The organism is Microbispora sitophila (assembly GCF_014892245.1).
Lineage (GTDB): Bacteria > Actinomycetota > Actinomycetes > Streptosporangiales > Streptosporangiaceae > Microbispora > Microbispora siamensis.
This window is the reverse complement of the sequence record NZ_JADBGC010000033.1, coordinates 57,672-103,499: the sequence shown is the minus strand read 5'-3', so window position 1 is coordinate 103,499 and position 45,828 is coordinate 57,672. Positions and strand designations below refer to the sequence as shown.

General features: G+C 72.3%; 43 protein-coding genes (1 of these 43 cut by a window edge). 25 read left to right on the top strand and 18 right to left on the bottom strand.

The window, feature by feature from the left end; translation table 11 throughout:
* Positions 1 to 49: 49 nt before the first annotated feature.
* Together IL992_RS40290 and IL992_RS40285 are read right to left on the bottom strand one after the other, a co-directional pair.
* Positions 50 to 289 (bottom strand): hypothetical protein, encoded by a 240-nt coding sequence (locus tag IL992_RS40290; protein WP_193208552.1) that lies wholly within the window; start codon positions 287 to 289, stop codon positions 50 to 52.
* A 9-nt stretch (positions 290 to 298) separates the two neighbouring features.
* Positions 299 to 1,972 (bottom strand): sodium:solute symporter family protein, encoded by a 1,674-nt coding sequence (locus IL992_RS40285; RefSeq protein WP_319019133.1) that lies wholly within the window; start codon positions 1,970 to 1,972, stop codon positions 299 to 301.
* A gap of 189 nt (positions 1,973 to 2,161) precedes the next feature.
* Here IL992_RS40285 and IL992_RS40280 point away from each other — a divergent pair, with 189 nt between their 5' ends.
* On the top strand, positions 2,162 to 2,359 hold the full coding sequence (locus IL992_RS40280) for a DUF2795 domain-containing protein (protein ID WP_193208551.1): 198 nt from the start codon (positions 2,162 to 2,164) through the stop codon (positions 2,357 to 2,359).
* Between the two features lie 144 nt (positions 2,360 to 2,503).
* On the opposite strand, the gene IL992_RS40275 is transcribed toward IL992_RS40280, so the two are convergent.
* Positions 2,504 to 3,331 carry a patatin-like phospholipase family protein gene (locus tag IL992_RS40275; RefSeq protein ID WP_193208550.1) on the bottom strand — a complete coding sequence of 276 codons (828 nt, stop codon included), beginning with the start codon at positions 3,329 to 3,331 and terminating at the stop codon, positions 2,504 to 2,506.
* A gap of 201 nt (positions 3,332 to 3,532) precedes the next feature.
* Between IL992_RS40275 and IL992_RS40270 the strand changes: the two genes are divergently transcribed.
* The 5 genes from IL992_RS40270 (at position 3,533) to IL992_RS40250 (ending at position 11,149) form a co-directional block, all read left to right on the top strand.
* A complete protein-coding gene (locus IL992_RS40270; protein WP_193208549.1) occupies positions 3,533 to 6,292 on the top strand; it encodes a cellulose-binding domain-containing protein in 2,760 nt (919 codons plus the stop codon).
* Positions 6,293 to 6,410: 118 nt separating this feature from the next.
* Positions 6,411 to 7,193 carry a phosphotransferase gene (locus IL992_RS40265; RefSeq protein ID WP_449843674.1) on the top strand — a complete coding sequence of 261 codons (783 nt, stop codon included), beginning with the start codon at positions 6,411 to 6,413 and terminating at the stop codon, positions 7,191 to 7,193.
* Between the two features lie 181 nt (positions 7,194 to 7,374).
* Entirely contained in the window at positions 7,375 to 9,459 is a 2,085-nt protein-coding gene (gene pta / locus IL992_RS40260) for a phosphate acetyltransferase (RefSeq protein ID WP_193208548.1), read from the top strand.
* 25 nt (positions 9,460 to 9,484) lie between these two features.
* Positions 9,485 to 10,663 carry an acetate/propionate family kinase gene (locus tag IL992_RS40255; protein WP_193208547.1) on the top strand — a complete coding sequence of 393 codons (1,179 nt, stop codon included), beginning with the start codon at positions 9,485 to 9,487 and terminating at the stop codon, positions 10,661 to 10,663.
* A 63-nt stretch (positions 10,664 to 10,726) separates the two neighbouring features.
* The gene (locus tag IL992_RS40250; RefSeq protein ID WP_319019130.1) at positions 10,727 to 11,149 is read left to right on the top strand and encodes a TIGR02611 family protein; all 423 of its coding nucleotides are present in this window, start codon (positions 10,727 to 10,729) and stop codon (positions 11,147 to 11,149) included.
* A 3-nt stretch (positions 11,150 to 11,152) separates the two neighbouring features.
* Here the strand turns inward: IL992_RS40250 and IL992_RS40245 are convergent, their stop codons facing one another.
* From IL992_RS40245 to IL992_RS40235, 3 genes are all read right to left on the bottom strand, one after another.
* Positions 11,153 to 12,325, bottom strand: a complete 1,173-nt coding sequence (locus tag IL992_RS40245; RefSeq protein ID WP_193208545.1) for a M20 metallopeptidase family protein — start codon at positions 12,323 to 12,325, stop codon at positions 11,153 to 11,155.
* Between the two features lie 50 nt (positions 12,326 to 12,375).
* Positions 12,376 to 12,696 carry a GroES family chaperonin gene (locus IL992_RS40240; RefSeq protein ID WP_193208544.1) on the bottom strand — a complete coding sequence of 107 codons (321 nt, stop codon included), beginning with the start codon at positions 12,694 to 12,696 and terminating at the stop codon, positions 12,376 to 12,378.
* 62 nt (positions 12,697 to 12,758) lie between these two features.
* A complete protein-coding gene (locus IL992_RS40235; RefSeq protein ID WP_193208543.1) occupies positions 12,759 to 13,373 on the bottom strand; it encodes an RlpA-like double-psi beta-barrel domain-containing protein in 615 nt (204 codons plus the stop codon).
* Positions 13,374 to 13,727: 354 nt separating this feature from the next.
* Between IL992_RS40235 and IL992_RS40230 the strand changes: the two genes are divergently transcribed.
* The gene (locus IL992_RS40230) at positions 13,728 to 14,276 is read left to right on the top strand and encodes a DUF1349 domain-containing protein (RefSeq protein WP_193208542.1); all 549 of its coding nucleotides are present in this window, start codon (positions 13,728 to 13,730) and stop codon (positions 14,274 to 14,276) included.
* Between the two features lie 43 nt (positions 14,277 to 14,319).
* Here IL992_RS40230 and IL992_RS40225 read toward each other — a convergent pair whose 3' ends face one another.
* Positions 14,320 to 14,715: a winged helix-turn-helix transcriptional regulator gene (locus IL992_RS40225; protein WP_193208541.1), complete on the bottom strand. Its 396-nt coding sequence runs from the start codon at positions 14,713 to 14,715 to the stop codon at positions 14,320 to 14,322.
* A 98-nt stretch (positions 14,716 to 14,813) separates the two neighbouring features.
* Here IL992_RS40225 and IL992_RS40220 point away from each other — a divergent pair, with 98 nt between their 5' ends.
* Positions 14,814 to 15,452 carry an NADPH-dependent F420 reductase gene (locus IL992_RS40220; protein WP_193208540.1) on the top strand — a complete coding sequence of 213 codons (639 nt, stop codon included), beginning with the start codon at positions 14,814 to 14,816 and terminating at the stop codon, positions 15,450 to 15,452.
* On the opposite strand, the gene IL992_RS40215 is transcribed toward IL992_RS40220, so the two are convergent.
* The gene (locus IL992_RS40215) at positions 15,449 to 16,477 is read right to left on the bottom strand and encodes an endonuclease/exonuclease/phosphatase family protein (RefSeq protein ID WP_193208539.1); all 1,029 of its coding nucleotides are present in this window, start codon (positions 16,475 to 16,477) and stop codon (positions 15,449 to 15,451) included. The genes IL992_RS40220 and IL992_RS40215 overlap by 4 nt on opposite strands.
* A gap of 95 nt (positions 16,478 to 16,572) precedes the next feature.
* On the opposite strand from IL992_RS40215, the gene IL992_RS40210 reads away from it, so the two are divergent.
* The gene (locus tag IL992_RS40210) at positions 16,573 to 17,823 is read left to right on the top strand and encodes an ArgE/DapE family deacylase (protein WP_193208538.1); all 1,251 of its coding nucleotides are present in this window, start codon (positions 16,573 to 16,575) and stop codon (positions 17,821 to 17,823) included.
* Positions 17,824 to 17,841: 18 nt separating this feature from the next.
* Here the strand turns inward: IL992_RS40210 and IL992_RS40205 are convergent, their stop codons facing one another.
* On the bottom strand, positions 17,842 to 20,229 hold the full coding sequence (locus IL992_RS40205) for a helicase-associated domain-containing protein (RefSeq protein ID WP_193208537.1): 2,388 nt from the start codon (positions 20,227 to 20,229) through the stop codon (positions 17,842 to 17,844).
* Between the two features lie 436 nt (positions 20,230 to 20,665).
* The gene (locus IL992_RS40200) at positions 20,666 to 21,175 is read right to left on the bottom strand and encodes an ATP-binding protein (protein ID WP_319019129.1); all 510 of its coding nucleotides are present in this window, start codon (positions 21,173 to 21,175) and stop codon (positions 20,666 to 20,668) included.
* Between the two features lie 199 nt (positions 21,176 to 21,374).
* On the opposite strand from IL992_RS40200, the gene IL992_RS40195 reads away from it, so the two are divergent.
* The 3 genes from IL992_RS40195 to IL992_RS40185 all read left to right on the top strand — a co-directional run bounded on the left by IL992_RS40195 (position 21,375) and on the right by IL992_RS40185 (position 22,822).
* Complete coding sequence (locus IL992_RS40195) at positions 21,375 to 22,196, top strand: helix-turn-helix domain-containing protein (RefSeq protein ID WP_193208564.1); 822 nt, start codon at positions 21,375 to 21,377, stop codon at positions 22,194 to 22,196.
* Positions 22,197 to 22,430 carry a DUF397 domain-containing protein gene (locus tag IL992_RS40190; RefSeq protein ID WP_079314287.1) on the top strand — a complete coding sequence of 78 codons (234 nt, stop codon included), beginning with the start codon at positions 22,197 to 22,199 and terminating at the stop codon, positions 22,428 to 22,430.
* A gap of 116 nt (positions 22,431 to 22,546) precedes the next feature.
* Positions 22,547 to 22,822 carry a hypothetical protein gene (locus tag IL992_RS40185; RefSeq protein WP_079314286.1) on the top strand — a complete coding sequence of 92 codons (276 nt, stop codon included), beginning with the start codon at positions 22,547 to 22,549 and terminating at the stop codon, positions 22,820 to 22,822.
* A gap of 58 nt (positions 22,823 to 22,880) precedes the next feature.
* On the opposite strand, the gene IL992_RS40180 is transcribed toward IL992_RS40185, so the two are convergent.
* The gene (locus IL992_RS40180; RefSeq protein ID WP_193208535.1) at positions 22,881 to 23,462 is read right to left on the bottom strand and encodes a histidine phosphatase family protein; all 582 of its coding nucleotides are present in this window, start codon (positions 23,460 to 23,462) and stop codon (positions 22,881 to 22,883) included.
* Positions 23,463 to 23,561: 99 nt separating this feature from the next.
* On the opposite strand from IL992_RS40180, the gene IL992_RS40175 reads away from it, so the two are divergent.
* Entirely contained in the window at positions 23,562 to 24,434 is an 873-nt protein-coding gene (locus IL992_RS40175) for a Gfo/Idh/MocA family protein (protein WP_193208534.1), read from the top strand.
* Here the strand turns inward: IL992_RS40175 and IL992_RS40170 are convergent.
* Positions 24,397 to 25,671 (bottom strand): acyltransferase, encoded by a 1,275-nt coding sequence (locus tag IL992_RS40170; protein WP_319019128.1) that lies wholly within the window; start codon positions 25,669 to 25,671, stop codon positions 24,397 to 24,399. The genes IL992_RS40175 and IL992_RS40170 overlap by 38 nt on opposite strands.
* Before the next feature lie 539 nt (positions 25,672 to 26,210).
* Here IL992_RS40170 and IL992_RS40165 point away from each other — a divergent pair.
* The 4 genes from IL992_RS40165 to IL992_RS40150 all read left to right on the top strand — a co-directional run bounded on the left by IL992_RS40165 (position 26,211) and on the right by IL992_RS40150 (position 29,847).
* On the top strand, positions 26,211 to 27,161 hold the full coding sequence (locus IL992_RS40165; protein ID WP_193208533.1) for an ABC transporter substrate-binding protein: 951 nt from the start codon (positions 26,211 to 26,213) through the stop codon (positions 27,159 to 27,161).
* A 93-nt stretch (positions 27,162 to 27,254) separates the two neighbouring features.
* Complete coding sequence (locus IL992_RS40160; protein WP_193208562.1) at positions 27,255 to 28,283, top strand: FecCD family ABC transporter permease; 1,029 nt, start codon at positions 27,255 to 27,257, stop codon at positions 28,281 to 28,283.
* Positions 28,280 to 29,095 carry an ABC transporter ATP-binding protein gene (locus IL992_RS40155; protein ID WP_193208532.1) on the top strand — a complete coding sequence of 272 codons (816 nt, stop codon included), beginning with the start codon at positions 28,280 to 28,282 and terminating at the stop codon, positions 29,093 to 29,095. Before IL992_RS40160 ends, IL992_RS40155 begins: the two co-directional genes overlap by 4 nt.
* Positions 29,092 to 29,847, top strand: a complete 756-nt coding sequence (locus IL992_RS40150) for an adenosylcobinamide amidohydrolase (RefSeq protein WP_193208531.1) — start codon at positions 29,092 to 29,094, stop codon at positions 29,845 to 29,847. Before IL992_RS40155 ends, IL992_RS40150 begins: the two co-directional genes overlap by 4 nt.
* Before the next feature lie 38 nt (positions 29,848 to 29,885).
* Here IL992_RS40150 and IL992_RS47180 read toward each other — a convergent pair whose 3' ends face one another.
* Positions 29,886 to 31,709 (bottom strand): serine/threonine-protein kinase, encoded by a 1,824-nt coding sequence (locus IL992_RS47180; RefSeq protein ID WP_226874669.1) that lies wholly within the window; start codon positions 31,707 to 31,709, stop codon positions 29,886 to 29,888.
* Positions 31,710 to 31,737: 28 nt separating this feature from the next.
* On the bottom strand, positions 31,738 to 33,399 hold the full coding sequence (locus IL992_RS40140) for a hypothetical protein (RefSeq protein ID WP_193208530.1): 1,662 nt from the start codon (positions 33,397 to 33,399) through the stop codon (positions 31,738 to 31,740).
* A 193-nt stretch (positions 33,400 to 33,592) separates the two neighbouring features.
* Here IL992_RS40140 and IL992_RS40135 point away from each other — a divergent pair, with 193 nt between their 5' ends.
* Complete coding sequence (locus IL992_RS40135) at positions 33,593 to 34,774, top strand: sensor histidine kinase (protein ID WP_193208529.1); 1,182 nt, start codon at positions 33,593 to 33,595, stop codon at positions 34,772 to 34,774.
* Entirely contained in the window at positions 34,771 to 35,433 is a 663-nt protein-coding gene (locus tag IL992_RS40130) for a response regulator (protein WP_142556449.1), read from the top strand. The genes IL992_RS40135 and IL992_RS40130 overlap by 4 nt, the downstream gene beginning before the upstream one ends.
* Here the strand turns inward: IL992_RS40130 and IL992_RS40125 are convergent.
* Complete coding sequence (locus IL992_RS40125; RefSeq protein ID WP_193208528.1) at positions 35,373 to 36,083, bottom strand: hypothetical protein; 711 nt, start codon at positions 36,081 to 36,083, stop codon at positions 35,373 to 35,375. The genes IL992_RS40130 and IL992_RS40125 overlap by 61 nt on opposite strands.
* A 173-nt stretch (positions 36,084 to 36,256) precedes the next feature.
* Between IL992_RS40125 and IL992_RS40120 the strand changes: the two genes are divergently transcribed.
* From IL992_RS40120 to IL992_RS40110, 3 genes are all read left to right on the top strand, one after another.
* Positions 36,257 to 38,347, top strand: coding sequence for a DUF6421 family protein (locus tag IL992_RS40120; RefSeq protein WP_193208527.1), 2,091 nt, complete (start codon positions 36,257 to 36,259; stop codon positions 38,345 to 38,347).
* Positions 38,348 to 38,370: 23 nt separating this feature from the next.
* Entirely contained in the window at positions 38,371 to 39,024 is a 654-nt protein-coding gene (locus IL992_RS40115; RefSeq protein WP_193208526.1) for an SDR family NAD(P)-dependent oxidoreductase, read from the top strand.
* A gap of 64 nt (positions 39,025 to 39,088) precedes the next feature.
* Entirely contained in the window at positions 39,089 to 40,177 is a 1,089-nt protein-coding gene (locus IL992_RS40110; RefSeq protein WP_193208525.1) for a threonine aldolase family protein, read from the top strand.
* 63 nt (positions 40,178 to 40,240) lie between these two features.
* Here the strand turns inward: IL992_RS40110 and IL992_RS40105 are convergent, their stop codons facing one another.
* On the bottom strand, positions 40,241 to 41,119 hold the full coding sequence (locus IL992_RS40105; RefSeq protein WP_193208524.1) for a helix-turn-helix domain-containing protein: 879 nt from the start codon (positions 41,117 to 41,119) through the stop codon (positions 40,241 to 40,243).
* A gap of 116 nt (positions 41,120 to 41,235) precedes the next feature.
* Between IL992_RS40105 and IL992_RS40100 the strand changes: the two genes are divergently transcribed.
* The gene (locus IL992_RS40100; RefSeq protein WP_193208523.1) at positions 41,236 to 42,087 is read left to right on the top strand and encodes an alpha/beta fold hydrolase; all 852 of its coding nucleotides are present in this window, start codon (positions 41,236 to 41,238) and stop codon (positions 42,085 to 42,087) included.
* A gap of 28 nt (positions 42,088 to 42,115) precedes the next feature.
* Here IL992_RS40100 and IL992_RS40095 read toward each other — a convergent pair whose 3' ends face one another.
* Positions 42,116 to 42,805, bottom strand: coding sequence for a DUF305 domain-containing protein (locus IL992_RS40095; protein ID WP_226874668.1), 690 nt, complete (start codon positions 42,803 to 42,805; stop codon positions 42,116 to 42,118).
* 106 nt (positions 42,806 to 42,911) lie between these two features.
* Here IL992_RS40095 and IL992_RS40090 point away from each other — a divergent pair, with 106 nt between their 5' ends.
* Entirely contained in the window at positions 42,912 to 43,589 is a 678-nt protein-coding gene (locus IL992_RS40090) for a DUF3105 domain-containing protein (protein WP_193208522.1), read from the top strand.
* A gap of 22 nt (positions 43,590 to 43,611) precedes the next feature.
* Here IL992_RS40090 and ald read toward each other — a convergent pair whose 3' ends face one another.
* Positions 43,612 to 44,730, bottom strand: coding sequence for an alanine dehydrogenase (gene ald / locus IL992_RS40085; RefSeq protein ID WP_193208521.1), 1,119 nt, complete (start codon positions 44,728 to 44,730; stop codon positions 43,612 to 43,614).
* A 177-nt stretch (positions 44,731 to 44,907) separates the two neighbouring features.
* Between ald and IL992_RS40080 the strand changes: the two genes are divergently transcribed.
* Positions 44,908 to 45,828 carry the 5' portion of a SecDF P1 head subdomain-containing protein gene (locus IL992_RS40080; RefSeq protein ID WP_404804819.1) on the top strand. The gene runs 714 nt beyond the window's last position, so the window shows 921 of its 1,635 coding nt (coding positions 1–921); the start codon lies at positions 44,908 to 44,910; its stop codon lies off the right edge, out of view.

Sequence of the window (45,828 nt, the reverse complement as noted above, 5' to 3'; positions counted from 1 at the left end):
CGCCGGGGCCCCGGCGGGCCCCCCCCGCGGCCGGGATGGAGTCGGCTGCTCACTCCTCCTCGTCGGAGGGGGCGGGGCCGTCGGACGGGCGCAGACGTTCCCAGAGCAGGAACGCGCCCCCGACGACGAGCATCGCGACGCCCGTCCACAGGTTGATGCGGATGCCCTCCGCCTTCTGGATCTCCTGGGCGCTGTCGAACAGCCCGGTGACCGTGAGGATCAGTCCGTACACCAGGAACAGACCGCCGATCACGCGGCGGATGTCGAAGAGCCGTTGCGGGGCGGCCATGCGAACCTCCTACAGGAAGGGCAGGTAGAACGCCGCGGCGAGGACCACCGCCCCGGCGCCGAGGAGCACGGGAGAGCGATACCAGGCGGCGTCTCCCGCCAGCGCGTCGTCGGAGACGGACGCGTCGCTCAGGCCGTAGACGAGCCCGCGCAGCTCGCTCTCCGGCTTGGGCGTGGTGGCGAGCGTGACCACGACCGAGACGATCGCGTCGACCACGAAGGCGATGCCGGCGCCCCAGAAGCTCGCGTTCAGCTCGGTGCCGAAGTCGAACACGCCCGCCTTGTAGAGGATGTACGAGGCGAAGGCGCACACCGTGCCGCTCAGCAGGCCCCAGAAGCCCGCCCAGGCGGTCATCCGCCGCCAGAACAGGCCGATGATGAACGTCGCGAACAGCGGGGCGTTGAAGAACGAGAACAGCGACTGCAGGTAGTTCATGATGTTGCCGAACCCGGCGGCGATGAACGCCGTGCCGATTCCGGCGAGGACGCCGACCACGGTGGCGATGCGGCCGAGCCGCACGTACCACTCGTCGGGGTGGTCGCCGTTGATGTGCGCCTTCCAGATGTCCTGGGTGAAGACCGTGTTGAAGCCGCTGATGTTGGCGGCCATGCCGGCCATGAACGACGCGAGCAGGCCGGTCACCGCGACGCCGAGCACGCCGTTGGGCAGGAACTCGTTCATGAGCAGCGGGATGGCCTCGTTGTACGTCGGCCCGCCGTCCTTGCCGAGGTCGCCGAACAGCACGACCGCGACGAGCCCGGGGATCACGGTGACGATCGGGATCACGAGCTTCGGGTAGGCCGCGACGATCGGGGTGAGCCGGGCGGCGTTGGTGTTGCGGGCCGACAGCGCGCGCTGGACCTCGGCGAAGTTCGTGGTCCAGTAGCCGAAGGACAGCACGAAGCCGAGGCCGAAGACCAGGCCGATCCAGTTGGCGTTGAGCGGGTTGTCGGTGCCGGCGGTGTGCGCCCAGGTGTGCAGCCCGCCCTCGCCGAGCACGCTCTGCTTGACCTTCTCGCCGAGGCCGGAGAAACCGCCGACCCGGGTGAGGCCGATGATCACGACCGGCACGAGTCCGGCGACGATCACGAAGAACTGCATGACCTCGTTGTAGATCGCCGAGGACAGGCCGCCGAGGGTGATGTACGCCAGCACGATCGCGGCCGACACGATGATGGACAGCCACAGCGGCCAGCCGAGCATGGCGTCCATGATGAGCGCCAGCGCGTACAGGTTGATACCGGCGATGAGGATCTGCGCGACGGCGAAGGTGCCGGCGTTGAGCAGCTGGGTCGCCCCGTTGAAGCGGCGGCGCATGAACTCCGGGACGCTGTGCACCTTGGACCGGTAGTAGAACGGCATCATCACGATGCCGAGGAACACCATGGCGGGGACCGCGCCGATCCAGTAGTAGTGCAGGGTCATCGCGCCGTACTGCGCGCCGTTCGCCGCCATACCGAGAACCTCGGTGGCGCCGAGGTTGGCGGACATGAAGGCCAGGCCGGTGATCCAGGCGGGGAGTGCGCGGCCCGAGAGGAAGAAGTCCAGACTCGTCCGTACGGCCCGCTTGGCGGCGAAGCCGATTCCCAGCACCACGAGGAAGTACAGGGCGAGGATCACGTAGTCCAGAACGTTGACGTCGAGCCGCAGATCCTGTGCGGCCAGCAATTGGGCATCAGGCACGCAACGCCAGCTACCCGCAGGTCTCGTCGTTTCACATACTCGGCCCCCGTATATCCGATCGTGACAAAACCGCAGGTGAGGGCGCTGCAAAGCCCGGCCGGGGGCGCATGCGGCGGAGCCCCGAGTGACGCGGGAGTAACCGGGTAGGCGAGGGAGAGCAGGAAGAACACCGACGAAGGGAGGCACGTCATGGCCGACGCACCGAACCCGATCCAGCTGCAGAAACACCTGAAGGGCGTCGACTATCCGGCCGGCAAGTCGGACCTGATCCGCACGGCCCGTGACCAGGGAGCGGACGACAACGTCATCGACGCGCTGGAACGCATCCCGGACCGGCAGTACGACGGCCCCAACGCGGTCAGCAAGGCGGTCACCCAGGCCCGGTGAGAAGAGGGCCGGTGAGAAGAGGGCCGGTGAGAAAGAGGCCCGGTCAGAGACCGGTCCCGGCAGCGGGCGGCCGGCGTGACGCCGCCCTTGTCCGTGCCCCCTTGCCGTGCCCCATTCCGGGGTGTCGGCGGGCAGCCCCGAGGGTCAGGACCAGACGGCGGCGATCGGCTCGACGAGGGCGGCGGCCTGGTCGATCCCCGCCGCGAAGGCCGGTCCCCACAGGGCCGGGTCGAGGACGTTCTCGCCGAACACCGCGACCGACGCCGTGTCGGGGTGGACGACGTACGACGCGGCCGCGCCCGCCTTCGCCATTTCGGCCTCGAGGACGGCCCGGGGGGTCAGGTTGCCGAGCGGTTCGAGCACCACGAGCGCACGGGCGCCCGCCGCGAGGTCGGCGTTGGTGGCCGAGCGGACCCCGCCGTCCACGTACCTGCGGCCGTTGATCTCCACGGGCGGGAAGACCATCGGCACGGCGCAGCTCGACGCGACGGCGAGCACCAGCGGCGCGCCGGAGGACCGGTTCCACACGACGAGCTCGCCGGTGGCCGCGTCCACGCTGGTGATCAGCAGCTCGCGCTCGGGCCACTCCTTCACCGGGAGCCGTTCGCCGACCGCCGCGAGCCGCTCGGCGTAGTGGTCGACCCTGGCCGCCAGGGCCATCTGACCGACCCGGCGCCGGGCCTCCCGCCGGTCGAGGTTCGGGTCGAACATGATGGCGAACGCCTGCATGACCTCGTTCATGTGGTCGATGGCCGGGGGCGGGCCGGTGTCCACCTCGGCCTGGTGGGCGACCGCCTCCTCCAGGTCGGCGCCGGTGGCCACCAGCGTGCCGACGACCGACCCGGCCGAGGTGCCGATGATCCGGTCCGCCGTCCCCAGGTCCACGCCGTGACGGCGCAGGCCGGTGACGATCCCCGCTTCCCAGGCGATGCCGGCGACTCCTCCGCCGCCGAGCACGAGAGCAGTAGTCATGTCCAGAATTATGTTCCACGCGAGCGCGTGCCCGAGCCGTGCTGAAACCGGTTGCGATTTGTCTGGACGCCAAACTATTGACGGCGCTTCCGCCGATGTGTGAATCTTCCCTTCAGATTTCCATGCACGTGGGAGAAGGACGGTCAGGGTCCCCACCTGGTCGTGCATGGCCGGTTGTCCGTGCTCGGAGGGAAACCGTCCATGCGAAGATTCGCAACCATGCTCGTGGTCGCCGCCGTGGCGCTGGTCACGGCCGTGATCAGAATGAGCCCCGTGTCGGCCGTCGCGGCCGACCCGTACACGTTCAAGAACGTGCAGATCCTCGGCGGCGGCTTCGTCCCCGGGATCGTCTTCAGCCCCGCACAGAAGGATCTGATCTACGCGCGCACCGACATCGGCGGCGCGTACCGCTGGAACCAGTCCTCCCAGACCTGGACACCGCTGCTCGACTGGGTCGGGCAGTCCAACTGGGGCTACAACGGCGTCGCCAGCATCGCCCCCGACCCGGTGGACGCCAACAAGGTGTACGCCGCCGTCGGCATGTACACCAACAGCTGGGACCCCAACAATGGCGCGATCCTGCGCTCGTCGAACAAGGGCGACACCTGGCAGGTGACTCCGCTGCCGTTCAAGCTGGGCGGCAACATGCCCGGCCGCGGCATGGGCGAGCGCCTCGCGGTGGACCCGAACAAGAACAGCATCCTCTACTTCGGCGCGCCAAGCGGCAACGGCCTGTGGCGGAGCACCGACTCCGGCGCCACCTGGTCCAAGGTGACCAACTTCCCGAACGCCGGCAACTACCGCGCGGGCACCGACGACTACCAGGGCGACATCCAGGGCGTCGTCTGGGTGACCTTCGACAAGCGGACCGGCACATCGGGCAACGCCACCCAGACCATCTACGTGGGCGTGGCCGACAAGGACAACACCGTCTACCGCACCACCAACGGCGGCACCTCCTGGGAGCGGGTCGCCGGCCAGCCGACCGGCTACATCGCCCACAAGGGCGTGCTCGACACGACCAACGGCTACCTCTACATCGCCACGAGCGACACCGGCGGCCCGTACGACGGCGCCAAGGGCGACGTGTGGCGCTACGCCACCGCCACCGGCACCTGGACCCAGATCAGCCCGATCCCGTCCAGCAGCTCGGACGACTACTTCGGCTACAGCGGCCTGACCGTCGACCGCCAGCACCCCGGCACGATCATGGTCGCCACCCAGGTCTCCTGGTGGCCCGACGCGATCTTCTTCAGGAGCACCGACAGCGGTGCGACCTGGACCCGCATCTGGGACTGGACGTCCTACCCGAACCGTAGCTTCCGCTACAAGATGGACATCTCCGCCGCTCCATGGCTGACCTTCGGCACGAACCCCCAGCCTCCCGAGGTCACGCCCAAGCTCGGCTGGATGAACGAGTCGGTGGAGATCGACCCGTTCAACTCCGACCGGATGATGTACGGCACCGGCGCGACGATCTACGGCACCACCGACCTCACGAAGTGGGACTCGGGCGGCCAGTTCACGCTCAAGCCGATGGTGAAGGGCCTGGAGGAGACCGCCGTACTCGACCTGATCAGCCCGCCGAGCGGCGCCCCGCTGGTCAGCGGGCTCGGCGACATCGGCGGCTTCCGGCACACCAACCTCGACGCCGTGCCGTCCATGATGTTCACCCAGCCCGTCTTCACCTCCACGACCTCGCTCGACTACGCCGAGACCAACCCGAGCGTGATGGTGCGGGCCGGCAACTTCACCGACTCCGACCGCCCGAACGACAGCCACGTGGCGTTCTCCACCGACGGCGGGGCCAACTGGTTCCAGGGCACCGAGCCGGGCGGGATCAACAGCGGCGGCACCGTCGCGGCGGCGGCCGACGGCAGCCGCTTCGTCTGGGCGCCGGGCGACTCCGGCCAGCAGGTCGTCTACTCCGTCGGCTACGGCAACAGCTGGACCGCCTCCAGCGGCGTCCCGGCCAACGCGATCGTCGAGTCCGACCGGGTGAACGCGCAGAAGTTCTACGCCTTCTCCGGCGGCAAGTTCTACGTGAGCACCAACGGCGGCGCGAGCTTCGGCGCCACCGCGGCGACCGGGCTGCCCACGACCGGGGTGCACTTCAAGGCGCTGCCCGGCAAGGAGGGCGAGGTCTGGCTGGCCGGCGAGGGCGGCCTGTGGCACTCCGCCGACTCGGGCGCCTCGTTCACCAAGGTGTCGAACGTCAGCAGCTCGATCAACATCGGCTTCGGCAAGGCGGCGCCCGGCAAGACGTACCAGGCCCTCTACCTGGTGGGCACCGTGGACGGCGTGCAGGGCCTGTTCCGGTCCGACGACACCGGCGCGAGCTGGGTGCGCATCAACGACGACCAGCACCAGTACGGCAACGCGGGCGAGGCCCTGACCGGCGATCCGCGGATCTACGGCCGGGTCTACCTCGGCACCAACGGCCGGGGCATCATCTACGGCGACCGCAACGGCGGGACCTCCCCGTCGCCGTCGCCGTCCGCTTCGCCGTCGGCGTCCCCGTCGGCGTCCCCGTCCGCTTCGCCCTCGGCCTCTCCGTCGAAGTCGCCGTCCCCGAGCCCGTCGCCGTCCGCCAGCCCGTCACCTTCGCCCAGCCCGTCCCCGAGCCCGTCGCCCTCGGCGAGCCCGTCGGGCGGCAAGGGGTGCTCGGCGACGTACACGGTGGTGAACCAGTGGCCGGGCGGCTTCCAGGGCGAGGTCACGGTGAAGAACACCGGCAGCGCCTCCATCAGCGGCTGGAGCGTCAAGTGGGCCTTCGCGAACGGCCAGACGATCAGCCAGCTCTGGAACGGCACGGTGAGCCAGTCCGGGGCGAACGTCACGGTCACCAACGTGAGCTACAACGGCTCGGTCGGCTCCGGGGCGTCCACCACGTTCGGGTTCCAGGCGAGCTGGAACGGCACCAACGCCGTCCCGTCGCCCGTGACCTGCACCGCCTCGTGAGATAGCACGACAACGGCCGTACGGATGCGCCGCCGAGGTGGCACATCCGTACGGCCCCTTTCCAGGGGCAATGCCGGAAAAGGGGTGGGGCGCGACGGCGCAAGGGTGATCTATTGGAGTGGTGGCAGGACTGTCGGATGAGTGGGGCGGGACCGGATGGGACAGCCAGGCGCGGTTGGTCCGGGGGCGGTGGGTGGACCGCCGGCCCAGGCGGCCGGAGGTGGCCGTGCGGCTGCTCACGGAGACCCGCCTGATGCCGTGGCTCGCGCCGCGGCTGCCGTTGCCCGTCCCGATTCCCCACGTCCTTCACCAGGAGCCGCTGGTCGTACGGCACGAGGTGGTCGTCGGCGAGCCGCTTGAGACCTTCGACGCCGTGGGCGGCCGGACGCTGGGCGCGTTCCTGCGGGCCCTGCACGCGGTCGATCGCGCGGAAGCCGTACGGCACGGTGCGCCGCCGCCGCGGGAAGCGCTGCGGGAGCGGGCGGCGACGGTGAAGGACTTCCGTACACGCGTCGTACCGCTCCTGCCGGACGAGCGGCGAGACGCCGCCTCGGCGTTGCTGGACGCCGTGGCCGCGTTGCCCGCCCGCGCTCTGGTCCATGGCGACCTCGGGCCCGAGCACGTGCTGGTGCGGGACGGCGCGGTGAGCGGCGTCATCGACTTCGGCGACGCACACGTCGGTGACCCGGCGCTCGATCTGGCATGGGCGCTCCACGACGCCCCGCAGGCGTTCGCCCAGGCCGTGGCGGCGGAGTACGGCGTCGCCCAGGAGCTCACCGAACGTGCACTGCTGTGGCATCGCCTCGGCCCGTGGCACGAGGTCACGTACGGTCTCGACACCGGCGACCCGGACACGGTGCGCTGCGGTCTGGAAGGCGTCCTCGCCCGCCTCCCGGCCTAAGCAGGCCGGGGACGCTCGTTCTCACTGCGGACGGCGGGCCGACTGCCGCGCCTGTGAGACCACACGACCAGTGAGAAAAGGCCCTACGGATGTGACCTTCGACTGGTATCTGCGTGAGGCCCTTCGCATAGCCTTGCCTGGGCGGGCCGTCGGGCCGCGCCGGGACAGGGGTGACTGTGCGATGGCGATCGGGGTTTACGTCGCGGCCGGCGACGCGAGGAGCAACAAGGGCACGATCGCCCTCGGCATGATCGAACTGCTGACCCGCCAGGTGGGCACGGTCGGCGTGTTCCGGCCGGTCGTCCGGCCAGGCCGCGAGGACAGCCTGGTCAACACCGCGCGCGGCCGCTTCGGGATCGGCCTGCCGTACGCCATGTGCATCGGTGTCACCTACGAGGAGGTGCACGCCGACGAGGAGCGCGCGGCAGGGGAGATCCTGGCCCGTTACCGGGCACTCGCCGGGCGGTGCGACGCGGTCGTGGTGATCGGCACGGACTACACCGACGTGGGCGCGCCCACCGAGTTCGTGTTCAACGCCGAGCTCGCCGCAAACCTCGGCACACCGGTGATGAACGTGGTTACCGGGCTCGACCGCACTCCCGACGAGATCGCCGCGGCGGTCGAGATGTCGCGCAAGGAGCTGGCCGAACGGCACGCCACCGAGCTGGCCACCGTCGTCACGCGGGTCGCCCCCGGCCTGGTGGACGAGGTCGCCGCCCGCGTCCCCGCGTACGTCCTGCCGGAGGTGCGGCGGCTGTCCGCGCCGACGGTCAGCGACCTGATGGCCGCCTGCGACGGCGACCTGTTCATGGGCGACGCCGACCAGCTCGGCCGGGAGACGGGCGGGCTGATGATCGGCGCGATGTCGCTGCCGAACATCCTGGAGCGCCTCACCGAGGGCCTGGCGGTCGTCGTCCCCGCCGACCGGGCCGCCGCGCTGGTGCCGGGGCTGCTGGCCGCGCACAAGGCCCCCACGTTCCCCGCCCTGTCTGCGATCATCCTCAACGGCGGGCTGGAGCTGCCCGACGCGGTCGTCCGCCTGCTGAAGGGCATGGACATCCGGCTGCCGATCATCACGACCGGCGGCGGCACGTTCGAGACCGCGACCACGCTGTCGAAAGCCGAGGGCCGGTTCAGCCCGGACGCCAAGGGCAAGATCGACACCGCGCTCGGGGTCTTCGCCGAGCACGTCGACGCCGGGGCGCTGCTGCGCAACCTGCAGGTCACCAGGGCCGCCGCGATCACCCCGCTCATGTTCGAGTACGACCTGCTGGACCGGGCCCGTGCCGACCGCAGGCACATCGTGCTGCCGGAGGGCGCCGAGCCGCGGATCCTGCGCGCGGCCGACAGCCTGCTGCGCCGGGGCGTGGCCGAGCTGACCCTGCTGGGCGACGAGCGGGAGATCCGGCTGGCGGCGGCCACCATGGGCCTGGCCGTCGACGGCGCCCGCGTGGTCAGCCCGTTCGACGCGGAGTTGCGCGAGCTGTTCGCCGAGGAGTACGCCCGGCTGCGCGCTCACAAGGGCGTGACCGTCGGGCAGGCCCGCGACATCGTCACCGATGTCTCCTACTTCGGCACGATGATGGTGCACCTCGGGCTGGCCGACGGCATGGTCTCCGGCGCGGCCCACACCACCGCCCACACGATCAGGCCCTCGTTCGAGATCATCAAGACCTCGCCGGGCGTCGGCGTCGTGTCCAGCGTGTTCTTCATGTGCCTGGCCGACCGCGTCCTCGTGTACGGCGACTGCGCCGTCGTCCCCGACCCCACGGCCGCCCAGCTCGCCGACATCGCGATCTCGTCGGCCGCCACGGCCGCCAGGTTCGGGGTCGAGCCGCGCGTGGCCATGCTGTCGTACTCGACCGGGGAGTCCGGCGCCGGGCCCGAGGTGGACAAGGTGCGCGAGGCCACCGCGCGGGTCCGCGAGCTGCGGCCGGACCTGCCCGTCGAGGGCCCGATCCAGTACGACGCCGCGGCCGAGCCCAGCGTGGCGCGGACCAAGATGCCCGGCAGCCCGGTGGCCGGGCGGGCGACGGTGTTCGTGGTGCCCGACCTCAACACGGGCAACAACCTCTACAAGGCCGTGCAGCGCAGCGCCGGCGCGGTCGCGATCGGGCCGGTCCTCCAGGGCTTGCGCAAGCCGGTCAACGACCTGTCCCGCGGCGCGACCGTGGGCGACATCGTCAACACCGTCGCGATCACGGCCATCCAGGCGCAGGCGCACGGGGAGACCGTGAGCGCGCAGGCGCGGGAGGAGACACAGTGAGCGCGCAGGCGCGAGGGGAGAGACAGTGAGCGGGCAGGTCCTCGTCCTGAACACGGGGTCGTCGTCCATCAAGTACCGCCTCATCGACATGGGGACGCGCCGGGCCGTGGCCGGCGGGCTGATCGAGCGCATCGGCGAGGACGGGAGCGTGCTCGCCCACGACGGCATACGGACCGAGCGCCGGGTGGCCGACCACGAGGAGGGGCTGAAGGCGGTGCTCGCGGCCTTCGCCGAGCACGGGCCGCCGCTCGACGGTGTGACCGCCGTGGGCCACCGGGTCGTCCACGGCGGCAGCCGGTTCGTCACGCCCGTGCTGATCGACGACGAGGTCGAGCGGGCCATCGAGGAGATCGCGCCGCTCGCGCCGCTGCACAACCCGGCCAACCTGGAGGGCATCCGGGTCGCCCGGAGGGCCTTCCCCGGCCTGCCGCACGTCGCCGTCTTCGACACCGCCTTCCACGGCACGATCCCGGCCCGTGCGCACACCTACGCCGTCCCCCGCGAGTGGACCCGCAAGCTCGGCGTGCGCCGTTACGGCTTCCACGGCACCTCCACGGCGTACGTCTCCCGCCGGGCGGCCGCGCTGCTCGGCCGGCCGTACGACGAGGTGAACTCGATTGTGCTGCATCTCGGCAACGGCGCGAGCGCGACGGCGGTGCGGGGCGGGCGCAGCGTGGACACCTCGATGGGCATCACCCCGCTCGCCGGGCTGGTGATGGGCACGCGCTCCGGCGACGTCGACCCGGCTCTGGGCGCCTACCTCGGCAGGGTCGCCGGCATGGACCTCGCCGGCGTCGACGCGGCGCTCAACAAGGAGAGCGGCCTGCTCGGCATGTGCGGCGCCAACGACATGCGGGAGGTCTGGCGGCTGGCCGACTCCGGCGACGAGGACGCCCGGCTCGCGCTCGACGTCTACGGCTACCGCGTGCGGGCCTACATCGGCGCCTACTACGCGGCGCTCGGCGACGTGGACGCCCTCGTCTTCACCGGCGGGGTGGGGGAGAACAGCCCCCGCGTCCGCGCGCTCGCGACGACCGGGCTCACCCGGCTCGGCATCGAGATCGACCCCGGCCGCAACGCCGCGGAGTCGGCGGAGGCCAGGGTGATCTCCCCGGAGGGCGCCGAGGTGACGGTGCTGGTGGTGCCCACCAACGAGGAACTGGAGATCGCCGAGCAGACCGCCGCCTGCCTCGGGGACGCGTGAACGGGCCGATCGCCGCCGCGGTCGTCCGCTGGCTATCGTGGTCAGCGAATGGGGGTGAGCCGCGTGGCGACGGCTGAGGACAGTCGTACGGGTGGACAGGAAGGGACTGACGATTCGCCCGGCTGGCTGGACCGGGTCCGCGCGACTCCGGCGGGCCGGCTGACGCTGCGGATCGTCATCGGGGTGATCGGCACCGCCCTCGTGGTCACCGGCCTGATCATGGTGCCCTTCCCGGGGCCGGGCTGGCTGGTGGTCTTCGCCGGGCTCGCCGTCCTGGCCACGGAGTTCCCCTGGGCGTCCCGGCTGCTGGAGTTCGCCAAGGACAGGGTCAGGGCGGCGACCGACTGGCTCAAGAGGCAGAACTGGTTCGTCCGCATCGTCGCGAGCGTGCTCACCCTGCTCTGCGCCGGGGTCATCGTCTGGGTGTCGGTCCGGCTGACCCTCGGCGTCGACCTGATTCAGAAGGCCCGCGAACTCCTGAGCTGACCGTCAGCCGCGGGCCAGCCTCCGAATCGCCAGTTCGCTGAGCAGCGTCGCGCCGTCGGACAGGATGGCGTCGTCGAACTCCGCCGCCGCGGAGTGGTTGGCCGGGGCCGTGGCGAGGTCGCGGCCGGGCGGGCAGGCGCCGACCACGAGGAACGCCCCCGGCACCTGCTCCAGCACGTACGAGAAGTCCTCCGAGCCGGTCGCCGGGGTGGGCAGCGGGAAGTAGCGGTCCTCGCCGAGGGCCTCACGCACCGTGCGGGCGGCGAACTCCGCCTCGGCGTCGTCGTTCACCGTGACGGGATAGCCGAGGCCGAAGGCGCAGTCGACGGTGAGGCCGTGCGCCTCCCCGATGCCGCGGGCGAGCCGCACGAGGCCCTCCCTGATGCGCTCGCGCGAGCCGGTCGAGAACGTGCGCACGGTGGTCTCGAAGACGGCCTCGTCCGGAATCACGTTGTCGGTGGTGCCGGCGTGGAAGCTGCCGACGGTCACCACGACGGGGTCGAACACGTCGTAGCCGCGGGTGACGTGGGTCTGCAGGGCCGTCACGATCTCGCAGGCCGCGGGGATCGGGTCGAGGGCGCGGTGCGGGGACGACCCGTGGCCGCCCCTGCCGCGCACGGTCACGGTCAGCGTGTCGGCCGCGGCCAGCACGGGCCCGCCCTTGGTCAGGAACAGCCCACGCGGGATCGTCGTGGCGAAGACGTGCATGCCGTACGCGGCGACGGGCCTGGCCCCGGCCGCGTCGAGCACGCCTTCCTCGATCATCAGCCGGGCACCCTCCTGGCCCTCCTCGCCGGGCTGGAACATCAGCACCACGTCTCCGGCGAGGTCGGCGCGCCGCTCGCTGAGCAGGCGGGCGGCTCCCACCAGCATGGCCGTGTGCAGGTCGTGGCCGCAGGCGTGCATGCGGCCGTCGAAGCGCGACCGGTAGGGCACGTCGGTCTTCTCGTGCACCGGCAGCGCGTCCATGTCGGCGCGCAGCAGTACGGCGGGGCCCGGGCGGCCGCCGCGCAGCACGGCGGTCACCGACGACAGGCGCTCGCCGGTGGTGATCTCCAGGGGCAGGCCGTCGAGCGCCGCGAGCACCTTCTCCTGCGTGCGGGGCAGATCGAGGCCGATCTCCGGCTCCCGGTGCAGCGCGCGGCGAAGCTCGACGAGTTCATCCTGGAAGGTCATGGTCCACCTGGGGGGGTGAAGAGGCTCGGCGGGGGCCGGGAGCCGGGCGGTCAGAGGTAGAGGCCGGTGCCGTGGTCGGTCTGCTGCGTCGCCACGGCGTGCAGGTCGCGCTCGCGCAGCACCAGGTAGAGCTGGCCCTGGACCTCCACCTCGTACTGGTCCTCGGGGTTGAACAGGACCTTGTCGCCGGTCTTGACCGATCTGACGTTGGCGCCGGCGCCGCACACCTCGCCCCAGACGAGCCGGTTGGCCATCTTGACCGTGGCCGGGATGACGATGCCCGCGCTGCTGCGCCGTTCCTCAAGCTCCCGCTGAACCTTGACCATCACGCGGTCGTGGAGCATCTGGATCTCGAACTTCGGGTCAGCCACGCTCGCAGTGTACGCGGAGCGGCGCCGGGCACCGTCATCGGAGGTTCACCGGCGGCGGGATCTCACCGGTGGCCCATGGCCAGGTCGTAGCCGGTTCCGGAGCGGCGGTAGACGCCGCCCTTGCCCCACTTCAGCACCTGGAACCGTACGTGGACGGTGTTGGAGGCGACGCCCGTCAGATCGGCCATCATCTTCTCGGACAGGTCGACGATCGCCGGGATGTCGTGCTGGGCCACGGCCCACTCGGCCGGGCCGAAGTCCTCGACGACGCCGATCGCGCTCTTCCCCTTGTAGGTGATCCGCACCTTGGTGCCGAGGGGCCAGTAGGGGCTGGCGACGGTCCGGTATCGCATCGGCTTGCCCGACGCGGTCTCGCCGTCCCAGAAGGACGTGGCGGTGGAGACGCCGGAGGGTAGGGAGGCGGCCTGCTTCATCTCCGCGTACGCCGTGCGGAGGGCCGCGTTGAAGGCGGCGCCCAGGGAGGCCAGGGCCAGGGAAGCAGAGTCCGCCGGGATCGGGCGGGTGGTGTCCGGTGAGGCGGCGGGCACCGTCCGGGGGAGCGGCGCGGAGGAGGGAGCCTGAGGGATCACCGAGGCGTTCGCGGCGGTGGCCGCGCCGGCGACGAGTGTGGTTCCGGCCATGGCCATGGTGATCGCCTGACGGGCTCGCTTGTGCATGAGGTTCCTTTCGTCTCGCTCGCGGGGCGGCCCTCGGGGGAACGGGGCCTCGCGTCGTCGAGGAGTCCCGGCTGGCCGGCGGGCTCCGCACGCACGCCCGGATATGGCGGAGCGGCCCTCGGAGAGGGGCGGAAGGCTCCGGTAGCGGGCCGCGCGTTCCCCGGGGAAGGGGATACGACGGTTGTGCGATGTACGGGATTTACAGGGGCAAAAGGTGATGTGAGGCACGAGTATAGGGAAAGAGGGAGTAAAGCGGACAAATCGATCTAAATTGGAAGTAGATCGTCCTTGACTTGAAGCCCTGGAAAGCGCTCTCATAACAAGATCAGTCAAAGCGACGGCAAGGGGCCGGGCATGGCGTTCGAAGACTTCGGGTGGATCAACGAGCCCGCCGGGTGGTCGCAGGCCGGAGAGGGTCTGCGGGCCGTCGCCGACGCCCAGAGCGACCTGTGGCAGAAGACGCACTACGGCTACTCGTACGACACCGCCCACATGTTCGGCCGCCAGGTCGCCGGAGACGCCCGGCTGACCGTGACGTTCGACGCCGACTACGCCGAGCAGTACGACCAGGCCGGGGCCGTGCTCCGGATCGACGAGGAGAACTGGATCAAGGCGGGGGTCGAGTTCGTCGACGGCGGCCACCAGCTCAGCGTCGTCGTCACCCGCGGCTTCTCCGACTGGTCCGTCACACCCGCGCCCGGCGGCCTCGTCTCCGCGACGTTCGACCTCGAACGGGCCGGCGACGCCGTGACCGTCCGATACGGCGTGAACGGTGCCGAGCCCGAGCACATGCTGCGCCTGGCCTACTTCCCGCCACAGGCGCCGGCCCTCGCCGGGGTCATGTGCGCCGCCCCGGCCGGCAAGGGCTTCGAGACCCGCTTCACTCGCGTGTCACTGACTTAGGTCGTGCCTGACAGGACCGCCTTCGTCAGGCGCTCCCCAGCCCTCACGCGCCGCCAAGGCGCCGGTCCCGTCCCCGCGCCGTGAACCGGTCCTGGGCGTCCAGCACGGCGTCCCCGTAGCGCTCGGCCCACACGCCCATCGCGCGCATGGGGGCGAGCAGCGCCGTGCCCGCCTCCGTCAGCGCGTAGTCGACGCGGGGCGGCGCCTCGGCGTACACCCGGCGCTCGACCAGGCCGTTGTACTCGAGGCGGCGCAGCGCCTCGTTGAGGACCTTGGGAGAGATTCCGCCGATCCGGGCGCGCAACCGCCGTGGCCGCATCGGACCGGCCTCGCCGAGCGTGTAGACCACGACACTGTCCCAGCGGTTCGCGAGCACCTCGAACGCGAGGCGCGCCCGGCAGTCGGAGGTGTACGCGCGCTCGTCGTGGAACTCGTCCATGGCCCCATACTGCCCGGTCCGAAAGACACCGGGTGGTGTGCGTCGGCCTCTCTACCGTCTGGGCCGTCACCTGGTTCATCCGGAACGGAGAAGGCATCATGCGCATCGGCATCCTCGGCACGGGCGGGATGGCCACGGCACTGGGCGGCGCCTGGGTCCGCGCGGGGCACGACGTGCTCGTCGGCGGACGCGACCGGGCCGCGGCCGCCGCGACGGCGGCCCGCATCGGCGCCGCGAAGGACGGAACGCTCGCGGACGCGGCCGCGCACGGCGAGCTCGTCCTCGCGGCGGTTCCCGCCGGCGTGGCGCCGCGGCTGGTGAACGGGCTCGCGGCCGTGCTCGCCGGGCGGACCGTCGTCGACTGCTCGAATCCCGTCGAGCCGGGCGACGACGGGCTGACGCTGACGACGGGCGGCACGACCTCGGTCGCCCGGCTGATGGCGGACGCCGCGCCGGACGCCCATGTGGTCAAGGCGTTCAATCTGTGCCACGACAGCATCTGGACGCTGCCGCGGCCGGCGTTCGAAGGAGTTCCGCTGGCCGTGCCGTTCTGCGGCGACGACCCGGGGAGCCTCGACCGGACCGCCGCGCTGATCACGTCGATGGGATGCGCGCCGATGCCCTGCGGAGGGCTGTCCCGCGCGGTCTACCTCGAGGCGACGGCGGCGTTCGCGATCGGCGTGTGGTGGTCCGGAGCGGAGCCGCGGTTCGCCTTCCCGACGTCGGAACGGGCCTAGACACCGGTCGTGGGCAGGACCAGTTCGGCGAAGATCGCCCGGTGATCCGTCACCGGGAGCCGGTGGACGCCGAACGCCCGGACCGCGACGCGCGGGTCCACCAGGACGTGGTCGATCGTGACGGGCGGCACCGGCAGGCCGCTGAAGTTCCACGGCCGGTACGGCCAGGTCCCGGCCAGGCCGTTGCCGGTCGCGTCGGCCGCGTCCCGGTAGCCCGCGTCGAGCAGGCGCCGGACACTGGCGTGGTCGAGCGTCGCGTTGAAGTCGCCGGACAGGATGCGTACGGGCCCGCCGGGGCCGGGCAGCGAGGCGAGCGACTTCGACCAGCACCTGAACCGGAACGGATAGCGCGGAGCGCACGGGTGCACGGACACGACGGCGACGGGTCCGGCGCCGGGGACCTCGACGACGCCCGCCGCCTGCCGGCGGCCGTCGACGGCGGTGAGCTCCTCCGGCCGCAGGGGGAACCGCGTGAAGAGCCCGGAGCCGCTCGAGCCCTTCTGCGCCCGATCGTCCGCGTACGGCAGGAGCGTGGCCAGGCCCGCCGCACGCAGGCCCGCCGACGCCTCTGGAGTCAGTTCCTGGAGCGTCAGGACGTCGGGGCGCAACCGCCGTACGAGGTCCACGAGCGCGGCGGGCGGGACGGAGCCGTAGAGCAGGTTGGCCGACAGGACCCGGAGAGCCGGGCCTGCGGCGCCGGCCGCCCGAACACCCGCGCCGGCCGAGCCCTGCGGGGACGGGTCCGACAGCGCGCGGGGCAGCACGCAGGCCGTCAGCGTCGCGGTGACCGCGAGGCCCGTGACCAGCGCCGCCGGGCGCCGCACGAGCAGCGCGACCAGCGGCGCGACGACCGAGGCGAGGGCGACGTACGGCGTGAACGCCACCAGTTGCACCCACCGGAAGTGGACGTCGCCGGGCACCAGCCGCAGCACGGCCCACAGCGCGAACGGCGCGACCGCCGGCCACGCGAGCAGGCCGCGCCAGATCCCCGGGCGGCCTGCCCAGCCGGCTGTCAGTCTCGCCATCCTCGGACTCCTTCGTGAGAGATCCACCGTACGACGCACTGCACCTGCATTCAGGGGCTCCACGCCGATCGGGGGTAGGCCGTACAGTCTCCGGCATGGATGTCGAAGCGAGAGTCCTGGACGCCATCGACGAGGCGGAGACCGTGCGCCTGCTGGCCGACCTGGTCCGGGTGCCGAGCGTCACCGGCACCGACGCCGAGTCGGACCTGCAGGACAGGTGCGCCCGCATGCTCACCGAATGGGACCTCGACGTCGACATGTGGAAGCTCGACCTCGACGATCTCCGTTCCCGCGAGGGGTTCCCCGGCATGGAGGCGGAGCGCGCCGAGGGCTACGGCGTCGTCGGCGTCACCGAGGGCGAGGGCACGCCCGCGCTGATCCTGCAGGGGCACGCCGACGTCGTGCCGATCGGCGACCCGGGCAAGTGGGAGGGGCAGGACCCGTTCGGCGCCCGCCTCACCGCGACCGCCCTGCACGGCCGGGGCGCCTGTGACATGAAGGCCGGTCTCGCCGCCAACCTCGCCGTGGTGCGCGCGCTGCGCGTGGCCGGCGTACGGCTCGCGCGTCCCCTGGCCGTCCACTGCGTGGTCAGCGAGGAGGACGGCGGGCTCGGCGCGTTCGCCACCCTGGCCAGGGGCCACACGGGAGAGGCGGCCGTGATCACCGAGCCGACCAGCGGGAAGCTGATCACCGCCAACGCCGGCGCGCTGACCTTCCGCATGGAGGTCGCCGGCCGGGCCGCGCACGGCGCCACCCGCTACGAGGGGGTCAACGCCGTAGAGGCGTTCGTGCCGGTGCTTCAGGCCGTCCGGCGGCTCGAACGCGAGCGCAACGCCGATCCCGGCCCCCTCTTCGAGGGCAACCCGCTGCCGTACCCGATCGAGATCGGCACCGTGCGCGCGGGCGACTGGGCGAGCACGGTGCCCGACCTGCTCGTGGCCGAGGGACGGCTGGGCGTCCGGCTCGACGAGGACCCGGCCGACGCCCGTGCCGCCCTGGAGACGGCGCTCGCCGATCTGGACGACCCCTGGCTGCGGGACAACCCCGTACGCGTCACCTGGCCGGGCGGGCAGTTCGCCAGCGGCCGGCTGCCCGAGGGGCATCCGCTGGCGGAGGAGGCGGCCCGCGCGGTGGCCGACGTGACCGGGGCGCGGCCGGGCCGTACCGCCGCGCCGTACGGGAGCGACCTGCGCCTGTACGCGGGGGCGGGCGTGCCGACCCTGCACTACGGGCCGGGCGACGTCCGGTTCGCGCACGCCCCGCGCGAGCAGGTCGATCTGCGGGAGGTCCGCGACGTCACCCGTGCCCTGGCCCTGCTCGTCCTGCGCCGCTGCGGCGTCCGCTGAGACGTGCTGTGACGGCTGTCAGCAGTCGGCGGTGACCGAGGCGATCTCGTTGAGCGGGAACTCCAGGTAGTCGCCGGCCTCCTCGCACCACGCGTCGAGCACGCCGCTGCGCAGTTCCCCGTGGCTGACCGTGGCGGTGACCCCGTCGGCCAGCGTGATCAGCGCGCGGACGTCGCGGTCCACCACGAAGCCCAGCAGCGACTGCTGCGCCGCCGGGAGCCTGGTCGCCATGCGCCCGATGACGGCCCACGTCTGGCGGGGCTGCGCCGCGGCCACCACCGGGCCGCCGCTGACCAGCAGCCGCCTGGCGTGCTCGCGCGGATCCGGCGGAGGCTCCAGCAGCGGACCGGGGGGTTCGAGCTCGGCGACCCGCCCGCCGGGCAGGAGGATCAGCCGCCCGCCCTGCGGCTCGCGCCGGATGGTGATCTCTCCGGTGTCGTCCACCGGCACGGGGGCGTACCCCGCCTCCCTGAGGGCGGCCAGCGTGGCCGCGGCGGGCGCCGCGCCGGCGAGCACGGTCGGCGCCAGCAGCCGCAGGCCCAGCTTGGCCAGTTGCCGGTGCGCGGCGATCTCGGCGAGCAGCGCGGGGTCGGAGCCCTGGACGATGCAGCCGACCGACGACACGGTGACCTCGCCGTGCCGCCGCGCCACGTCTCTGATCAGGTAGGTCAGCGGCTGGGGGAGCGTCCCGGCCTCCGACAGGTCGGCGATGAGCGTGTCGGCCGTGTCGCCGCCGTCCAGGGCCCGCCGTACGCTCGCGGGGCTGAACCGCCACACCGACGCCGAGCCCTGCGACTCACGGTCGGCGGCGCGGTCCAGCAGCGCGGCGAGCTCGACCGACGGCGGGCCGGTCACCACGGCGGTGAGGTCGGCGCCGAACAGGGCCGTGCGCCGCGCGCTCGCCATGGCGTGCGTGGCCGCCTTCGCCAGCGCGGGGTCGTGCTCGACCTCGGGCACGCACTCGCGGCTCTCGTCCCCGGCCACGCCCGCGAGCGGGGCGAGGGCCCGGCCGAGACCGGTGAGCGCGTCGCAGGCCACGAGCCCGAGCAGGCGGGCCTCCTCGAGCACGGCCGCCGCGCAGCCGTCCAGCAGTTCCCGGTCGAGCAGCGGGGCGCGCCAGTGCACCCGCTGCACGAGCTCCGGCAGCGTCGCGAAGGCCCTGCCCTGGGGGATCTCGGCGAGCGCCGCGAACAGGGCCCACCGGATCCTGGCGATCGTCTCGCCGGCCGGGTCGTCGCCGAGTGCGGCGGGGTGGCGGCCCTCCAGCCGGCGCAGTGACGCGCGCTCCATCCGCCACCACGCGGCCAGCAGGACGCGCAGCCGCATGGGCGCCTCCTCCAGCCGCCACGCGTCGTACCGGCGGGCCGGCGTCAGCCCGCCCGCCTCCTCGTCGATCGCGATCAGCCGGGCGACCGCGCAGACCTCCAGCAGCAGCCGGGTCTCGTCCTCGGCGCAGCCGGTCTCCCTGGCCAGGCGCTTGATCTCCCGCACGCCGACCCCGCCGTTCTTGAGCAGCGGCAGCGGCGTCTTGTCGACGTTCTCCAGCAGCGCGGTGGCCCGGTCGAGCACGTGCGGCGCGGCCATGCACATCGCGTGCTCGACGGCGTCGGCGTCCGACTCCGCCGTGGCCAGGTCGGGCGGGTACGGCGTGAACGGCCCGCGATAGTCGGGGCCGCGCAGCGCCAGCGCGACCTCGCGGGGCATCTCCGCCAGGTCCCACTGGGTGCGGAAGAGCAGGCCGCGGTCGAGGGCCCACTTCTCCGGCGTGCCCGGGGTGATGAACCGGTTGCCGTTCACGCTGCGGACCGGGCCGTCCCACGCGAAGTCGTCGAGCATGCCGAGCGTGCCGTCGGGGGCGTCGTCGAGAAGCGACCCCAGGCGCTCGCAGTCGCCCAGCAGCGCGGTGATCCGGGCGATCACCTGGCGCCGGCCGCCGTGCGGGGGCAGGTCGAGCACCCGGCACATGCGGCGCAGCGCGTCGGTGCTGAGCTTCCAGGAGTCGAGGTACGCGCCGAGCGGCTCGCCCAGGCCGCAGGGCGCGGTCCACCAGCGGGCGACGGCCTCGGCCACGGTGATCCTGCCGTCCCGGCCGGGCCAGGCGACGGCGTGGTCGTAGAGGTGGTCGAGCCAGGGGATCACCGCGGAGGCGCTCACCCCGAGGAAGCGGGCCAGTTCGTCCTCCGTCGGACGGCCGCCGATGACCAGGCACGCCTGCAGGAGTTCGAGCGGGGGAAGGGGGAGGCCGCGCATGACCTCCATGACGGCGAAGGTGTCGGTCAGCCGCTGCGCGAGGGCGTCCAGGCGCCGGGGCCACGGCGCGGCGATCGCGTCCGGCCGGTTGGCCAGCACGCGGGCGAGCCTGTCTTCGTCAAGACTGGTCAGCCAGCCGATTAGGTGATCGTCCATCGTAGATCTCTCGGGAGTCCCAGGAAGCCACCGTAGTGCAGATCACAGTCTCGGCGGGGTCCGTGGGCGAACAAAGAGCGCAAAGTCACGGATCCCGAGATCACGATATTTCTCCGCCGATCGATGGGGAACGAGCACGCCGCCGGGCCGTCACGGCCCGCGCTCAGCCCATCATCGCGTGCCGTGCCCGGCCTCAGGGGCGGTTCCGGGGAATCCGGGCCGCCGGCCGGAGGGCGCTCCCATGCATTCCGGGCTGCACGGGAGCGCTCTTCGGCCGGCGGACCATGACCGGCGACAGGTAGATGTGGCGATCGGGTTAGGTTTTCCGGGGCTCCCGAGCGGAGAACTGTCACCCCCCGCCCGGGGCGGCCGAAGCTCCCGGCGAAGCGTGTGGCCCCGCCGTCCGGCCGCCGGCCCCTGTCCAGGCCGCGCTGCTTCAGGCGGCCAGTACGGCCCACACCGCCTTGCCCTGCGGGACGAGCGGGCACCATCCCCAGCACACGCTCAGCGACTCCACGATGTGCAGCCCGAGGCCGCCCGGCTCGAACGGGGTCGGATCCCGCAGCACCGGCGCGGACGACCCGGGATCGGTGATCGCACAGGTCACGTGCGCGCCCCGGCGGATCAACGACAGCCGCATGGCCTCCCGCGCGCGGCTGTCGGTGAGCGTCATGCCATGCCGCAGGGCGTTGGTGACCAGTTCCGAGACGACCAGTTCCATCCCGTCGAGCAGGTCCGCCAACTGCCAGCCCGAAAGGGTCCCGGCGGCGAAGCTGCGCGCCGAGTGGACCGATTCCGCGCGGGGCGGCAGGACGAAGGTGGCGCTGGCGGTGGCCGACCCGGGTTCGAGGAGATCGCGTGCGGGCTCCGGCCACCAGCCGATAGGCGGCCACCAGTCGAGCGCCGACCACTGGTTCTGGCCACGAGTCAGGTTCGTGGACTGCACGGGATCATGATGAGGGACACTCCCGTGCATGTGCAAGAGCGAATGCACGTGCAAGCGCGTTGTGCAAGCGCTACGGTACTCCCGAACACCACTGGGACGAAGGGGGCGATCTTTGACAGACTGTGAACCAGTCCACAAAGCGGAGGAATAGCACGTGTCCATAGATCCGCCCGGATCCGGTTCCACCGTTCGACGCATCATGCTCGGCGCGAGCCTGCGCCGGCTGCGTGAGCAGCGGGGCCTGACCCGCGAGGTCGCCGGATTCCACATCCGTGCCTCGGAGTCGAAGATCAGCCGGATGGAGCTCGGCCGGGTCGGGTTCAAGACACGTGACGTCGAAGACCTCCTCACGCTGTACGGCGTCCACGACGACGCCGAGCGGCGTGGCCTGCTGGAGATGGTCCGCGAGGCGAACACGCCCGGGTGGTGGCACAAGTTCGGCGAGGTGCTGCCGAACTGGTTCGTCACCTACATCGGCCTGGAGGAGGCCGCCAGCGTGATCCGCACCTACGAGGTGCAGTTCGTGCCCGGCCTGCTGCAGACGGCGGCGTACGCCCGCTCGGTGATCACGCTCGGCCATCCGGACGCATCGGAGGACGAGCTCGAGCAGCGCGTCCATCTGCGGATGCAGCGGCAGGAGAGGCTCACGCGCAAGGACGGCCCCCGGTTGTGGGCCGTCATCGACGAGGCCGCGCTCAGGCGGCCCATCGGAGGGAGTGCGACGATGCGGGAACAGCTCCAGCACCTGCTGGAGGTGTCCACGCTGCCCAACATCACCCTTCAGGTGATGCCCCTTCGCTACGGGATGCACGCGGCCGAGGGAGGCGCGTTCACCATCCTCCGCTTCCCGGAGTCCGACCTTTCGGACGTGGTCTACGTCGAGCAGCTCTGGGGTGCGCTCTACCTGGACAAACGTGAGGACATCGATCCCTACCTCACGGCCATGGAGCAGCTGTGCGTGGAGAGCACCACGCCCGGCGGCACTGCCGAGATCCTCGGCGAACTTCTCAGAGAGACATGAATGCAGACATATAACGGGATGCCCGCAACCGACATCGCCGGGGTCACCTGGCGGAAAAGCGCCCACAGCAACTCGACCGGCAACTGCGTGGAGCTGGCCGAGCTTCCCGACGGCGGCGTGGCCGTCCGGAACTCCCGCTATCCCGACGGACCGGCGCTCATCTACACACGCGATGAGATACGGGCCCTCGTGCTCGGGGTCAAGGACGGCGAGTTCGACGGCCTGCTGGTCTGACCTGTTCTGGGGTAACCCCGTGTTCACCCGCTTCTCACGCGCGTAACAGCGCGACGCGGGAGGCGTAACACGGATCCGGCACAGTGAGTCCCAGGAAAGCTCACAAGGGGGACCCCGTGCTGGACCAGATGACTCTTTACCCGGTGGCCGACGACGTGCTGTTCGCACCCGGAGGCCGCGTGGTGATCCGCACCTACGGCGTCGCCGCACCGGCCGACCCGGCGGACGGGCGGCCCAGGACGGTGGCGTATCGGACATGGGTCACCGGGGTGCGGGAGCAGCCCAGGTACTGGCGGTGGGGGCACTTCGAGGACGCCCGGCGCGGCCACCGCAAGGTCCTGGAATGGCTGACCGGCCGAGGCCCGCAACCCCAGCCGGTCGCCCAGGCGTGAACAGACACGCGTTTCAGGCACGTGTGATCGGACCGGCCTGACTCAGGCCGGCACGTTTTCAGGTCGGCACGTTCCAGCGAAGCAGGACGGGCTCGTCGTCGTGCTCGTAGCCGAGGACCGAGTACGTCCCGGTGTCGAGGCGCAGGTGTCTGCCGTGGTCGGCGGGCAGCGACAGCCAGCGCGCCGCCAGCACACGCAGGATGTGCGCGTGCGCGACGACCAGGACGTCGCCGTCCGCCGAGCGGATCCGGGCGAGGACCTTGTCCGCCCGCTCCCCGACGTGCTCGACGGTCTCACCCGGGTGCGCCTCGTCTCCCGGGACGACGCCGTCGCGCCAGACGTACCAGCCGGGGCGTGACCTGCGGATGTCGGGGGTGGAGACACCCTCGTAGCCGCCGTAGTCCCACTCCCACAGGTTCGGGTCCACCTCGTACGGCCCGGCGCCGGCCAGTTCGGCCGTACGGCGGGCCCGCTGCGCGGGACTGACGAGGACCAGTGCGAACGACCGGCCCGCCACCAGAGGGGACAGCGCGCGCGCCTCCTCCTCGCCGTGCGGTGTCAGCGGCAGGTCGGTGCGGCCCGTGTGCCGCCCGGCCCTGCTCCATTCGGTCTCGCCGTGCCTCAACAGGATGACGTCCATAGACGGTCCATCTTGCCCGTACGGCCGATTTCACGCGCGGCGGCCCCCTTGACCGTCCATCGGCGGCCTGCAGTAAGGTCCCGCCGGAAAGGGGGCGCCATGGAGCCGGTGCGGGTGGGACTCGTCGGTGCGGGACCGTGGGCGGAGCTGGTGCACGCGCCCGCCCTCGCGGCCGGGCCGCACACGACGCTGTCCGGGGTGTGGGCGCGCAGGCCCGAGGCGGCGCGAACGCTGGCGGACGCCCACGGCGCGCCCTCCTTCGAGCGGCTGGAGGACCTGTTCGCGGCGTCGGAGGCGGTCGCCTTCTGCGTGCCGCCCGCCGTACAGGCCGAGCTGGGCGTGCGGGCCGCCCGGGCGGGCAGGGCGCTGCTGCTGGAGAAGCCGCTCGCGGCCGACCTCGACGGCGCCCGGCGCCTGGCCGGGGCGATCGAGGAGGCGGGCGTCGCCTCCCAGATGCTCTTCACGTTCCGCTACTCGGCGGCGACGGTCGGCTTCCTCGACCGGGCCCGGCGGATCGAGCCCTTCGGCGGGCACGCCGCCAACATCTCCGGAAGCCTGCGCGGCGGTCCCTTCGCCACCCCCTGGCGGCTTGAGCGCGGTGCGGTGCTCGACGTGGGCCCGCACATGATCGACCTGCTCGACGCCGCGCTCGGCCGGGTGGTCGCGGTCAAGGCCCACGGCGACCCGCTCGGCTGGGTCGGCCTGCTGCTGGAGCACGAGGGCGGCGCGGTCAGCGAGGTGTCGCTGAGCATGGCCGTCGAGGGCGACACCCCGCCCAGCCGGATCGACGTGTACGGACGGCTCGGCAGCGCCTCGCTGCTCGGCTCCGAACTCGGCGACGTCTTCCCCGAGGTGGTCCGGCAGTTCGCGGGCACCGTACGCGACGGCGGCGGGCATCCGCTCGACGCCCGCCACGGCCTGCGCCTGCAGGAGATCATCGACGACGTGGAGCGGCAACTGCGGGCCGGCTGACCAGGGCCAGGCCCGCGACCAGGGCGGCGGACGCGATCAGCGGCGCCGGGCCGGGCGCGAAACCCGTGATCGTGAGGGTGAGCAGCGCGCCGCCGACGAGCGGGGCGGCGGTCAGCACGTGCCGGTGGTCGGCGGCGCCCACGGGCTCCTCGAAGCGGCCGAGCAGCGCGGTGAGCGCGACCAGGATCAGCGCCAGGGCGCCCAGCCACAGCGGGACGGCGCTCCACCAGACCGCCGAGCCGGCGTGCGGGGTCGCCAGCCCGAACCCGACGGCCGCCACCCCGGCGACGGCGACGAGCGCGGTCATGTGCCACAGGTAGACGGTCATCATGCGCGGCGCGAGCGCGGTGAGCACCGCCTCGGCTCGAGGCCGGGCGGCCAGTGCGTTCACGGCGGGGCGCAGCAGCATCGCCAGGCCGAGCTGACCGGCGAACAGCGCGAGCAGGCAGGCGCTCGGCGGGGCCATGTTCGAGATCATCCCAGGCATCCCGATCATGCTGGCGGGGTAGGGACCGGTCGCCACCAGGGCCGCCACCATCGCGAATCCGGCCACCGCGAGCCCGGCCGCCCGGCGCCCCGTCAGCCGCTCGAGGCCGCCCTCGGCGTACCGGAACCCGACCTGGTGCACCGCCAGCCAGACGAACGCGACGTTGAGGTAGCCGGCGGCCTCCAGGCCGGAGAACCGGACCACGTCCATCAGCACCGCGCCGCCCGCGAGCAGCGGCAGGGCCACCCCGGTCCGTACCCGCAGCAGGTGTGGCGTGGCGACCACGGCCAGCAGGTAGACCGCCAGGAACCAGAGCAGCTGGCCGACCGTGCGCGCGGCCACCTCCACCGGCTGCGCGGGCACGCCGAGGGCCACCAGGACGTGGGGGAGCGGCAGCCACACGACCGCCAGCGGCACCACCGGCCAGGCCAGGCGGCGCACCCGCCGGGCCGTCCATTCGCGGGCCGTGCCGCCCCGGCGGACGGAGGACCGGAAGCTGATCGCGTTGGCCGCGCCCCCGGCGAAGAAGACCAGCGGCATGACCTGCGAGATCCAGGTGACGTACGGAATCGCCGCGAGGGCGTTGCCCGTGGTCAGCCGTCCCTGGGCGTACGACAGGACCGGCATCGTCCAGTGCTGGACGACCACGAGGACCATCCCGAAGACGCGCAGGACGTCGATGAAGCGGTCCCGTGGCGCGGGCGCGGCCGGGGCCCTCTCGGGGGCCGGGGGGAGCATGGTGAGGGACACGGGGGCCGCCTTCGCTGTGTCGGCCGCCGGGGTGATCAACCCGCGGGCGGGGGTCGGGGGCTTGGGCGTCAAGCGTCCCGCCGCGGCCCCGCCCGGCGCAGCGACGCGGTCCCTACTTTCGATCATGCGCGTCCCCCTACCGCCGGGGTAGGGCCTGCCCTACCATCCCCGCGTACGCCCAGGCGGGCCGCATGCTCAGTTGCCGATCGCGGGAGCCTGGCGCAGGTAGGTCTCCCCCGGTCGATCGGTCGGCACGGGCGCCGGAAGGGCCCGGCGCGAGTGGACGGCGTGAGCCGGGCGGTGCCGGTGGGCCGGGGGTGGACGCCGAGTGAGGGATTGGTACCGTTGCGTCCGACGCGCGCCGCGCAGCGAAGTCCGGTGAGAACCCGGCGCTGTCCCGCAACTGTGGTTCCCCTCCCCAGGGGACGAGCCAGGTCGCCTGCGCTGTGCGCCGACGCCATCGACCCTCGCGGAAAAGGGTGATCCGTCGCTTCCAGCGGGTCCCTCGATTCCCGGCATTCCCCCTGATGGAGGACCTCGTGAGGCCCGTACGCACGGCCGTCGCGGGTGTGGTGCTGGGCGTGCTCGCTCTGGCCGGCTGCGGCCAGACCGACGGCGCCGCCACGTCCGCGACCCCCACCCCCGCCGCCTCGACCAGCACGGGGGAGGGCGTCTTCCCCGTCACGGTCCAGGCGGGCAACGGCACGGTGACCATCGCCAAGAGGCCCGAGCACATCGTGTCGCTGTCCCCGACGGCCACCGAGATCCTGTTCGCGATCGGCGCGGGCGGCCAGGTGACGGCGGTGGACGACCAGTCGAACTACCCGCCGGAGGCGCCCAAGACGTCGCTGTCGGGCTTCAAGCCCAACGTCGAGGCGATCGTCGCCGCCAAGCCCGACCTCGTCGTGCTCGCCAACGACCTGGAGGGCGTGGTCGCCGGGCTCGGCAAGGTCGGCGTGCCGGTGCTGCTCGAACCCGCCGCCACCAAGCTGGACGACACCTACGACCAGATCAGGGACCTCGGCGCGGCCACCGGCAACGCGGCCAAGGCCGACGAGGTGGCGAGCGGCGTCAAGCAGAAGATCGACGCTCTCGCGGCGGCCGCGCCGAAGGACAAGGACCTGACGTACTACCACGAGCTGGACACGACGCCCTACGCGGCGACGTCGAGCACGTTCATCGGGCAGGTCTACAGCCTGTTCGGGCTGAAGAACATCGCCGACGAGGCGCCCGACGCGGCGGGCGGCTACCCCAAGCTGTCGGCGGAGTTCGTCGCCAAGGCCGACCCCGACCTGATCTTCCTCGGCGACACCAAGTGCTGCGGCCAGAACGCCGCCGCACTGGCCAAGCGGCCGGGCTGGTCCGGCCTGTCCGCCGTCAAGAAGGACCGCGTGGTGGAGCTGGACGACGACGTCGCCTCCCGCTGGGGGCCTCGGGTCGCCGACCTCGCCCAGGCCGTCAGCGACGCGGTGCAGAAGGCGGCGAGCTGAGCCGGTGGCGAGGCGGTGAGCCCGGTGCGGCCGGCGCAGGACGCCTTCGCCGGTGGTGGCGCGGTGAGTCGTGAGGCCGGTGGTGGCGTGATGATGACGCAGGCCCGGCCGCGCGGCCGGGCGCTGCTCGTCGCGTCCGCCGTGCTGGTGGCCAGTCTCGCCCTCGGCCTGATGGCGGGCGCGGCGGGCATCTCGCCTCGCGCCATCGCGCTGGCGCTGCTCGACCGGCTGCCGCTGGTGTCCGTGCACTCGGGCCTCGCGCCGGTCGAGGAGGGGCTGCTGTTCCAGCTCCGGGTGCCGCGGGTGCTGCTCGCCGCCGTCGTGGGCGGGCTGCTCGCCACGGCCGGAGCGGGCTACCAGGGCGTGTTCCGCAACCCGCTGGCCGATCCTTACCTGCTCGGGGCGGCGGCCGGGGCCGGCCTCACCGTGACGCTCGTCGTGGTCTTCCTGGGCGGCGACGCGGGGGTGACCGCGGTGCCGGTCGCCGCCTTCGCCGGGGCCGTCGGCGGGGTGTTCCTCGCGTACGGGCTGGGCCACACGGCGGGCCGGGGCGGCGGCACCGCGACGCTCGTGCTCGCCGGGGTCGCGGTCACCTCGTTCCTCACCGCCATCCAGACGTTCGTGCAGCAGCTCAAGGTGGAGGAACTGCAGCGGATCTACTCCTGGATCCTCGGCGACGTCGGCGGCGGCTGGGACCAGCTCCGCATGATCGCGCCGTACGCCGTGGTGTCGACCGTCGTCATGCTGCTGCACGGGCGGCTGCTCGACGTGCTGTCGGTGGGCGACGAGGAGGCGGTCAGCCTCGGCCTGCGCGCGGCGCGCGTGCGCTTCGTCGTGCTGCTGGCCGCCTCGCTCGCCACCGCGTCGGCGGTGGCGGTCAGTGGCCTGATCGCGTTCGTCGGGATCGTGGTGCCGCACGTGGTCCGGCGGCTCGCCGGCTGGTCCTACCGGATCGTGCTGCCGCTGTCGTTCCTCGGCGGCGCGGCGTTCCTCGTGCTGGCCGACACGATCGCGCGTACGGTGCTCGCGCCGGCCGAACTGCCGATCGGGGTGGTCACCGCGTTCGTCGGGGCGCCGTTCTTCGTCACCGTCCTGCGCGTGACCCGGCGGGTGGAGACGTGAGCTCGCGGGACGTCCCGGCCATCGAGGCGCGCGGCGTGTGCGTCACGCTCGGCGGGCGGCGGGTGCTCACGGACGTCACGCTGTCGGCCGCGCCCGGCCAGTGGCTGGCGGTCATCGGGCCCAACGGCGCGGGCAAGTCCACGCTCCTGCGGGCCGTCGCCGGGCTGATCCCCAGGGAGGGCGAAGTGCTCGTCGAGGGGACGGCCGTGGACGATTTGCGCCCGCGCCGGCGGGCCCGGCTGATCGCCTACGCCCCCCAGAGCCCGGCGCTGCCGCCCGATATGACGGTCTACGACTACGCGCTGCTGGGCCGCACGCCGTACATCCCCTATCTCGGCAGCGAGAGCGCGCGGGACCGCGAGGTGACGCGGTCGGTGCTGGAACGGCTCGACCTGGACGGCTTCGCGTCCCGGCCGCTCGGGCACCTGTCCGGAGGCGAGCGGCAGCGGGTCGTGCTCGCCAGGGCGCTGGTGCAGCAGGCGCCGGTGCTGCTGCTGGACGAGCCCACCACGGCGCTCGACCTGGGCCACCAGCAGCAGGTGCTCGAACTCGTCGACCGGCTGCGCCTGGCCGACGACCTCACCGTCGTGACGACGCTGCACGACCTCAGCCTCGCCGCGCAGTACGCCGACGCGCTCGTGCTGCTCGCCTCGGGGCGCGCTATCGCGGCCGGGCCGCCCGCGCGGGTGCTGGCGGAACCGCTGCTGACCGAGCACTTCGGCGCCCGGGTGCGGGTGGAGCCCGGCCCCGACGGGCGCCCGCTCGTCCACCTGGTCCGCCCGTCGGTCTCCTCGATGGTGGAGGAGGCATGACGGACGTCCCGCGGCCGTCCCTGATGTACCGGATGGAGGACGGCCTGCGGCTGGGCACGTTGCTGTGGCGGTTCGGGCCCGGCTGGCGGATGATCTCCTCCGCCATGCTGGGCGGCGGCATCGGCCACCGCGAGTGGGTGCTGAACGCGCAGGTGGCCGCCGGTTACGCGCGCATGGACCCGGCCGAGCACATGGACGCGCTCGGTCCCGGCGGCGCCGGGGTCGGCATGATGACGGCGGCGCTGGTGGAGCGGTACGCCGAGGCGGCCGACGGGGGAGCGGAGGCCGTCGCCACGGTCGGCCTGGGCGTGCCGACCTGGGCGGCCGCGCCCGAGGGCGTGCCCGACCCCGGCCTGCCGGCCGCCCCTGGGCATGCGCGGGAGGCCGTCGGCGCGGGCGACGCCATGGTGTGCGATGGCGTGGTGTGCGATGCCGGCGTGTGCGATGCCGGAGCGCGCGCGCCGCGCCCGGGGACGATCAACATTCTGGTGGCCGTGCCGGTCGCGTTCTCCGACCCGGCCCTGGTCAACGCCGTCATGACGGTGACCGAGGCGAAGACGCAGGCGCTGCTGGAGGCGGGATTTCCCTGCACCGGGACCGCGTCGGACGCCGTCTGCGTCGCCGTACGGGAGGAGGGCCCGGCGGAGGCGTTCGGCGGCCCGCGCTCCGTCTGGGGGGCGCGGATCGCCCGTGCCGTCCACCGGGCCGTCCTCGACGGCGCGCGGGACTGGCGAGCCTGGCGGGCCGGTTAGGCGACAGTACGGGCGGCCGATCTCGTGGGCGTCCCACGCTAGGACGTGAAGGTGATGGTGTTCACCATGTGGTCGATCAACGATCGGTCGCACCGGCCGGCCGGGCAGAAGAACGTGACCAGGACGGTCGTGCCGGCGTCGCCCTGCCGGACGACGTAGGCGGAGAAGTCGAGCCGTCCGGCCTGCTGGGGGTCACTGAGCACGCCCTCGATCCGGAACGCGGGCCTGGCCCCGACCGTCGTCGGTGTCGGCACGCCGTAGTAGGTGGTCACGCCGGGAAGCGCGGGGCCCAGGCTCTCCTGGAGCTCCATCGGCGAGTCGGATGTGCTCAGGGTGTTGCTGACCTGGGCGAACACGCCCGTGGCCCGGTCCGGGTGACCCGTGATGATGGGGTTCACCTTCGACCAGTCGGTGTTGCCCGGCACCGCGAACAGCGCGTTGAACTCGTCCACCGCAGGGGAGGCGATCATCCACTGGTCGGCGTTGGTCCTGGCCTCGCCCCAGGCCGAGGGGTAGGACATGGTGAACGGCGCCGCGGTGCTGCCCTGATAGGTGTTCCACGTCGCGGCGGTGTCCCCGCCCCTGGTGAGCAGTAGCGCGGCGGCGACGGCGATGGACACCAGGACCGCCACGCCGCCGATCAGCGGCCCGAGCGGCAGCCCCCGCCGGTTGCCCCGGGAGGCCGCCGACGCGACCGTCGCCTGCGAGTGCGGCGACCCGGGAGGGTACGACCCGTGCCCCTGCACCGCTGCTCCCTCTACCCGGCTCGCAGCCCCGGCGGCCGACGGGTGGCTCACGGGCGGGCGGGACGCCGCGGGCACCGAGCCGGAGGGATGGGAGACGGGCGGCCTGGTGCCGGGAGGGAACGAGGAGGGCGTGACCGGCGGGTAGGACCCCTGCGGGCGAGACCCGGCGGATCCCGGAGACGCCGGGGATCCCGGAGAGACCGGGGGATACGACGGGGATACCGGGGGAACCGGGGGATAGGACGGGGAGACCGATGCCGGGTCGCTCGCGCCGCCGCTGATCGCGTCGCGCAGCGCGGACACGAACGCCTGGCACGTCTCGAAGCGCTCGGCCGGCGACTTGGCCAGCGCCCGCGTGATCACGGCGTTCACCGCGTGCGGCAGATCCGGCCGGTACGGCGTGAGCGGCGGCGGGTCGTGGGAGACGTGGGCGTAGAGCAGCGCGAGTTCGGTGTCCCGCTGGAACGGCGGCTGCCCGGCGAGCGCCTCGTACACCACGCAGGCGAACGCGTACAGGTCGCTTCGGCCGTCGACCGGCAGGCCCCGGATCTGCTCGGGGGCGACGTAGCGCGGGGTGCCCATGAAGTGACCGTGGCTGGTCAGCCCGGCCTCGGCCGCCGAGCTCTTGGTCAGCCCGAAGTCGGTCAGGTAGACGTGGTCGGACCGCGTGACCAGGATGTTGGCCGGTTTCACGTCGCGGTGCACCAGGCCGTGGGCGTGCGCGGCGTCCAGCGCGGAGGCGATCTGCGCGAACAGCGGGTTGGCCCGTCCGACCGGCAGCGCGCCCTCCGACTGCACGAGCTTGCGCAGGTCGCTGCCCTCGACGTAGCGCATGGCGATGAACAGCAGGTCGTCGCGCTCGCCCGCCTCGTACACCGGGATGATGTTGGGGTGGTCGATGCTCGCCACCATCCGCGACTCGCGCACGAACCGGTCGCGGAAGCGGTCGTCGTGCGCGAGTTGCGGCGCGAGCACCTTCAGCGCCACGGCCCGCCCGAGCCGCTGGTCGCGCGCCCGGTAGACCGTCGCCATTCCGCCACGCCCGACGACCGCCTCGACCGTGTAGTCGCCGAGTCGCCGCCCGACGAGCGGCGGCATCACGGGCCCCTCGGTCATGCGGTCTCCCCCTTGGACGTTCTGTTGATCACGAGTCGACCGGGTTCCCGCAGAAGCCGCAGAATCGGTGCCCCTGGCCCAGTCGCATGCCGCACTGCGTGCAGAACTTCAGCTGTGCCTGCCCCCGGGGCGGCGACGGGTTCGGCGGGTACGAATGTCCGCGCGGCGGCGAGGGGTCGGCCGGATGCGCGTGCCCGTGCGGCGGCGACGGGTCCGCGGGATACGAAGGCCCGCCGGGCGGCGACGGATCAGCCGGCGCGGGAGTCGCCGGAGGCGGCCCCATGACCTCGGGAGACCGGGCGGCCTCGGCCCCGAACACCCTCGTCACGGCGTACGGCGGCCAGGAGTTCTCCCCGGGCGGGTAGGACCCGGCCTCGCCCGCGAAGTCCCCCTGCGTGGCGATCCCGGGCCCGGCGACGCCGTGCCCATCGATGCCGTGTCCATCGATTCCGGGGCCGGCCTGGCCGTCGCCGTCGGCTCGTACGGCGGCGCTCCTGCGGCGCAGCAGCGCGACCCCCACGGCCAGCAGGGCGAGGACCACGACGCCGCCGGCCGCCCACACGTACGGCGGCACCGACGACTTCGGCTGCGCCGCCGTGGTCGGGCGGGCCACCGGCTTGGCTCCGGCGTCCTCCGCCGTGCCCGCCTTGGACTGGGCGACCCGCAGGTGGTCGGCCGCGACCGCGTGGTCGGGCCGCAGGTTGAGCACCTGCTGCAGCGCCGGTATCGCGCCGCTGTAGAGCTTGTTGTGGTAGGAGGCGAGCGCGTTCTCGTACACCACGTCGACCGGGCCGCGGCGCGGGGTTACCCCGGCGGCGACCAGCGCGCTGCGGATGTCGTCGGCGGGGGTGATGGTCACCGGCTCGTCGCCGCCCCCGGAGACGAACCCGACCACCTCGCTCTTGCCGTCGTCGATGAGGGCCGCGCCGGAGGCGCCGTCGTCCAGCAGCTTGGCGACCTTGTCGCGCTCCTTGACGGTCCGGCTGCCCGGCGGGTCGAGGTGCGCGGTGTCGAGCTTGGGCGGCAGCTTCGCCGACGGCCTTCCGGTGAGCGACATCACGTCGAGCGACTCGACCGCGGCGCCGATTGTCGTGCCCAGCGGGACCGTGGGCAGCGACTGCTTCTCGCCGCCCTTGGTGACCTTCAGCACGGCCGGGGCCGCGGGGGACGACCCGGTGGTCAGGATCTGCGCGGGCAGGCCCCCGGCCGGCGGCGGATCGAGGTAGGGGTAGACGCTGACGTTCGTCGTGACATCGGCGATGCACGTCGAGTCGGTCTGCTGGGGCGGGTAGCACGCCTGGAGCCGCCGGTCGAGGTCGGCGTCGTCCAGCGAGTGCCGCTTGAAGTCGGCCGGGATCTTCACCTTGAAGTATTCGGCGAACACCCGGTTGGCCGCGTACACCCGGGGGTCGTCGGCGGCCTGCACGACCTGGGTCGCGGTGACGACCACGCCGTCGGGCGTGACCGTGAAGCCGCTGCCCTTGGCCAGGTCGACGTCGTAGTCCCGCGCCATCTGCTTGATCACGCCACGGTCGTCCAGAAGCGTGATGCGGACGTGCGAGGAGGACTCCACGCGTACGGCGCCGGGGGTGACCCGGTCGGTGGAACCGCTGGGATGCGGGTGGAGCATGGGCGCCGTGAGCGCGGAGAGCGCGCCCAGCCCCGCGATAAGAGAGTGCAGGCGGGGCATCTGCTTCTCCTAGGCCTGTTCGGATCGGTTCAAGCGTCTCAGCGCGGACAGTGTTCGACAAGGTGAGTTTCGTGACCGACACCCACTTGATACAGGGCGATGATCGCGCGGTCGCTTGACGTTGACTTGCAGGCCGATTGCGGACGTCTGTTGCCTGATGCGCGCTATGCCGGGCAGGGATTACTCTGCGCGCATGCGCTTGTCCCTCCTTCGCTCGGTCCCCCGCGTCGACCTCCTGATCGGCCTCGCGATCATCGCGCTGGGCGCCCTTGAGGCGTTCACCGTGGCCCCGGCCTACAACGAGCCGCGGCCCGAGCTGTGGTGGGTGGCGCAGGCGCTGGTCACCGGCGTCCTGGTCTGGTATCGCCGCACGGCACCGGTGGCGGTGTTCATCCTCATGATCCTCGCCCAGTACGTCTGGCACCGGCAGGGCAACCCGGGCTGCCCGGTCTGGCAGCTCGCCGCGCTGCTCATCGTCTTCCACACGATCGGCGCGCATCTGCCGTTCAGACCGGGCGGGACCTGGGCCCTGGTGGGCATCCTCGTCTTCGACTCCGGGGCCGTCGACCACCGCTTCCTGCCGTTCGAGGAGGTCATCTACCTCACCGTGATGTTCGGCTCGGCGTACGCCACGGGCCTGGCCCTGCGCGGCTACCTCCTGCGCGCGCACCGGATGGCCGAGCGGGCGGCGCGGCTGGAGCTGGAGCGGGAGCGGCGGGCCGCCGAGGCCGTCGCCGCCGAGCGCAACCGGATCGCCAGGGAACTGCACGACGTGGTGGCTCACAGCGTGAGCATGATGGTCATGCAGGCCGGGGTGCTGCGCCGCCGGATGGGTACGGCGCAGGAGGACGGCCCCTCTCCGGAGGCCGAGATCCTCGGCGGGATCGAGCAGGCGGGCCGGGACGCGGTGGAGGAGCTGCGGATCATGCTGGGCGCGCTGCGGATGCCGCAGGACGAGGCGCTGCCCCAGCCGGGGCTGGACATGGTGCCCAACCTCATCTCCACGGTCGGGTCCTCGGGGCTTCGCGTGACGCTGGAGACGGAGGGCGAGCCCGTGCACCTGGCGCCCGGCCTCGATCTGTCGGCGTACCGGATCGTGCAGGAGGCCCTCACCAACGCGGTCAAGTACGCCGGGGACGCCGACGCGCGCATCCGGATCGTCTACCACCCTGACCGGCTGGAGCTTGAGATCACCGATAATGGCGGGGGCGCCGGACCGGCGCTGTCCACCGGCAACGGGCTCATCGGCATGCGGGAGCGGGCCGAGCTGTTCGGCGGCTCCCTCGACGCGGGGCCGCTGCCGCAGGGCGGCTACCGTGTCCGCGCGACGCTGCCGATCTCCCAGGGAGTGCCGATGAGCGAGGCCACGAATTGACCATCCGCATCGTCCTCGCGGACGACCAGGCGATGATCCGCGCCGGCCTGCGCATGGTGGTCGAGAGCGAGCCCGGCATGGAGATCGTGGGCGAGGCCGCCGACGGCGCCGAGGCGGTCGCCCTGGCCCGCCGGGTGCAGCCCGACGTCGTGCTCATGGACATCTCGATGCCGCGTATGGACGGGCTCACCGCGGCCAGGCAGCTGCTCGACACGCCCCGGCCGCCCAAGGTCATCATGCTGACGACGTTCGACACCGACGAGAACCTGTACGCCGCGCTGCGCGCGGGGACCAGCGGCTTCCTGCTGAAGGTGTCGCCGCCCGAGCAGCTCGTGGAGGCCATCAGAGTCGTCGCGGCGGGTGACGGCCTGCTCGACCCCGCCGTCACCACGCGGGTGATCGCCTCCTTCGCGGGCCGGCACGAGCCGGTCCGGCCGCCGCAGCTCGCCGAGCTCACCCCGCGCGAGCTGGAGGTGCTGCGGATGCTCGCCCGTGGCCTCACCAACGCCGAGATCGCCAAGGAGCTGTTCGTCGGGGAGGCCACGGTCAAGACCCACGTCGCCCGTGTGCTCATGAAGCTGAACCTGCGCGACCGCGCTCAGGCGGTCGTGTTCGCGTACGAGTCGGGCGTGGTGACGCCGGGGTCGGCGCTCGGGTAGTACGACGCCCATTCGGCGTTCGTCATGCGCAGCACCTTGAGGCCGAGGTAGCCCAGGGCGATGACCGGGGCGCCCCAGAACGGGATCATCACCGGGTTGTACGGCACCGCGAGCGAGCCCAGGTAGCCCACGGCGACGACGGCCGGCACCCACCAGTGGACGAAGCCGGTGCGCCACACGGCCAGCAGGAGCAGCGGCAGGCCGACCATGCCGAGGTAGAGCCACGGCATCACGAAGCCGAAGATGGTGCCGGGCAGGCTGAACACCTCGTCGAACATCTTCTGGCCCTGCTCGACCGGGTAGTGCTGCCCGAACCACCACTCCACGGGGTCCATCATGAGCAGCGCCGACTGGCTGATGTAGCCGACGATGGTCATGGCGCCGGCGATGTGCCCGAGGACGACGGACCTCTTGCGCACCAGGTGCAGCAGGCCGAAGGCCGCGATCGGGACGAGCAGCCAGCTCCAGTGGTAGAGCGCCGACTCCAGCTGGGCCAGGGCCGGGTTGTCGCCGTAGCTGAGAATCTCGCGGTCGTCGCCCCAGGTGCCGGGGTCGACGAGGAGCGCGACGAACTGCAGCAGCGGCGCGACGAACAGCAGGACTCCGGTGACGGTGCGCCGGAAGGCCACCGAGTCGGACAGTTTGAACATCGATCTTCCCCTTCGGGTCTGTCTCCCTACGGCCGGTGACGGTAGGTGAGCGATCCCCTGGGGCTCGTCCGCCGCTCGGGTGATGTGTCCTCATCCGCTAGAGCGACTTATCGCCATCAGGCTAGGTATGTGTATATTTTCCGGAAGACGGCTCACACTACGGGAGATTTTTCATGACGGCTTTCCCGGCGGTCTTGTTCGACGAGGCGCACAGCGAGGCGTGGACGATCCGGCGAGAGGTCGCCGAGGCCATGAATCCCGCCCACCCCGACGACAACAGCTACGCGGAGGCCGCCGGGGCGCTGCGGCGGCTCGGCCACACGGTGCGCGCGCACACCGAGGGCCCGATCACCCCGGCCGTCCTTGACGGATGTGACGTCTTCGTGGTCGCGCACCCCTCGGCCGAGCGCTGGGAGCGCACCACCGGGGTCGGCAGCCCCGTCTTCTCCGCCGAGGAGATCGACGCGCTCGAGGAGTACGTCGCGGGCGGCGGTGGGCTGATCGTGCTGGCCGAGCACGAGCAGGAGAAGTACGGCAGCAACCTCGGCGAGCTGCTCGGCCGGTTCGGGGTGACGGTCGAGCACGCGACCGTGCAGGACCCGGGCAACTGCCACAACAGCGTGGCCACCTGGGTCCTCGGCGTGCCCTCCGCGCAGGCGGTGACCGAGCCGGGCGGCGTGGCCCAGGACCTGCTGGCCGAGGTCAGGCGTGCCTGCTTCTACCGCGCGGGCACGCTCGGCGCGCCGGCCGAGGCGAGCGTCCTGTTCACGACCTCCGGGTCCGCCGACCCCGCGAACGCCCCGCTCGTCGCCGCCGTACGGCACGGCCGTGGCCGGGTGGTCGTCCTGGCCGACTCCGACCTGTTCGGCGACGACTCGATCCGCGACTACGACCACGAGAAGCTGTGGGGCAACCTGGTGACCTGGGCCGCCCGCGTGCCCGAGGCGTCCGGCGCCGCCCGCGCGTCCCGCCCCGAGGTGGCGGAGGAGTTCGCCCGGCTGAAGGCCGCCGTGGAGCGGCTGCGCCCGCTCCAGGCCAAGGACGGCTCGGTCACCGGCGACCACGACGAGGCCGTGGCGTGCATCAGCGAGATCGTCGACGGCATCGGACGGCTCGCGCCGCACTTCCCGCACGACGCCGAGTATCTCGACGCGGTGATGAAGGACTTCCGTGCGTGGGTGGCGGCCGGCCTCGGCGTGCCGGACTTCCTCGACTCGCTGAACGCCTTCCACCCCGACGCCCAGCGGATCGACGGCCTGGAGCACCTGGTCGTCTTCCCGATGTACACCCAGAACGGCAACCCCAACCGCAACGTCGAGGCGGTCTGGATCCGGGTCGTGTGGCCCGACTGGCTGGCCGAGCTGGAGGCGGGCGGCTACGACAACCCGATGTTCGTGCCGATCACGTTCGTCGACTTCACCTCCGGCTACGACACCAACTCGGCCGTGCTGTTCCCCGAGACCGTGGTCGTGCGCCAGACTCCGCCGCGCTTCACCTGGGGCGGCATCTTCTGCGACCGCGAGGCGGCCCGGTTCCGCCGGGTCAGCGAGGCCGCCGCGGCCACGCTGAAGCTCGAGCTGCCGCCGGACGCCGCCCGGCTGCTGGCGTCCCAGGACCTCGCCCAGGACACGTTCGTGCTGTGGGACCTCGTCCACGACCGCACGCACAGCCACGGCGACCTGCCGTTCGACCCGTTCATGATCAAGCAGCGCATGCCGTACTGGCTCTACAGCCTCGAGGAGCTGCGCTGCGACCTCACGGCGTACGGCGAGGCCGTGAAGCTGGAGGCGGCGGGCGTGCCGCACGCGCGGTACGTGCAGTACGCCATCCTGTTCGACCGGCTGTTCCGCTTCCCGATCACCGGCGAGCGGGTGCGCAACTACGACGGGCTCGGCGGCCAGCTGCTGTTCGCCTACCTGCACCGGCAGGGCATCGTGCGGTGGACCGACAACCGGCTCACGATCGACTGGTCGCGGGTCGCCGACGGCGTCGCCGACCTGCGCGGCGAGGTGGAGAAGCTCTACCGCGACGGCATCGACCGCTCCAAGCGGGCCCACTGGCTCGCCGCGCACGAGCTGGTCGCGACGTACGTCGAGCCCGACCCGGCCTCTGTGTGGAAGCAGGGCGTCCATGCGCTGCCCGCCGAGCAGAAGGCCATGGTCGACGCCGTGCTGCCCGACGAGTTCCCCCTGAGCATGTTCTACGAGGCCCTGCGCCGTAAGCTCACCGACGTGGTGGAGTCGACCCGGGGCATCCGCGCGTGAGCGGGGCCGGAGAGGAACGCGCGATGAGCAGGGTGATTCTGGTCACTGGGGCGGGCGGCCCGGCGGGCCGGGCCGTCGTCGGGAAGTTCACCGAGCTCGGGGACACGGTCATCGGCGTGGACAAGTCCGGCGCCGAGGGGTGCCTGGCCGTCGACCTGCTCGACCGGGACGCCGTACGCGGCCTGGCCGAGCGGGTGCGGGCCGAGCACGGCCGGGTGGACGGCGTCGTCCACCTGGTCGGCGGCTGGCGCGGGTCGAAGACCTTCGCCGACACCTCACTCGACGACTGGGACCTGCTGCACGACCTGCTGATCAGGACCCTGCAGAACGTCTCACTGGAGTTCGAGCCGCTGCTGCGGGCGAGCGGGAACGGCCGTTTCGCGATCGTGTCGGCCCGGGCGGCCCAGAAGCCGACACAGGGCGGCGCGGCGTACGGGGCCGCGAAGGCCGCCGCCGAGGCGTGGACGCTGTCGCTGGCCGACGCGCTGAAGGACACCTCGGCCGCCGCGGTGGTCCTGGTGGTCAACGCGTTGGTGCACGATGAGATGAGGGCCGCGAACCCGGACAAGCCGTATCGAACCTTCACCGACGTGAAGGATCTGGCGGCGGCGGTCGCGGGCCTGTGGGACGAGGAGCCCGCGGCGGTCAACGGCCGCAGGAACGACCCCCCACCGTGAGCTCCGCGGCTGAGCGGGGGCCGCGGCCGCCCCGCCCGGGCCGGCCGCGGGGCCTGAAACCGCGATGGGGAGACATCTCGTGACAACCGATGCCGTGCGCAGGCACGACCCGGCGAGCCGGACGTTCGCCAGCGACAACTACGCGGGGGTGCACCCCGAGGTCCTGGAGGCGATCGCCCTCGCCAACGGGGGACACCAGGTCTCCTACGGCGACGACGTCTACACGGAGGCGGTCCGTGGTGTCTTCCGCAGGCACTTCGGCGAGCAGGCCGAGGTGTTCCCCGTGTTCAACGGCACGGCGGCCAACGTCGTGTCGCTGCGCTCGATGTGCGCGCGCTGGGAGGCCGTGGTCTGCCCGGAGAGCGCGCACATCAACACCGACGAGGGCGGCGCCCCCGAGGTCACCGGCGGGCTGAAGCTGCTGACCGTGCCGACCCCCGACGGCAAGCTCACGCCCGACCTGATCGACCGGCAGGCGTGGGGCTTCGGCGACGTGCACCGGGCGCAGCCCCGGGTCGTGTCGATCTCCAACGCGACCGAGCTGGGCACGCTCTACACCCCGGCCGAGATCAAGGCCATCTGCGACCACGCCCACGAGCTGGGGATGTTCGTCCACCTCGACGGATCGCGGATCACCAACGCCGCCGCCGCCCTGGACGTGCCGCTGCGCGCCCTGACCACGGACGCGGGGGTCGACGTGCTGTCCTTCGGCGGCACCAAGATCGGTCTGATGCTGGGCGAGGTCGTCGTCGTGCTGAACCCGGAGGCGTCGCGCGGCCTGCCGTACCTGCGCAAGACGAGCATGCAGCTCGCCTCGAAGATGCGGTTCGTTTCGGTGCAGTTCGAGGCCCTGCTCGGGGGCGACCTGTGGCTGCGCAACGCCCGCCAGGCCAACGCGATGGCCCGGCGGCTCGCCGACGCCGTACGGGACCTGCCCGGGGTGAGCGTGCCGCGCCCGGTCGAGGCCAACGCGGTCTTCGCGGTGCTGCCGGCCGACGCGGCCGACCGGCTGCGCAAGCGGTTCCGGTTCTACAACTGGAACGAGCAGGTCGGCGGGGGCATGGTCGAGGTGCGGTGGATGTGCGCCTTCGACACCACCGAGGCCGACGTGGACGCGTTCGCCGCGGCGCTGGCCGAGGAACTGCGCGCCTGACTGCGCGTACGAGTCGCGGCGGCCGGTCGGGGACGTCTCCCCGGCCGGCCGCGCCCCTCGAGATCAAGGACCCGCACCGACGACCGATGAGAGGTCCGGCTTGGCGGAAGCCTCCCGGCTGGGCCACGCGATGTCGTCGACCGCCAGAAACGGCTCGCCCGCCACGTTCGCCGGGGTCACCCCGGTGAACTCCACGACGTCTCGATGCAGGTGGGACTGGTCGGCGTAGCCGGCCTCGACCGCGACCTGGGCGGCGCTTCCGCCCGCGACCAGGCGGTGGGCGGCATGGTCGAAGCGGACCAGCTTCGCGGCGCGCTTGGGCGGCAGGCCGATCTGCGAGTGGAACCGGGACCACAGGCGCTTACGGCTCCATCCCACTTCGGCGGCCAGCCGGTCGACCCGGACCAGGCCGCGGCCGCCGACGATCCGGCGCCAGGCCCAGGCCACCTCCGGGTCCACCGGTGGCCCCGCCTCATGCCGGCGGGCGAGCAGCGCGTCGGTCAGCGCGAAGCGATCCTCCCAGGAGGAGACCTCGCCCAGTCGCTCACGGATCCGGGATGCCTCCCGGCCCCACAGCTCGTCGAGGGCCACCACGGCGCCGTCGAGGTCGGCGGGGGAGGTGCCCAGAATCGCGCGTGCGACGACCGGGGACAGGCGCACCTGCACGCACTCGACGTTCTCACCCCGTGCCCGGACCGCGCCTCCGGACCCGAGCCCGGGCCCGGCGACCAGACTTCCCCGCTGCTGCCGCCCGGCGGCGTACTGCAGGACGGGCGAACCGGCGCCGAACTCCAGGAGCAGCGTCACGGCCGGGTGCGGGACCATCCGGAGCGCGTCCAGGTCACCGACGCGGAACCCGGCCATGGTGACACCGGCCACCCGGCTGGGCCGCCGCGGGCAGGCGACGTCCCACACAGCCTCGCCGTGCACGAATGTCGACATGGCCTCCAGGCTATGCGGGCACCGAGCCGATGTGCGGGGCCGATCGGCGGGGCTGATAGGCGGGCGGGGAACATTCGTCCAAGACGGCGGCGCGCACCGGCGGCGACAGTGGGCGCATGACTGTTTCCGACGGCAAGCCGCGTGTGGAAGACGCGACCACCGCGAGTTCGACGCTGTCCCTGGACGACGGCGACATCCACGTGTGCCAGGACGGCCCCCGCGACGCCCCGGCACTCCTGCTGATCCACGGGTCCGCCTCCTCGACCCGCTCGTGGGACCGCCTGGTTCCGCTGCTGACCGGATCGCATCGTGTCATCCGGATCGACCTGCTCGGGCACGGCCGGTCGGCCAAACCGGCCGGCCCGAGCTACGCGCTCCCGGACCAGGGACGCCGGGCCGGCGTGGCACTGGACCGGCTCGGTGTCGAGCGCGCGATCGTGGTCGGTCATTCCAGCGGCGGCGCGGTCGCCACCGCTCTCGCCGAGCAACGACCCGACCTGGTGACCGCGCTCGTGCTCATCAACACCGGACCCGGCATGGACGCCTTCATCGCACCGGAGTCCGCCGCGATCGCACCGTCGCAATGGCCGCCGACCGACGAGCAGATCCGCCGGTTCGCGAGCACCGGTTTCAGCCGCGCGGGCTACCAGATCCCGCAGGAGCTCCTGGACGAGGTGCGCATCATGACCTACCACACGCTCACCGCGACGATGCGGGGCACCCGCGACTACCTGGAACAGCGGGCGCTTCCGGACCGGCTGGCGGTCCTCGGCAAGCCGCTATTGGTGATCTTCGGCGAGGACGACCGGAGATGGCGGTCCTCATCCGCCGCCGACTACCGGGTCGTTCCGGGCGCGGAAGTCGAGTTGCTGCCCGGTCTCGGACACTCACCCATACTCGAGGACCCGAGGCGGACCGCACGCTCCCTGCTGGCCTTCACCGCGATCCACGCCGCACGGGCGGACTGAACGAGACCGCCGGACCAGCCGGAGAGGGTTACGGCGCGGCGAGCGGCTGGGCTCCCCGCTTGGCCAGCAGGTCCGTCATCGTGCGGATCTCGGCGTTCTGGCCGTCCACGATGTGCTGGGCGAGAGCGCGCACCTCGTCGCGGTCCGACAGTTTGAGCAGGCCCTCGGCCATCTCCACGCCGCCCTGGTGATGGCGGATCATGAGCTGGAGGAAGAGGACCTCGGCGTCCCTGCCGGTGGCCTGGCGGAGCCGGTTCATCTCCTCCTCCGTCGCCATCCCGGGCATCGTGCCGGGCGCCGGGGCGGTCGTGGCCGCCCCGCCGTGCCCGTGCCCGGACATCCAGGCCATCGCCGGGCGGCCGGAACTCTGGTCCAGGCCCCACTGCTGCAGCCAGCCCATGAAAATTCCACGCTGGGTGCTCTGCGTCGTGATGATGTCGTACGCCAGGCTGCGCAGCGCCTGGTCGGAGGTCTTGTCCCTGAGGATGAAGGACATCTCCACCGCCTGCGCGTGGTGGACCCCCATGTCCCTGGCGAACCCCGCCTCGGGGGAGGCGTCCCCGGGCGTCGCCTGCCTGGCGAAGAACAGCACGAGCACCGCCGCCGCGAGGAGGACGACGACCAGCCCGAGGACGGGGAGGCGGCGCCTGGCCGGGGGAGTGGTCGCCGCTGCGGTCTCCACTGCGCTCTCCATTGGACCGTCGATGTCAGTGCTCATCGCCCACAGGCTACTCGCCACAGCCGTCGCTCTGCCCGAAGCAATACCTTTAGCCACTATTCTCCATACGCAGCGGGGGTGTCAGTGATCAGCGGATGGAGGAGCGATGACCAAGGAGAAGTCGCAGGCGAGGCGTGAGCACCTCGCCCGCATGCGCGCCGAGCAGAAGCGCAAGGAGCGGCGCGCCGCGCTTCTCATGTGGGGGATAGGCGGCCTCGTGATCGTCGTCCTGGTCGCCCTCGTCGCCGTCTACGTGGTCAACGACCGCTCGGCCAAGTCGCTCAGCGCCGTCAAGACCTACAACTACAAGGGCTCCGACCACTCCTGGGACAAGGTCTCCTACAAGGAGACGCCGCCCGTCGGCGGCCGGCACAACTTCTACTGGCAGAACTGCGGCATCTACGACAAGCCCATCCACAACGAGCACGGTGTCCACTCGCTGGAGCACGGCGCGGTGTGGATCACCTACCGGCCCGACCTGCCGAAGGCCGAGGTGGACAAGCTCAAGAGCATCGCCTCCGCCGACTACATGCTGCTGAGCCCCTACCCGGGCCTGCCGTCCAAGATCGTCGCCAGCTCCTGGAACCACCAGATCGCGCTGGACTCCGCGGACGACCCTCGCCTGCCGGAGTTCGTCAAGAAGTACAAGCAGAACCCGACCACCACCCCCGAGTACGGCGCCTCCTGCTCGGGCGGCATCGGCACCACCGACGAGCAGCCACTCCCGCCGGCCCAGCAGGAGACCACGCAGGAGCCGATGCCGAGCACGGCCCCGTCCTCCTGATCCGGACGTCCCCTGGCCCGGCTCAGGGAACCAGCACGCGGTCCACGGGCACGGCTTCCAGCCCGTGGGCCTCGGCCACCGGGCGGCTCGTCAGGTGGCCCTCGTGGGTGCTCAGACCGAGGGCGAGCGCGGGGTCGGCGGTCAGCGCCTCGCGCCAGCCCAGGTCGGCGATCGCCAGCGCGTATGGCAGCGTGACGTTGGTCAGCGCGTACGTCGAGGTGTGCGGCACCGCCCCCGGCATGTTGGCCACGCAGTAGAACACCGAGCCGTGCACCCGGTAGACCGGGTCGGCGTGGGTGGTCGGCCGCGAGTCCTCGAAACAGCCGCCCTGGTCGATGGAGATGTCCACCAGCACCGACCCCGGCTTCATCCGCGAGACGAGGTCGTTGCTCACCAGGGTCGGCGCCTTGGCGCCCGGCACGAGCACCGCGCCGATCACCAGGTCGGCGTCCACCACCGCCCGCTCGACCTCGTACGCGTTGGACGCCACGGTCTGGCAGCCGCCCCGGAAGACGAGGTCGGCGTGGCGCAACCGGTCGACGTCGCGGTCCAGCAGCAGCACCTGCGCCCGCATGCCCACGGCGACCGCGGCGGCGTTCATGCCCGACACCCCCGCGCCGATCACCGCCACCTTGGCCGGGTAGGTGCCGGGGACGCCGCTCATCAGCACTCCGCGCCCGCCGCCCTGGCGCATGAGGTGGTAGGCGCCCACCTGCGGCGCCAGCCGCCCGGCGACCTCGGACATGGGTGCGAGCAGCGGCAGCGTGCGGTCGGGTTTCTGCACGGTCTCGTACGCGATGCCGGTCACGCCCGACTCCAGCATGGCCCGGGTGCAGGGCTCCGAGGCGGCCAGGTGGAGATAGGTGAACAGCACCTGGTCCTTGCGCATCCGGTGGTACTCGTCCGGCACCGGTTCCTTGACCTTCAGGATCAGGTCGCCCTCGGCCCACACCTCGTCCGCCGTGCCGATGATGACGGCCCCCGCCGCGGCGAAGTCCTCGTCCGGGATCGCGGACCCCAGCCCCGCGCCCTTCTCGACGAGGACCCGATGACCCTTGCGTACGAACTCGTTGACCCCCGCGGGTGTGAGCGCGACCCGGTACTCGTGCGTCTTGATCTCTCGGGGAACTCCCACCTTCATGTCTTCACTGTCGGCTCCCGACGTCCGTGTGGACATCGGGCAACGGGCAACCATTTGGCGGATATTCATGACAAATTGTCAATAAAGGAACGTGTTGAGCGTTCCATGGTCGGCCGGTTACCCGCGGTTGGCAGACCTCGGTAGGCTCTGCGAGCGGTGTAAGGGATCGAGGTGGGAATGCACAACGCGCCCGTGCCGGGAGACGAGGAACCCGGCCCGCGGCCCGGCGGCCTGACATCGGGAGCCGAGACGGCGCCCATGCCCAAGCCGGTCGGCCCCGAGGACCGCGGCGGCGTGCCCGCCGAGGCGTCCGGCGGGTGGGGCGGCTGGTTCGGCGACACGTCCGGCGGAGCCGGTGCCACGGGAGAGACGACGGTCCTGCCCGCCGCCGGCGGCGGACCGAGTGACACGTACGGCGGGCCCATGGGCGGGCCAGGCGACCCCGGCGGAGGTCCCCTGCCGCCCGGCGCGCACGGTGAGCGCGCGGGGCTCGGCGATCCGCTCGCCGATCCGCTCGCTGATCCGCTCGCTGATCCACTCGGTGGCCCGGGTGGTGCGCGGGGTGAGCCCGGTGGGCTCGGCGGGTTCGACGACCCGCTCGGGGAGCGCGGTGAGCCGCCGGGCGGGCTTGGTGATCCGCTCGGTGACACGATCAGTGGGCCGGTCGGTGTACCCGGTGAGCCTGGTGGGCCTGCGGGGCTTGGCGACCCCTTCGGCGTGCCCGGAGGACCGGGTGACCCGCTCGCGGTGCCGGGTGGACCGGGTGACCCGCTCGCGGTTCCCGCTGGAACGGGTGACCCGCTTGGCGCCCCCGGTGTCGCCGATGCTCCCGTCGCGCCCGGCGAGCCGGTAGAGGCAGCCGCGCCCGGCGTTCCGGGCACACCCGACGGCACGCCCGGGGGCGCGGGGCCGGGTGACGGGCCGTCCGCCCCCGCAGGCCCCACGGAGCCGAGGGCGGCCAGGGGGACGACGATCGCCCTCATCGTGGCCCTCGTGCTGGTGGTCGTCATGTCCGGCGTCCTCGGCGCCGTCGCCGTGGTGATGACCCGCAACCCGGACGCCCCGCCGCTCAAGCAGACGCCCGTACGCACCCTGCTG

Bases quoted from the DNA above. Each gene is read 5' to 3' on its own strand.
- IL992_RS40290 (WP_193208552.1), bottom strand. From the start codon at position 289: ATGGCCGCCCCGCAACGGCTCTTCGACATCCGCCGCGTGATCGGCGGT.
- IL992_RS40280 (WP_193208551.1), top strand. From the start codon at position 2,162: ATGGCCGACGCACCGAACCCGATCCAGCTGCAGAAACACCTGAAGGGC.
- IL992_RS40275 (WP_193208550.1), bottom strand. From the start codon at position 3,331: ATGACTACTGCTCTCGTGCTCGGCGGCGGAGGAGTCGCCGGCATCGCC.
- IL992_RS40270 (WP_193208549.1), top strand. From the start codon at position 3,533: ATGCGAAGATTCGCAACCATGCTCGTGGTCGCCGCCGTGGCGCTGGTC.
- pta (WP_193208548.1), top strand. From the start codon at position 7,375: ATGGCGATCGGGGTTTACGTCGCGGCCGGCGACGCGAGGAGCAACAAG.
- IL992_RS40245 (WP_193208545.1), bottom strand. From the start codon at position 12,325: ATGACCTTCCAGGATGAACTCGTCGAGCTTCGCCGCGCGCTGCACCGG.
- IL992_RS40235 (WP_193208543.1), bottom strand. From the start codon at position 13,373: ATGCACAAGCGAGCCCGTCAGGCGATCACCATGGCCATGGCCGGAACC.
- IL992_RS40230 (WP_193208542.1), top strand. From the start codon at position 13,728: ATGGCGTTCGAAGACTTCGGGTGGATCAACGAGCCCGCCGGGTGGTCG.
- IL992_RS40225 (WP_193208541.1), bottom strand. From the start codon at position 14,715: ATGGACGAGTTCCACGACGAGCGCGCGTACACCTCCGACTGCCGGGCG.
- IL992_RS40220 (WP_193208540.1), top strand. From the start codon at position 14,814: ATGCGCATCGGCATCCTCGGCACGGGCGGGATGGCCACGGCACTGGGC.
- IL992_RS40215 (WP_193208539.1), bottom strand. From the start codon at position 16,477: ATGGCGAGACTGACAGCCGGCTGGGCAGGCCGCCCGGGGATCTGGCGC.
- IL992_RS40210 (WP_193208538.1), top strand. From the start codon at position 16,573: ATGGATGTCGAAGCGAGAGTCCTGGACGCCATCGACGAGGCGGAGACC.
- IL992_RS40205 (WP_193208537.1), bottom strand. From the start codon at position 20,229: ATGGACGATCACCTAATCGGCTGGCTGACCAGTCTTGACGAAGACAGG.
- IL992_RS40195 (WP_193208564.1), top strand. From the start codon at position 21,375: ATGCTCGGCGCGAGCCTGCGCCGGCTGCGTGAGCAGCGGGGCCTGACC.
- IL992_RS40190 (WP_079314287.1), top strand. From the start codon at position 22,197: ATGCAGACATATAACGGGATGCCCGCAACCGACATCGCCGGGGTCACC.
- IL992_RS40180 (WP_193208535.1), bottom strand. From the start codon at position 23,462: ATGGACGTCATCCTGTTGAGGCACGGCGAGACCGAATGGAGCAGGGCC.
- IL992_RS40175 (WP_193208534.1), top strand. From the start codon at position 23,562: ATGGAGCCGGTGCGGGTGGGACTCGTCGGTGCGGGACCGTGGGCGGAG.
- IL992_RS40160 (WP_193208562.1), top strand. From the start codon at position 27,255: ATGACGCAGGCCCGGCCGCGCGGCCGGGCGCTGCTCGTCGCGTCCGCC.
- IL992_RS40150 (WP_193208531.1), top strand. From the start codon at position 29,092: ATGACGGACGTCCCGCGGCCGTCCCTGATGTACCGGATGGAGGACGGC.
- IL992_RS47180 (WP_226874669.1), bottom strand. From the start codon at position 31,709: ATGACCGAGGGGCCCGTGATGCCGCCGCTCGTCGGGCGGCGACTCGGC.
- IL992_RS40140 (WP_193208530.1), bottom strand. From the start codon at position 33,399: ATGCCCCGCCTGCACTCTCTTATCGCGGGGCTGGGCGCGCTCTCCGCG.
- IL992_RS40135 (WP_193208529.1), top strand. From the start codon at position 33,593: ATGCGCTTGTCCCTCCTTCGCTCGGTCCCCCGCGTCGACCTCCTGATC.
- IL992_RS40125 (WP_193208528.1), bottom strand. From the start codon at position 36,083: ATGTTCAAACTGTCCGACTCGGTGGCCTTCCGGCGCACCGTCACCGGA.
- IL992_RS40120 (WP_193208527.1), top strand. From the start codon at position 36,257: ATGACGGCTTTCCCGGCGGTCTTGTTCGACGAGGCGCACAGCGAGGCG.
- IL992_RS40115 (WP_193208526.1), top strand. From the start codon at position 38,371: ATGAGCAGGGTGATTCTGGTCACTGGGGCGGGCGGCCCGGCGGGCCGG.
- IL992_RS40110 (WP_193208525.1), top strand. From the start codon at position 39,089: ATGGGGAGACATCTCGTGACAACCGATGCCGTGCGCAGGCACGACCCG.
- IL992_RS40105 (WP_193208524.1), bottom strand. From the start codon at position 41,119: ATGTCGACATTCGTGCACGGCGAGGCTGTGTGGGACGTCGCCTGCCCG.
- IL992_RS40100 (WP_193208523.1), top strand. From the start codon at position 41,236: ATGACTGTTTCCGACGGCAAGCCGCGTGTGGAAGACGCGACCACCGCG.
- IL992_RS40095 (WP_226874668.1), bottom strand. From the start codon at position 42,805: ATGAGCACTGACATCGACGGTCCAATGGAGAGCGCAGTGGAGACCGCA.
- IL992_RS40090 (WP_193208522.1), top strand. From the start codon at position 42,912: ATGACCAAGGAGAAGTCGCAGGCGAGGCGTGAGCACCTCGCCCGCATG.
- ald (WP_193208521.1), bottom strand. From the start codon at position 44,730: ATGAAGGTGGGAGTTCCCCGAGAGATCAAGACGCACGAGTACCGGGTC.